The organism is Bradyrhizobium sp. cir1, assembly GCF_014198245.1.
Classification (GTDB): Bacteria; Pseudomonadota; Alphaproteobacteria; order Rhizobiales; family Xanthobacteraceae; genus Bradyrhizobium.
In genome coordinates this window covers 114,695-170,790 of the sequence record NZ_JACIHE010000015.1, presented here as the reverse complement: position 1 = coordinate 170,790, position 56,096 = coordinate 114,695, and the positions used below count along the sequence as shown (strand labels likewise).

The 56,096-nt window shown below is 64.5% G+C and carries 52 protein-coding genes (2 of these 52 running past the window's edge); 25 read left to right on the top strand and 27 right to left on the bottom strand.

Going from position 1 to position 56,096, the window contains the following annotated elements; translation table 11 throughout:
• Both GGD63_RS26955 and GGD63_RS26950 read right to left on the bottom strand, forming a co-directional pair.
• Window positions 1–197: the 5' portion of an FMN-binding protein gene (locus tag GGD63_RS26955; RefSeq protein ID WP_183246245.1), read on the bottom strand. Its footprint begins 259 nt before the window's first position; only the first 197 of its 456 coding nucleotides appear in the window; its start codon is at window positions 195–197; the stop codon falls past the left edge of the window.
• Window positions 198–215: 18 nt separating this feature from the next.
• Window positions 216–1,118: a DUF6662 family protein gene (locus GGD63_RS26950; RefSeq protein WP_210315980.1), complete on the bottom strand. Its 903-nt coding sequence runs from the start codon at window positions 1,116–1,118 to the stop codon at window positions 216–218.
• 523 nt (window positions 1,119–1,641) lie between these two features.
• Here GGD63_RS26950 and GGD63_RS26945 point away from each other — a divergent pair.
• A complete protein-coding gene (locus tag GGD63_RS26945) occupies window positions 1,642–1,947 on the top strand; it encodes a glycine zipper domain-containing protein (protein WP_183246241.1) in 306 nt (101 codons plus the stop codon).
• A 109-nt stretch (window positions 1,948–2,056) separates the two neighbouring features.
• On the opposite strand, the gene radC is transcribed toward GGD63_RS26945, so the two are convergent.
• From radC to GGD63_RS26930, 3 genes are all read right to left on the bottom strand, one after another.
• Complete coding sequence (gene radC, locus GGD63_RS26940; RefSeq protein ID WP_183246239.1) at window positions 2,057–2,770, bottom strand: RadC family protein; 714 nt, start codon at window positions 2,768–2,770, stop codon at window positions 2,057–2,059.
• An 88-nt stretch (window positions 2,771–2,858) separates the two neighbouring features.
• Entirely contained in the window at window positions 2,859–3,677 is an 819-nt protein-coding gene (gene map, locus GGD63_RS26935) for a type I methionyl aminopeptidase (RefSeq protein WP_130365893.1), read from the bottom strand.
• Between the two features lie 185 nt (window positions 3,678–3,862).
• Window positions 3,863–5,179 carry a mechanosensitive ion channel family protein gene (locus GGD63_RS26930; RefSeq protein WP_183246237.1) on the bottom strand — a complete coding sequence of 439 codons (1,317 nt, stop codon included), beginning with the start codon at window positions 5,177–5,179 and terminating at the stop codon, window positions 3,863–3,865.
• 471 nt (window positions 5,180–5,650) lie between these two features.
• Between GGD63_RS26930 and GGD63_RS26925 the strand changes: the two genes are divergently transcribed.
• Both GGD63_RS26925 and GGD63_RS26920 read left to right on the top strand, forming a co-directional pair.
• Window positions 5,651–7,444 carry a potassium/proton antiporter gene (locus tag GGD63_RS26925; protein WP_183246235.1) on the top strand — a complete coding sequence of 598 codons (1,794 nt, stop codon included), beginning with the start codon at window positions 5,651–5,653 and terminating at the stop codon, window positions 7,442–7,444.
• 245 nt (window positions 7,445–7,689) lie between these two features.
• On the top strand, window positions 7,690–7,950 hold the full coding sequence (locus tag GGD63_RS26920) for a PepSY domain-containing protein (protein ID WP_183246233.1): 261 nt from the start codon (window positions 7,690–7,692) through the stop codon (window positions 7,948–7,950).
• A 165-nt stretch (window positions 7,951–8,115) separates the two neighbouring features.
• Here the strand turns inward: GGD63_RS26920 and modC are convergent, their stop codons facing one another.
• The 5 genes from modC to mepA form a co-directional block, all read right to left on the bottom strand.
• Entirely contained in the window at window positions 8,116–8,778 is a 663-nt protein-coding gene (modC, locus tag GGD63_RS26915) for a molybdenum ABC transporter ATP-binding protein (RefSeq protein ID WP_183246231.1), read from the bottom strand.
• A gap of 2 nt (window positions 8,779–8,780) precedes the next feature.
• Window positions 8,781–9,476: a molybdate ABC transporter permease subunit gene (modB, locus tag GGD63_RS26910; protein WP_183246229.1), complete on the bottom strand. Its 696-nt coding sequence runs from the start codon at window positions 9,474–9,476 to the stop codon at window positions 8,781–8,783.
• A 26-nt stretch (window positions 9,477–9,502) separates the two neighbouring features.
• On the bottom strand, window positions 9,503–10,288 hold the full coding sequence (modA, locus tag GGD63_RS26905; RefSeq protein WP_183246228.1) for a molybdate ABC transporter substrate-binding protein: 786 nt from the start codon (window positions 10,286–10,288) through the stop codon (window positions 9,503–9,505).
• A gap of 195 nt (window positions 10,289–10,483) precedes the next feature.
• On the bottom strand, window positions 10,484–10,987 hold the full coding sequence (locus GGD63_RS26900; protein ID WP_183246226.1) for a hypothetical protein: 504 nt from the start codon (window positions 10,985–10,987) through the stop codon (window positions 10,484–10,486).
• Between the two features lie 232 nt (window positions 10,988–11,219).
• Window positions 11,220–12,164: a penicillin-insensitive murein endopeptidase gene (gene mepA / locus GGD63_RS26895; protein WP_183246224.1), complete on the bottom strand. Its 945-nt coding sequence runs from the start codon at window positions 12,162–12,164 to the stop codon at window positions 11,220–11,222.
• A 450-nt stretch (window positions 12,165–12,614) separates the two neighbouring features.
• Between mepA and GGD63_RS26890 the strand changes: the two genes are divergently transcribed.
• Window positions 12,615–14,783: an EAL domain-containing protein gene (locus tag GGD63_RS26890; protein WP_183246222.1), complete on the top strand. Its 2,169-nt coding sequence runs from the start codon at window positions 12,615–12,617 to the stop codon at window positions 14,781–14,783.
• Between the two features lie 433 nt (window positions 14,784–15,216).
• On the opposite strand, the gene GGD63_RS26885 is transcribed toward GGD63_RS26890, so the two are convergent.
• The gene (locus GGD63_RS26885; RefSeq protein ID WP_183246220.1) at window positions 15,217–16,368 is read right to left on the bottom strand and encodes an acyl-CoA dehydrogenase family protein; all 1,152 of its coding nucleotides are present in this window, start codon (window positions 16,366–16,368) and stop codon (window positions 15,217–15,219) included.
• Window positions 16,369–16,611: 243 nt separating this feature from the next.
• The gene (locus GGD63_RS26880; protein ID WP_183246218.1) at window positions 16,612–16,857 is read right to left on the bottom strand and encodes a hypothetical protein; all 246 of its coding nucleotides are present in this window, start codon (window positions 16,855–16,857) and stop codon (window positions 16,612–16,614) included.
• Between the two features lie 178 nt (window positions 16,858–17,035).
• On the opposite strand from GGD63_RS26880, the gene GGD63_RS26875 reads away from it, so the two are divergent.
• The 8 genes from GGD63_RS26875 (at window position 17,036) to GGD63_RS26840 (ending at window position 24,931) form a co-directional block, all read left to right on the top strand.
• Window positions 17,036–17,689, top strand: a complete 654-nt coding sequence (locus tag GGD63_RS26875; RefSeq protein ID WP_183246216.1) for a Spy/CpxP family protein refolding chaperone — start codon at window positions 17,036–17,038, stop codon at window positions 17,687–17,689.
• 81 nt (window positions 17,690–17,770) lie between these two features.
• On the top strand, window positions 17,771–18,025 hold the full coding sequence (locus GGD63_RS26870; protein ID WP_183246214.1) for a DUF2933 domain-containing protein: 255 nt from the start codon (window positions 17,771–17,773) through the stop codon (window positions 18,023–18,025).
• On the top strand, window positions 18,025–18,702 hold the full coding sequence (locus tag GGD63_RS26865; protein WP_183246212.1) for an isoprenylcysteine carboxylmethyltransferase family protein: 678 nt from the start codon (window positions 18,025–18,027) through the stop codon (window positions 18,700–18,702). Before GGD63_RS26870 ends, GGD63_RS26865 begins: the two co-directional genes overlap by 1 nt.
• Window positions 18,692–19,177, top strand: a complete 486-nt coding sequence (locus GGD63_RS26860; RefSeq protein WP_246785652.1) for a hypothetical protein — start codon at window positions 18,692–18,694, stop codon at window positions 19,175–19,177. The genes GGD63_RS26865 and GGD63_RS26860 overlap by 11 nt, the downstream gene beginning before the upstream one ends.
• 127 nt (window positions 19,178–19,304) lie before the next feature.
• The gene (locus GGD63_RS26855) at window positions 19,305–20,489 is read left to right on the top strand and encodes a methionine adenosyltransferase (protein WP_183246211.1); all 1,185 of its coding nucleotides are present in this window, start codon (window positions 19,305–19,307) and stop codon (window positions 20,487–20,489) included.
• A gap of 125 nt (window positions 20,490–20,614) precedes the next feature.
• Window positions 20,615–21,322: an ABC transporter ATP-binding protein gene (locus GGD63_RS26850; RefSeq protein WP_183246210.1), complete on the top strand. Its 708-nt coding sequence runs from the start codon at window positions 20,615–20,617 to the stop codon at window positions 21,320–21,322.
• A gap of 4 nt (window positions 21,323–21,326) precedes the next feature.
• On the top strand, window positions 21,327–23,690 hold the full coding sequence (locus GGD63_RS26845; RefSeq protein WP_183246208.1) for an ABC transporter permease: 2,364 nt from the start codon (window positions 21,327–21,329) through the stop codon (window positions 23,688–23,690).
• 2 nt (window positions 23,691–23,692) lie between these two features.
• Window positions 23,693–24,931: an efflux RND transporter periplasmic adaptor subunit gene (locus GGD63_RS26840; RefSeq protein ID WP_183246206.1), complete on the top strand. Its 1,239-nt coding sequence runs from the start codon at window positions 23,693–23,695 to the stop codon at window positions 24,929–24,931.
• On the opposite strand, the gene GGD63_RS26835 is transcribed toward GGD63_RS26840, so the two are convergent.
• Window positions 24,900–25,361: a GNAT family N-acetyltransferase gene (locus GGD63_RS26835; protein ID WP_183246204.1), complete on the bottom strand. Its 462-nt coding sequence runs from the start codon at window positions 25,359–25,361 to the stop codon at window positions 24,900–24,902. The two genes, GGD63_RS26840 and GGD63_RS26835, sit on opposite strands and share 32 nt — an antisense overlap.
• Window positions 25,362–25,493: 132 nt before the next feature.
• Here GGD63_RS26835 and GGD63_RS26830 point away from each other — a divergent pair, with 132 nt between their 5' ends.
• Window positions 25,494–27,122 (top strand): amidase family protein, encoded by a 1,629-nt coding sequence (locus GGD63_RS26830; protein WP_183246202.1) that lies wholly within the window; start codon window positions 25,494–25,496, stop codon window positions 27,120–27,122.
• Between the two features lie 42 nt (window positions 27,123–27,164).
• Here GGD63_RS26830 and GGD63_RS26825 read toward each other — a convergent pair whose 3' ends face one another.
• Window positions 27,165–27,623 carry a GNAT family N-acetyltransferase gene (locus GGD63_RS26825; RefSeq protein WP_183246201.1) on the bottom strand — a complete coding sequence of 153 codons (459 nt, stop codon included), beginning with the start codon at window positions 27,621–27,623 and terminating at the stop codon, window positions 27,165–27,167.
• A gap of 272 nt (window positions 27,624–27,895) precedes the next feature.
• Between GGD63_RS26825 and GGD63_RS26820 the strand changes: the two genes are divergently transcribed.
• Window positions 27,896–29,308 carry an enoyl-CoA hydratase/isomerase family protein gene (locus GGD63_RS26820; RefSeq protein WP_183246199.1) on the top strand — a complete coding sequence of 471 codons (1,413 nt, stop codon included), beginning with the start codon at window positions 27,896–27,898 and terminating at the stop codon, window positions 29,306–29,308.
• Between the two features lie 281 nt (window positions 29,309–29,589).
• The gene (locus GGD63_RS26815) at window positions 29,590–30,552 is read left to right on the top strand and encodes a tetratricopeptide repeat protein (protein WP_183246197.1); all 963 of its coding nucleotides are present in this window, start codon (window positions 29,590–29,592) and stop codon (window positions 30,550–30,552) included.
• Between the two features lie 90 nt (window positions 30,553–30,642).
• Here GGD63_RS26815 and GGD63_RS26810 read toward each other — a convergent pair whose 3' ends face one another.
• Together GGD63_RS26810 and GGD63_RS26805 are read right to left on the bottom strand one after the other, a co-directional pair.
• Window positions 30,643–31,437 (bottom strand): alpha/beta fold hydrolase, encoded by a 795-nt coding sequence (locus GGD63_RS26810; RefSeq protein WP_183246195.1) that lies wholly within the window; start codon window positions 31,435–31,437, stop codon window positions 30,643–30,645.
• 263 nt (window positions 31,438–31,700) lie between these two features.
• Entirely contained in the window at window positions 31,701–32,270 is a 570-nt protein-coding gene (locus GGD63_RS26805) for a TetR/AcrR family transcriptional regulator (protein ID WP_183246193.1), read from the bottom strand.
• A 101-nt stretch (window positions 32,271–32,371) separates the two neighbouring features.
• Here GGD63_RS26805 and GGD63_RS26800 point away from each other — a divergent pair, with 101 nt between their 5' ends.
• Window positions 32,372–32,752 (top strand): DUF4267 domain-containing protein, encoded by a 381-nt coding sequence (locus GGD63_RS26800; protein ID WP_183246192.1) that lies wholly within the window; start codon window positions 32,372–32,374, stop codon window positions 32,750–32,752.
• A 390-nt stretch (window positions 32,753–33,142) separates the two neighbouring features.
• On the opposite strand, the gene lepA is transcribed toward GGD63_RS26800, so the two are convergent.
• Window positions 33,143–34,954, bottom strand: a complete 1,812-nt coding sequence (gene lepA, locus GGD63_RS26795; RefSeq protein WP_183246190.1) for a translation elongation factor 4 — start codon at window positions 34,952–34,954, stop codon at window positions 33,143–33,145.
• 216 nt (window positions 34,955–35,170) lie between these two features.
• Here lepA and GGD63_RS26790 point away from each other — a divergent pair, with 216 nt between their 5' ends.
• The 3 genes from GGD63_RS26790 (at window position 35,171) to GGD63_RS26780 (ending at window position 39,007) form a co-directional block, all read left to right on the top strand.
• Window positions 35,171–36,529, top strand: a complete 1,359-nt coding sequence (locus GGD63_RS26790; RefSeq protein ID WP_183246188.1) for a YARHG domain-containing protein — start codon at window positions 35,171–35,173, stop codon at window positions 36,527–36,529.
• A 95-nt stretch (window positions 36,530–36,624) separates the two neighbouring features.
• Complete coding sequence (locus GGD63_RS26785; protein WP_312013408.1) at window positions 36,625–37,296, top strand: M15 family metallopeptidase; 672 nt, start codon at window positions 36,625–36,627, stop codon at window positions 37,294–37,296.
• Between the two features lie 85 nt (window positions 37,297–37,381).
• Window positions 37,382–39,007, top strand: coding sequence for a glycosyltransferase family 39 protein (locus GGD63_RS26780; protein ID WP_183246184.1), 1,626 nt, complete (start codon window positions 37,382–37,384; stop codon window positions 39,005–39,007).
• Between the two features lie 163 nt (window positions 39,008–39,170).
• Here GGD63_RS26780 and GGD63_RS26775 read toward each other — a convergent pair whose 3' ends face one another.
• The 5 genes from GGD63_RS26775 to GGD63_RS26755 form a co-directional block, all read right to left on the bottom strand.
• Window positions 39,171–39,488: an HPr family phosphocarrier protein gene (locus tag GGD63_RS26775; RefSeq protein ID WP_080140673.1), complete on the bottom strand. Its 318-nt coding sequence runs from the start codon at window positions 39,486–39,488 to the stop codon at window positions 39,171–39,173.
• Window positions 39,485–39,886: a PTS sugar transporter subunit IIA gene (locus GGD63_RS26770; RefSeq protein WP_007597752.1), complete on the bottom strand. Its 402-nt coding sequence runs from the start codon at window positions 39,884–39,886 to the stop codon at window positions 39,485–39,487. The genes GGD63_RS26775 and GGD63_RS26770 overlap by 4 nt, the downstream gene beginning before the upstream one ends.
• 208 nt (window positions 39,887–40,094) lie before the next feature.
• Window positions 40,095–40,523, bottom strand: coding sequence for an HPr kinase/phosphatase C-terminal domain-containing protein (locus GGD63_RS26765; protein WP_312013405.1), 429 nt, complete (start codon window positions 40,521–40,523; stop codon window positions 40,095–40,097).
• Between the two features lie 17 nt (window positions 40,524–40,540).
• Window positions 40,541–42,346, bottom strand: coding sequence for a sensor histidine kinase (locus tag GGD63_RS26760; protein WP_183246181.1), 1,806 nt, complete (start codon window positions 42,344–42,346; stop codon window positions 40,541–40,543).
• A gap of 204 nt (window positions 42,347–42,550) precedes the next feature.
• Window positions 42,551–43,252, bottom strand: coding sequence for a response regulator transcription factor (locus GGD63_RS26755; protein WP_008542552.1), 702 nt, complete (start codon window positions 43,250–43,252; stop codon window positions 42,551–42,553).
• A gap of 241 nt (window positions 43,253–43,493) precedes the next feature.
• Between GGD63_RS26755 and GGD63_RS26750 the strand changes: the two genes are divergently transcribed.
• The 3 genes from GGD63_RS26750 (at window position 43,494) to GGD63_RS26740 (ending at window position 48,812) form a co-directional block, all read left to right on the top strand.
• A complete protein-coding gene (locus GGD63_RS26750; protein ID WP_183246179.1) occupies window positions 43,494–44,228 on the top strand; it encodes a HugZ family protein in 735 nt (244 codons plus the stop codon).
• Window positions 44,229–44,306: 78 nt separating this feature from the next.
• Window positions 44,307–46,910 (top strand): CHAT domain-containing tetratricopeptide repeat protein, encoded by a 2,604-nt coding sequence (locus GGD63_RS26745; RefSeq protein WP_183246177.1) that lies wholly within the window; start codon window positions 44,307–44,309, stop codon window positions 46,908–46,910.
• A 285-nt stretch (window positions 46,911–47,195) separates the two neighbouring features.
• Window positions 47,196–48,812: a phosphoenolpyruvate carboxykinase gene (locus tag GGD63_RS26740; RefSeq protein ID WP_183246174.1), complete on the top strand. Its 1,617-nt coding sequence runs from the start codon at window positions 47,196–47,198 to the stop codon at window positions 48,810–48,812.
• Between the two features lie 208 nt (window positions 48,813–49,020).
• Here GGD63_RS26740 and GGD63_RS26735 read toward each other — a convergent pair whose 3' ends face one another.
• Together GGD63_RS26735 and GGD63_RS26730 are read right to left on the bottom strand one after the other, a co-directional pair.
• The gene (locus GGD63_RS26735; protein WP_183246172.1) at window positions 49,021–49,836 is read right to left on the bottom strand and encodes an acyl-CoA thioesterase II; all 816 of its coding nucleotides are present in this window, start codon (window positions 49,834–49,836) and stop codon (window positions 49,021–49,023) included.
• A gap of 229 nt (window positions 49,837–50,065) precedes the next feature.
• Complete coding sequence (locus tag GGD63_RS26730; protein ID WP_183246170.1) at window positions 50,066–52,582, bottom strand: glycogen/starch/alpha-glucan phosphorylase; 2,517 nt, start codon at window positions 52,580–52,582, stop codon at window positions 50,066–50,068.
• 204 nt (window positions 52,583–52,786) lie between these two features.
• On the opposite strand from GGD63_RS26730, the gene GGD63_RS26725 reads away from it, so the two are divergent.
• Entirely contained in the window at window positions 52,787–53,020 is a 234-nt protein-coding gene (locus tag GGD63_RS26725; RefSeq protein ID WP_183246168.1) for a hypothetical protein, read from the top strand.
• A 50-nt stretch (window positions 53,021–53,070) separates the two neighbouring features.
• Here the strand turns inward: GGD63_RS26725 and GGD63_RS26720 are convergent, their stop codons facing one another.
• Window positions 53,071–53,250, bottom strand: coding sequence for an RNA polymerase sigma factor region1.1 domain-containing protein (locus tag GGD63_RS26720; protein ID WP_183246166.1), 180 nt, complete (start codon window positions 53,248–53,250; stop codon window positions 53,071–53,073).
• Window positions 53,251–53,414: 164 nt separating this feature from the next.
• Between GGD63_RS26720 and GGD63_RS26715 the strand changes: the two genes are divergently transcribed.
• Window positions 53,415–53,846 carry a hypothetical protein gene (locus GGD63_RS26715; protein ID WP_183246164.1) on the top strand — a complete coding sequence of 144 codons (432 nt, stop codon included), beginning with the start codon at window positions 53,415–53,417 and terminating at the stop codon, window positions 53,844–53,846.
• A gap of 118 nt (window positions 53,847–53,964) precedes the next feature.
• Here GGD63_RS26715 and GGD63_RS26710 read toward each other — a convergent pair whose 3' ends face one another.
• Together GGD63_RS26710 and pyrE are read right to left on the bottom strand one after the other, a co-directional pair.
• Window positions 53,965–54,741 carry a DUF2865 domain-containing protein gene (locus tag GGD63_RS26710; RefSeq protein WP_183246162.1) on the bottom strand — a complete coding sequence of 259 codons (777 nt, stop codon included), beginning with the start codon at window positions 54,739–54,741 and terminating at the stop codon, window positions 53,965–53,967.
• A gap of 246 nt (window positions 54,742–54,987) precedes the next feature.
• On the bottom strand, window positions 54,988–55,551 hold the full coding sequence (pyrE, locus tag GGD63_RS26705) for an orotate phosphoribosyltransferase (protein WP_183246160.1): 564 nt from the start codon (window positions 55,549–55,551) through the stop codon (window positions 54,988–54,990).
• A 203-nt stretch (window positions 55,552–55,754) separates the two neighbouring features.
• Between pyrE and GGD63_RS26700 the strand changes: the two genes are divergently transcribed.
• Window positions 55,755–56,096: the 5' portion of a glutathione S-transferase family protein gene (locus GGD63_RS26700; protein WP_183246159.1), read on the top strand. 285 nt of this gene lie beyond the right edge of the window; 342 of the gene's 627 nt are visible here — the first part of the coding sequence; its start codon is at window positions 55,755–55,757; its stop codon lies off the right edge, out of view.

The window sequence follows — 56,096 nt, the reverse complement described above, 5'->3', positions numbered from 1 at the left end:
TGCTTGCCGAGCACGCGGTCGATCACGACGATCCCGCCCGAGGAGGCACGGAACACGCCCGCCCTGCTGCCTGCAGAGAACGAGGCGCCGGGAAAGATCGCCTGCATCGCCTGTTGCTCGCTCATGTAGACGTTTGCGCTAGCCGGCGCGATCAAGACGATCGCAGCCGGCGCCGTGAGGATTGGTGTCCACTTCATGCTATCTGCCTTGAAAGGTCATTTTGCGGCAAAGGGTACACCGAGGCGGAACATCACTTCGTCGCGCGCGTGTTCGTCGCCGTAGATGCGCCCGTGCTTTACCACGGAGGCTTGATCCTCGTTGTAGGTGATGACCATCGGCAGCTGATGACGCCAGGCCAGCGTCCACCAGAATTCCTTCTGGCCGTAATGGATGACAGGTCCGGCAAAGAACGCGGAATGTTCGGGGTTGTTGAACCAGTAGCCGGTGAATTCGTTGTGAATGCGCGTCTCGAAGCCGATCATCCAGTTCGGCGCGACGAGGTAGGACGCACCGAACGTCACGTCGATCGGCGAGGCTCTTTCGATCGAGCCATCAGCATAGACCTCGCGCTCATGCTGGCCCATGATGTTGAGGGCGAGGATCAGACGATCATCGAGAAAATTCTTCTGCAGGATCACCCGCCATTCCAGCTCCTTCGACTTCGGACCGATCTCCGGTTCGATGTAAAGCGCAAGGCCGATCGGATCGGTCACGGGGTTCAGGACCTGATAGATCGCCTCGAAGGCAACCGAGTCGAAACGTGTCTTCTCGTAACGCGAGTATGGATCGAAGGAGGCGTCGAGAAATTGCGTCACGCCGGGTCCGCCCGTTGTCCCATCGAATCCGTTGCGGTAGGCGTTGGCGTAACTCCAGTTGAAATAGCCGGAAATCTGCAGCTGGTTAGTGAGGCCGTATTCGATCTCCTCCTTGTTCCGCATCAGGAAATACTGCCCCTGCGACTGGCCCGCCTGCATGAACGATTTGTGCTCGTATTCATACGTGCCCTGCGGATGCAGATCGGCTGTGTAGATCCAGCCGAACGGTGATTCCCCTGCATTGGCTTCGCACGCGGCCAGCATCGCAACCGCGGCGCACATCGGTCCCACTAATCGTTTCACTGTTGTCCCCATCTGAGAAAGGCTGCAGGGCCCGCCTACAGTGAGACACGGAGATGTGACAATAGGTCCCAGTTCGGAATCGATCTAAACGGGCGCGGCGCTCTGAATCCTGAGACCGTTGGCGTCGCTTCACGAGGCGCCGGGAAAAATAGGAAGCGAGCAATATGAACTGCTTGCGCGCTGCATCGCTTTTCGCGCTCCTTGTTTGAAAGGATTCTAATTTTGATGGATTCTAAGTCGCGGTCGCATCTCGTTCAGCCGTTCGGCCGCACGGCCGACGGTGCCTGCGTCGAATTTCTCGTCTCCAGGAGGGAATGCCGTTGGCCGATCCCGCTGGGCACGTGCGTACCGCGGTGACCCGGGGGAAACGAAGGAACGCGGGAGGAGATCGTGCTGTTCTTTGCACTGGCGAGGTAAGCTTTTAGCGTCGTCGCGTGGCTCGTCAGTCCTTGAATGCCGACGATTGTTCTGGCCCGCATCCGCACCGGGCGCTATGACTGGCGCCAGCACAGGAGGGCCGGAAATGCTTCGAGGTCTTGGAATTGCAGCGTGTCTGACGGTTGCGACTGCCGTGCCGGTTCATGAAGCTGTGGCCCAGGATGCCATCGGCGGTGCGATCATCGGCGGTGTCGGCGGTGCGATCGTCGGCGGTGCGCTCGGCGGAGGCCGCGGCGCGGCCATTGGCGCCGTCGTCGGTGCCGGCACGGGTGCCGCGATCGCCTCCGAGGGCGAGCGCCGCCGCTCCGGCTATTACGCCTATCAGCGCGGCTGCTACATGCAGCGGCCCGACGGCTACTATGTCCGGGTCGATCCGCGATATTGCTACTAGGCGCGAGCGCTCTAGCTGTTCATTGCCTCCGGCACACCAGCGCCATCCAGGGCACCGGCAGATTGTGCAGCCAGTCGCTCATGCTGCTTTTGTCGCCCGATTTGCAACCCTAGATCAACCGCATCCCGCGCAGGCTCGTATGCCCGTTCCTGCCGACGATGATGTGATCATGCACGGCGATCCCGAGCGGCTTGGCGATGTCGATGATCGCTTTCGTCATCTGGATGTCGGCCTGCGACGGCGAGGGATCGCCGGAGGGGTGGTTGTGCACCAGGATCAGCGCGGTCGCCGATAATTCCAGCGCGCGCTTGATCACTTCGCGCGGATAGACCGGGGTGTGGTCGACGGTGCCGGTCTGCTGCACCTCGTCGGCGATCAGCTGGTTGCGCTTGTCGAGGAAGAGCAGGCGAAACTGCTCCCTGTCGGCGAAGGCCATGCTGGTGCGGCAATAGTCGATCACCTCGTTCCAGGACGACAGCGCGTTGCGGCTGTTGACCTCGCCCTTGGCGACGCGGTGCGCCGCGGCGGCGATCAGCTTGAGCTGGTTGATGGCGGCTTCGCCTATGCCGTCGACCTCGCGCAAGCGCGCCACCGGGGCATGCACGACCTCGGCGAACGAGCCGAAGGTCTTGATCAGCGTCTTCGCCAGCGGCTTGGTGTCGCGCCGCGGCAGCGCCGGAAACAGCGCCATCTCCAGGAGTTCGTAGTCGCTGAGCGCGTCCGCGCCGGCGCTGTAGAAGCGCTCGCGCAGCCGCTCGCGATGGCCGTGATAGTGCGGCGCGTCCTCCGGCTTGCTCTTGTCGTGGTCTGGCTTGGCGGGCATCGACCGCCAGCATTGCCGCGGAACTCTGTTTTTGCAACCGTCAATTGCGGCGGCAAATCCGGTTCGCGGGTCGCGCCCCCTTAGAGGCTCACCCGATCTGCTTCTCGCCGTGCCGCTCCGACAGGGTGAAGATCTCGACGCCCGTCGCCGTCACGCCGACGGAGTGCTCGAACTGCGCCGACAGCGAGCGGTCGCGGGTCACCGCGGTCCAGCCGTCGGAGAGGATTTTTACGTGCGGCTTGCCGAGATTGATCATCGGCTCGATGGTGAAGAACATGCCGGGCTTGAGCTGCACGCCCTCGCCGGGCCGGCCGATATGGATGATGTTCGGCTCGTCGTGGAACATGCGCCCCAAACCGTGGCCGCAGAAATCGCGCACCACGCTCATGCCCTGCGGCTCGACAAAACTCTGGATGGCGTGGCCGATGTCGCCGGTGGTGGCGCCGGGTTTTACGGCGGCGATGCCGCGCATCATCGCTTCATACGTCACCTCGATCAGTCGCTCGGCCTTGCGCGCGATCGGGCCGACCGCATACATCCGGCTGGAATCGCCGTACCAGCCGTCGACGATGAAGGTGACATCGATGTTGACGATGTCGCCTTCCTTCAGCGGACGGTCGCCGGGCATGCCGTGGCAGACCACGTGGTTGAGCGAGGTGCAGGTCGAGTAGCGGTAGCCGCGATACATCAGCGTCGCCGGATAGGCGCCGTGGCTGAAGGCGAAGTCGCGGACGAATTCGTCGATCTTCGAGGTCGGCACGCCAGGCGCGACGATGTCGGTGAGCTCGTCGAGGCACTTGGCCACCAGCGCGCCCGCCTTGCGCATGCCGGCAAAGGCGGCGGGCCCATGCAGCTTGATCTGTCCGGTCTTGCGCAGGGAGGTATCGGTGGCTTCGACGTAGCTCATGCTTGTGCGGTCTTCCGGGCTGATCTCGATGTCGGTGGAAAGGCTTGATTTCAGGCCCTAATTTAATGATTGCCCGCCTTCATGCAAGCTAAGGCACAGCGTTTTCGAGCGAAGTGGCTACCGGTTCGCGTGAAGAAAACGCGTCAAAACAACAATCTTACCGGTCCTTGCGCCCGAAAGCGGGCCTAATTCGGGACTTCTACGGTGGTTTCCACCGGCAGGGCGCCACCCCGGATACGGATTTCGCGGACGGGGTAGGGAACCCGGATGCCTTCGCGCTTGAAGGCGTCCCACAGCGACAGCATCACGTCGCTCTTGACCTTATCCATGCCGTCGGGATCGGCGATCCAGAAGGTCAGCGAGAACTTCATCCCGGCTTCGGCGAACTCGGTCAGGAGGCAGCTCGGCGGCTTGCCCTTCTGCGCGCGCGGATGGGCTTCCGCGGTCTCGGCCGCAAGCTTGCAGACCAATTTCGGGTCGGCGTCGTAATTGGTGCCGAAGGCGATCTTCACCAGCGTGTTCTTGTCGGTATAGGTCCAGTTGATGACCTTCTGGGTCACCAAATCCTCGTTCGGCACCAGGAATTCGCGCCCGTCGCCGGCCGCGACGGAGATGTAGCGCGTCTTCATCGCGCTGATCCGCCCGGTGTTGTCGCCGATGGTGACGAGGTCGCCGGGCTTCACCGATTTGTCGGCGAGCAGGATGATCCCCGAGATGAAATTGGCCACGATCTTCTGCAGGCCGATACCGATGCCGACGCCGACCGCGCCGGAGAACACCGCGAGCGCCGACAGGTCGATGCCGACCGCGCCGAGCGCAATGACGATTGCGACGGCAAGCAGTCCGATGCGGATGATCTTGACCAGCAGCACCTGCACCGACGGCGTCAGGTCGGTGGTCGAATTGATCCGGCTCTCGGCGAAATTGCTGGCGATGTTGGTGGCCCACAGCGCGATCAGCAGCAGCGCGCCGGCCTTGATCACCAGCAGCGGCGTCAGCCTGAGGCCGCCGAGCACGATCGCGAAGGAGTCGAGCAGATCGATGGTCGTGTCGAGCTGGCCGATGATGGAGAGAGCCGCGACGAACCAGGCCGTGATCGACACCAGCTTGACGATGAAGGCGTTGCGCAGCACCGAGGTCACCAGCCGGATCACGAGCCAGGCCAGCCCCATCTTGGCGGCGACCATCAGGAGATAGCTGCGGCTCGGCCAGGTCGCGTGGGACATCACCACGCGGGAGATGATCACGAGCAGGGTGAACACCGCCGTCGAGGCGCTCGACACCATCACTCGCGAGAAGTGCCGGAGCGGCAGCGGCCAGCCCATGGCCAGCGATGTCATGTCGACGCGGTTGCGAATGCCGGCTTCCGCGGCATAGGCGATGCCGGCTGCCGCGAGAATGAGACCAAATTGCAGGTAGAACCAGGGTGAGGAGATCTCCGCTCCGACGCTGCGTGCGGTCGTCTGCACGAACTCCATGAAGTCTTTGAGGTCCATGTCCATCGGTCTCGTCGGGAAGCGGGGAGGAATTGATTCGAAGGCACCGCAGAATCCCACAAAGGATGCGGCCCGGCCATCGATACACCGGTAAGTGAAGCGCGTTAAGGGCCGCAAAATACGGGCAGATTGCCGCGAGCGGGAGAAAGCGGAAGAAAATGGGTTGGCGTGCCGGGGCAGCGACGATATGGATGCTGGAGCAGGATGATTGTTGGTTGAACAGGTCTGTCGGCAGGCGCGTGCTTCGCCTCTCCCCGCTTGCGGGGAGAGGCCGGATCGCATCGTCAGATGCGATCCGGGTGAGGGGGACTCTCCGCGAGTCCATCTGTCACCACCCCCGTGGAGAGCCCCCCTCACCCCACCCCTCTCAGGGTGAGCTATGCTCATCCCGACCCCGCAAGCGGGGCGAGGGAGCGCGCCGCCGGCGCCTCCCTAACCCGTATTTCATTCGTTCCCCGGAGTAACCCGCAGCACCGCATGGCTTCCCTCGACTCCGTCAGCCTCGCCATATTGCTCGGCGCCGTCCTCGTCATGGCCGGCATCCTGTCGAGCCTGCTTGCGCTGCGCTTCGGCGCGCCCCTGCTGCTCGTCTTCCTTGTCATCGGCATGCTCGCCGGCGATTCCGGCCCCGGGCAGCTCCAGTTCGACGATGTCCGCACCACCTATCTGGTCGGCTCGGTGGCGCTGGCCCTGATCCTGTTCGACGGCGGCTTGCGGACGCGCTTTGCCAGCATCCGCACCGTGCTGGCGCCGTCGGTGGTGCTGGCCACCGTCGGCGTGCTCCTGACTGCGGTGGTTACGGCGCCGTTCGCCAGATATGCGCTGGACCTCAACTGGACGGAGTCGCTGCTGGTCGGCGCCGTGGTGGCCTCGACCGATGCGGCGGCCGTGTTCCTGCTGGTCCACACCCAGGGCCTGCGCCTGCGCCCGCGCGTCGGCGCGACGCTGGAGGCGGAGTCCGGCACCAACGATCCCTTCGCGATCTTCCTCACCTTGATGCTGGTCGAGTACATCTCGCTGGGAACGGGCACGGCGGGTCACGTGCTGATGGAGTTCTTGCAGGAGGCGGTGCTGGGCGCCGTCGTCGGCTTCTTCGGCGGACGCCTCGTCGTCATCGCGCTCAACAAAGTCGCGTTGCCGCAGGGCCTGCATGCGCCGTTCGTCACGACGGCGGCGCTCGTGATCTTCGGCGGCTCGCAGATCATGCACGCCTCGGGCTTCCTCGCGGTCTATCTCGCCGGCATCATCATCGGCAACCGGCCGACGCGTGCGCATAATTCGGTGGTGACCTTCCTGGATGCGGCGACCTGGCTGGCGCAGATCGTGATGTTCGTGCTGCTTGGCCTGCTGGTCTCGCCGGGCCGGCTCGGCTCCAGCGTGCTGCCGGCGGTCGCCGTCGCGCTCGTCCTGATGCTGGTGGCGCGGCCGCTCGCGGTGTTCGTGTGCCTGGCGCCGTTCCGCTTCAACTGGCGCGAAAAGATCTTCATCGCCTGGACCGGCCTGCGCGGTGCGGTCGCGATCTTCCTGGCGTCGATCCCGATGCTGGTCGGGCTGTCCAAGGCCTATCTCTATTTCGACGTCGCCTTCGTCGTCGTCATCATCTCGCTGTTGCTGCAAGGCTGGACGCTGGCACCCGCCGCGCGGAAGCTGCACGTCGCGCTGCCCCGCGCCGAGCGCGGCCCGCGTCGCGTCGAGCTCGATTTGCCCGGCCAGCTCGAGCAGCAGCTGGTCGGCTATCCGGTGCGCCCCAAGAGCCTGTATTTCCGCCGCGGCCTGATCCCGTCCTGGTCGAAGCCGACGCTGGTGATCCGCAACGAGAATATCCTGACGCCCACGGAAGCCGATCCGATCGCGCCCGGCGACTACATCTACCTGCTGGCGCCGCCGGAAAAGGCCGAGTCGCTCGACCGCTTCTTTGTCGACATGCAGCCGAGCACCGCGCCCGATCCGCATCTGCTCGGCGATTTCATGGTCTCCGGCGAGCACACGCTGGCGGAGCTTGCCGGGATCTACGGCGTCAAGGTGAGCGACGACGAGGGCAAGCTGACGCTCGCCGACTATTTCGACGTCCATCTCGACCGGGCCCCGAAAGAGGGCGCCGAGCTCGTGCTGGACGAGATCGTCCTCGTCGCGCGCAGCATCTCCGGCGGCCGCGTCAATGTCGTCGGCCTGCGTCTGCCGGAAGAGGACGAGACGCCGCCGCCGCTGACACGCCGGCAGGCGCTGCGGAAGAGGCTCGCGGATTTGTGGACATCGGTTGCGGGAGTCTAGTCTCTTCTCGTCATTCCGGGGCGCGCGTCAGCGCGAACCCGGAATCCATTTATCCTCTGGACGAGCGGCGAGATGGATCCCGGGCTCGCCCTTCGGGCGCCCCGGAATGACAGAATATGAAATCCGCCACCAAATCGCCGCAACCGCCGAAGATTTGCGCGGCTTCGTGACCTCCGCATCCGGAACGCTCCGCGGCGCCGCTCGTTCTTCGCGTGACGGTCAACGTCTTTGACAGGAGCAGTTCCATGCGAAGTTTCATCCTGCCTGCCATCGTCGCGATCGGTCTCGGATCGGCCGCGCCGGCGATGGCCTATGACACCGGCGACCAGATCTCGATGCAGGTCGCGCTCGATGTCGCGGCCGACATCGGGGTCGTGACGGTCTCGCACACGAACTTCCTCGGCGACGAATGGCAGATCGAAGGCCGCGATCGCGCCGGGCGCTGGATGGAAGTCGATGTCGATGCCCGCACCGGCGAGGTCCGCAACGTCGACCGCGGCTGGTAAGGCCGAAGCGACGGAAGCGCTGCTATCCGGCGCCGGCCTCTCCGCCGTCGTTGCGAGTGCAGCGAAGCAATCCAGACTGCCTCCGCGGAAAGATTCTGGATTGCTTCGCTGCGCTCGCAATGACGGTGGGGCGGGATCGTCGCTCTTCATCCAGGCTACAAGTGTCTACGTCAACACCTTCACCCCGCCGAACGACGTCACGCGGCCCTGCTTCAGCATCACGATTTGTGTCGCGAGCTGGCGCAGCTCCGCGACGTCGTGGCTGACATAGACCATGGGCACATTGGCCTCGTCGCGCAGGCGCACCAGATAGGGCAGGATCTCGAGCTTGCGCTCCTCGTCGAGCGCGCCGAGCGGCTCGTCGAGCAGCAGCAGGCGCGGCTTTGACAGCAGCGCGCGGCCGAGCGCGACGCGCTGGCGCTCGCCGCCGGAGAGCTTTCCGGGACGGCGGTCCTGCAGCGCGCCGATGTCGAGCAGGTCGATGATGCGCTTGTGCTGCGCCGGATCTGGCGCAAGTCCGTTCATCCGCCGGCCATAGTCGAGATTCTGTGCGACGCTCAGATGCGGAAACAGCCGCGCATCCTGGAACACATAGCCGATGCGGCGGCGGTAAGTGGGCACGTGAATGCCGGCCGCGGTGTCGTCGACGGTCTCGCCGTCGATCACGATGGTGCCACGGTCGGGCCGCAACAGGCCGGCGATCATGTTGACCAGCGAGCTCTTGCCGGCGCCGGAGGCGCCGAACAGGCCGATGACGCGGCCCTCGCTGGTGAAGTTTGCCTGGAGCGAGAACTCGCCGAGCTTCTTTTCGACATCGACCCGCAGCATGGTCAATTCCCGTGCAGGCGCTGCGTGGCGCGGCGGGCGAACCATTCGGCCGCGATCAGCGCGCCGATCGCGAGTACGATCGAGACGATGACGAGCCGGCCCGCCGCGGCATCGCCGTCGGGCGTCTGGATCAGCGAATAGATCGCGGATGAGATCGTCTGGGTCTCGCCGGGAATGTTGGAGACGAAGGTGATGGTGGCGCCGAACTCGCCGATCGCCTTGGCAAAGCCCAGCACCATGCCGGCGAGCACGCCGGGCAGCGCCAGCGGCAGCGTCACCGTGAAGAACACTTTCCATGGGGCCGCGCCAAGCGTCTCGGCGGCCTGCTCGAGCCGGCGGTCGATCGCCTCGATCGACAGCCGCATCGGGCGCACCAGCAGCGGAAACGACATCACGCCGCAGGCAAGCGCCGCGCCGGTCCAGCGGAACGCGAAGACGATGCCGAGATGGTCGGCGAGAAAGCCGCCGACGACGCCGCGGCGGCCGAAAGTGAGCAGCAGCAGATAGCCGGTGACGACAGGCGGCAGCACCAGCGGCAGATGCACCACCGCGTCGAGAAATGACTTGCCCCAAAAATCATGGCGGGCAAGCAGCCATGCCAGCGCGATGCCGAACGGCGTCGCGACCAACGTGGCGATGACGGCGACCCTGAGCGAGAGCAGGATCGCCGTCCATTCGGCGGGAGAGATGTCGAACATCAAGCGTAAAAATCAGATCGCAGAAATCAGGTGGTCGGACTGATCAGGAACTTGAATCCGTACTTTTCCAGAATGGTCTTGGCAGCCGTCGAGCGCAGGAAGGCGAGATAGTCATTGGTCTCGCCCTTCGCGGTCGCGGTCGCCGCGACCGGATAGATGATCGCGGGGTGCGAGTCGGCCGGGAAGGTGCCGACGATCTTGACGCCGGGCTCGACCTTGGCGTCGGTGGAATAGACGATGCCGAGCGCGGCTTCGCCGCGTGCCACCAGCGTCAGTGCGGCGCGCACGCTCTCGGCCATCGCGAATTTCGGCTCGGCGGCCTGCCAGGCCCCGAGCTTCTCCAGCGCCGCCTTGGCATATTTGCCTGCTGGCACCGACTTGACGTCGCCGGTCGCGATCCTGCCGTCACCGGCGAGCTTGGCGAGGTCAAAGCCCTGCGCGATGGTGACGTTGTCGACCTTGGCATCCTTCGGCGCGATCAGCACGATGCTGTTGCCGAGCAGGTTGACTCTGGAAGGCTCGTTGATGGTCTTCTTGGAGACCGCGTAGTCCATCCAGTCGGTGTCGGCGGAGACGAAGACGTCGGCCGGCGCGCCCTGCTCGATCTGCTTGGCCAGCACCGAGCTTGCGGCATAGCTGACGCTGAACTTGACGCCGGTCTTGGCGGTGTAGGCGGCGTCGATCTCGTCCAGCGCGTTCTTCATCGAGGCCGCGGCGAACACGGTGATGGTCTTGTCTTCGGCGCTGGCGGGCGAGAGGGCCGCACCCGCGAGGATGACGAAGGCGGTGAAAAGTCCGGTGATACGAAACATGGGGTGCGCTCCGTGCGAGCTCGCGCGCGCAAAATGTACGCGCAGATCTGGCGTTGGGTTAAGTCTGGTCGCGACGGGCGGACGCGCTGTTCCACGGGTCCTTGCGACGGCTTACGGCCGGCAGGGATATCGCAGTGCAAACATAGCAGGCCGGGGCCTCAGGTCAAAGGCGCCCGTTTGACTGGCCAAACAGCGCTATTGCACCGGCAGGATCGCGATCGACAGCGCATTGTCCCTGGCGCCGCTGACCTGGAGGACAAGCGGCTGCGCCCACAGCTCGTATTTCATGGTCTTGCGGATGCCGTCGCAATCGGTCGCGCCGCTGAATGCAACGGGCTTGAGGAAATGGCCGCCCTGGACCACGTCGACCCAGGCGCCTGAGGACAGGCTGATCGTGTACAGGCCGGCCGTCGGCGCCTTGATGCCGGTGAAGCCGGCGAAGGTGCCATCCTTCGGCGCCCGCTCCGGCGGCGAAGGCAGTTTCGCTTCGCTCGGGGCGACCAGCCCCAGCGTGATGGCTGACCCGGGCAGGGCCGCCTGCTCGCTCCCCGAGGCGAGTTTTGCGCGATCCGGCGCGGTCAGCGCAGCGCGCTCGCGCTCGATCGGCCATTTGAACTTGTCGCAGCCGCTCGGCTCCTCGGCAGCCAGAGCAGAGGTCGCGCCGAGCAGGAGCGCAGCGAGGAAGGAGAGGACGCGCATGTGAAATCCCATCGTTGGCCACGCGAACGGCGCGAGGCGTGCGGTCAGGCTTGTTGAACGACGGGATGCGCGTCCCGCGAGGCCGCGGGCTTACGGCACGGCGGCAGGGCGATGCTAGCGCATTGTCGCGGCGCAAACCAATCAACTCGTTCGTCATCCCGGGGCGCGCGCAACGCGAGCCCGGGACGACAGCGGTGGATGGGGGGGCGGCGGCGCGTCCACCTAAAACACGCTACGGCTTCGCATCGCCCGCATGCAGCACCACCTTGCAGGCCGCCGGCATCTGCGCCAGCGTCATTGGCGGTTTTGGCTTCGGCGGCTCCGGCGGGGGCTTGGGATGCAGCACGGCGTCCGAGAACCAGTAGGCGAGATCGGCGTCCTTGCAGCCTTCGTCATCGGACTGCGACGGCTGGCCCTCGCAGTCGCCGGCGCCCGCCGGGCAGCGCATGCGGATGTGAAAGTGATAGTCGTGGCCCCACCAGGGGCGGATCTTCGAGAGCCAGGAGCGGTCGCCTTTGGCCTCGCGGCACAGCGCCTTCTTGATCGCGGCGTTGACGAAGATGCGTTGCACCGCCGGCTCCTGCGCCGCATCGCGCAGCACCAGCACATGGCCAGGGGTGAATACCTTCGGATCGATGTCGAGCCGGTCCTGACGCACCATCATCACCGCCGACATCTCCTCGCGCTCCTCGCGCGAGAGGCGGCGGTCCGGCATCGGCGTCAGCCAGATGTCGGCGTCGAGGCCGATCTGGTGGCTGGCGTGGCCCGACAGCGCCGGCCCGCCGCGCGGCTGGGCGATGTCACCGACCAGGATGCCCGGCCAGCCCGCATCCTTGTGCGCCCTGGCCGCAAGGCGCTTGATCAGCGCGATCGTGTCGGGATGACCAAAGTTGCGGTTACGCGACAGCCGCATCACCTGCCAATTGTCGCCGTTGAGCGGCATCTGCGCGGCGCCGCCGATGCAGCCCTTGGTGTAGGAGCCGATGACATGTGCCGGCCCTTTCGAGGGCAGCAGTTTTCGCGCGAACAGTTCCTTGGCGCCGAGCTTGGGATCGTTTGGGTTGGCAAGCGGCGGCAGCGGCTTCGGGTTGACGCTGCCCTTGTCCTGGGCCGGCGCACCGCCGGCGGCCAGGAGCGTCATGACAAGCAGGAGAGAGGCGAGGCGGCGGCGACTCATGCCCGGTCGTTATAACCCAACGCCGCGTCGGGGTTAAGAATTAGGCGTGCCAGCCGCGTGCAACCTCACGGCGTCGCAGCTTTTTTGCGCCGCCCGGCCGCATTTTTAACGGCGCGATAACCGTATCCTGCGTTGACCAAAATTCGTGCGCGGAGTGAGGGAACGCCACGGCCCGCATGCAATCGCGCGCAATTTCGGAAATGATTCAAGCGCGCGCGTAATTTTGCGCCAGCGCGCCCATCTGATCGCGACGGCGGAATGGGTTTGACGCGTCGGCTAGCGCATTTTGCGCCTCGCAAACAGGCACGGTGTCGGCGAGGGGTCGGCGGTTCCGGGGCCAAGATTACTTTTTTTTCAGACACTTGCCCCACAACTTGCGGCCACAGGGCGCGACTGGGACATGTGACGTTGAGTTTGGGGTCTCGAAAACAAAAAAGACGAAAGCGCAACGTGCTTGGTACGGCCGGCAGCCGGCCGCACAAGCCGCGATTCGCGCGCGCGCCGCATTCGGCCGTTGCACAGGATGAACTTCTGCAAAGCCGCGCCGAGGCGGAGGCCGCGATCGCGGAGGCGCGCAAGGCCCATGAGCGGCTGCGCCAAGCCATCGACATCCTGCCGCAGGGCATCGTGTTTCTCGATGCCGAGGGCCGTTACGTCCTCTGGAACAAGAAATACGCCGAGATCTACAGCAAGACCGCCGACCTCTTCGCCGAAGGCGCACGCCTCGAAGACACGCTGCGCGTCGGCGTCGCGCGCGGCGACTATCCGGAAGCTGAAGGCCACGAGGACGAGTGGATCGCCGAGCGGCTGCAAAAGCTCTATCGGCCCGGCGCACGCCACGAGCAGAAGCTGGCGGATGGTCGCGTCATCCTGATCGACGAGCGGCTGACCGATGACGGCGGCGTGGTCGGCCTGCGGGTCGACATCACCGAGCTGAAGCAGCGCGAGGCATCGTTCCGCCTGCTGTTCGACGGCAATCCCGTTCCCATGATCATCTGCGCGCTTGACGACGAGCGCATCCTCGGCGTCAACGATGCCGCGATCGCCCATTACGGCCATAGCCGCGGCGAATTCGAGAAGCTGACGATCCGCTCCTTGCAGGCCTTCGACAGCGAGCCGCCCTGGACCATTGATGTGACCGGCGAGGAACAGGCCGGCCGCACCTGGAAACACGTCAAGGCGGACGGCGCGCTGATCGACCTTGCGATCTATTCCCGCGAATTGAGCTACGCCGAGCGGCCGGCGGTGCTGCTCGCGCTGATGGACATCACCGAGCGCAAGCGCGCCGAGGCGCGGCTCGCCTTCATGGCCCAGCATGACGGGCTCACCGGCCTGCCGAACCGCAACCTCCTGCGCCAGCAGGTCGACGAGATGCTGCTGCATACGCGCCGCAGCGCCGAGAAGGTCGCGGTGCTGATGCTGGGGCTGGACAATTTCAAGGCGGTCAACGACACGCTGGGACACGCCATCGGCGACAAGCTGCTGCGCGGCGTCGCCAAGCGCCTGCGCTCCACCTTGCGCGAGGAAGACGCGCTGGCGCGCCTCAACTCCGACGAGTTTGCGATCGTGCAGAGCGGGTTGGCCCGCCCGGAAGATGCGGTGGGACTCGCAAAACGCCTGCTCGAAGCCATCTCCGATCCTTATCTGCTCGACGGCCATTCCGTGGTGATCGGCGCCTCCGTCGGCATCGCGATGGCGCCGGGCGACGGCGATGATTCCGAGAAACTGCTCAAGAGCGCCGACATGGCGCTGTCGCGCGCCAAGCTGGATGCGCGTGGCAGCTTCGCCTTCTTCGAGGCCGCGCTCGACGCCAAGGCGCAGAGCCGACGCAAGATCGAGGTCGAGCTGCGCGACGCCATCCAGAACGACGTGCTGCGGCCGTACTATCAGCCGCTGATCGATCTCCAGAGCGGCCGCATCACCGGCTTCGAGGCGCTGGTGCGCTGGCCCCATGCCGAGCGCGGCATGGTCTCGCCGGCCGAGTTCATTCCGGTCGCGGAAGACACCGGCCTGATCAATCCGCTCGGCGGCCTGATGCTGCGCCGGGCGTGCCAGGATGCCGCGACCTGGCCGGACGACGTCCGCGTCGCCGTCAATCTGTCGCCGCTGCAGTTCCGCAGCGGCAACCTGCTCTCGATGGTGACGGACGCGCTGAAGCATTCCGGCCTGCCGCCGCGCCGGCTTGAGCTCGAGATCACCGAGACGCTGCTGCTCGAGAAGAGCGCGCAGGTGCTGGCGACGCTGCATGCGCTGCGCGCCCTCGGCGTGCGCATCTCGATGGACGATTTCGGCACCGGCTATTCCAGCCTCAGCTATTTGCGCAGCTTCCCCTTCGACAAGATCAAGATCGACCAGTCCTTCGTGCGCGATCTGGGAGCCAACCGCGAGGCGCAGGCGATCATCCGCTCCATCGTCAGCCTCGGCAAAGGTCTCGGCGTCACCATCACCGCCGAAGGCGTCGAGACCGAAGCCGAGCTGAGCTGCCTCCGCGCCGAGGGCTGCGACGAGGGCCAGGGCTTCCTGTTCAGCAAGGCCCGGCCCAATATCGAGATCATCAGCCTGCTGCAGGCACAACGCGGCATCGACGCCGCAGACGAGGACGCCGCGCTGGTGGCGTGAATGCTGCCGCGCTTTACCTCTCCCCGCTAGCGGCAGGGCTATCGCAGATGGCTTCTTGGTGACGATCAGAGCAAGCGCCTCGTCCTTCGAGACGCGCGCAAGAGCGCGCTCCTCAGGATGAGGCTAAGCAGCATTTGCCCCGTTGAAATTGCCGCCGCGCACTCCGCCCTCATCCTGAGGGCCCGCCATTGGCGGGCGTCTCGAAGGATCGGCTGCGGGCGAGCTATCCGCCACGCTTCTTCATATGCGATAGCCCTGCCGCTAGCGGGGAGAGGTCGGATCGCTCTTGCGATCCGGGTGAGGGGGGTACAGGTCTCTCGGCGACCTCCCGTGTGGAGAGAGGCCCCTCACCCCAACCCTCTCAGCGCGAGCGAAGCTCGTCGCGGCCCCGTAAGAACGGGGCGAGGGAGCGCACCGTCAGCACGGCCGCCCTTCAGTCTCCCGCCAAAATCGCCTTCCCCACATCCTCGTAATGCGTATCCCGCGCCTGGATCTGCTGGGCGATCGCATGCATGTCGCGGAAGCGCCGCTCGAACGGCTGGTTGCGGAACACCGCGGTGGCGCCGGCCATGTGATAGGCGGTGTCGACCACCTTTGCCGCCTGGTGGATGGTCCAGGTCGCCGCCAGCCGGACCGCGCTGCGATGCGCCGCGCTGAATTCGCCGGTCGCGACCAGCTCGCGCCACATCGCATTCGCCGTGGCATAGAGATAGGCGCGCGCGGCGCGCAAATCGCCCTCGGTGCGGCCGATCAGTCCCTGGACCGCCCCGTTGTCGCGCATGGCGCCGGCCGCCAGCGACTGATGCTTTGCGCGCGCCAGCGCGATGGCCGCATCCAGCGTGGCACGCGCGACGCCGAGCGAGACCGCGGCAAAGCCGAGACTGAACGTCGAGCCGGTGCCGATCCTGTAGAGCGGCCCCGTCCCGCGCAGCGCGGACGATACGTCGCGGAACGCCGTGAAGCGCTCGGGGATGAAGAGGTCAGTCACTTCGTATGAGTCCGTGCCGGTGCCGGCGAGCCCGATCGCCTGCCAGACGTCATGCAACGTCGCGTGAGCGACCGGAAACAGGAGGGTCCGCACCTCCGGCGAGCCGTCGGCATTTTTGCGCGGCACTCCGTCAGTGCCGACGATGCGCACATGCGCCCCCAGCCAGCTCGCCTGCCGCGAGCCGGACGCAAAGTCCCAGCGCGCCGTGACGCGATAGCCACCCTCGACCGCGCGCGCCTCATGCGCAATCGCGCCCCAGGCGAGGATGCCGGGCGCGGTGTTGAAGATCTCATGCGCGGTGTCGTGATCGAGCCAGGCCGCGATCATCGCGCAGACGCTGCATTGGCCGAGGCACCAGGCGGTGGACGCATCCGCCTTCGCAATCTCTTCCAGCATCTGCATGAAGATGTCAGGCGGCGCTTCCGCACCGCCGAGGCTCTGCGGCAGCAGCGCGCGGTAGAGCCCGTTCTCGATAAGGGCGGAGACCACGGCAGGCGTCAGCCGCCGCGTCCGTTCGATCTCGTCGGCTTCGCCCGCGATCAGTGACGCGAGCGCGCGGGCTCGTTCGATCAGGCCAACGCCGGGAGTTGCGTTCATGCGCGTTTCCTCGCCCCTTCTGCCGTGAGCGGTAGAGGCGCGGATGGTGGTCTATTTGGCCGGGAGGATCAAGACAGGGTCTTTCCGGCTCGCACCAGATGGTACGCCCCGGAATGACCGTTCCATTCTCGCCGTCCACTCAGTGCGGCCATGAAGGCGTCCTGCGGGTGTCGGCCTTGCCGAACTGCCGCACCTCCTCCTTGCCTTCGGCCGGCCGAGGTCGGGACTACTTCTTGTCGCCCATTACTTCTTTTCGCCCATGTGGTGAGGCGACGACGTGCCGGGGCCGCCGGTGTAGTGATGACCGCCCGATTCGGCGTTGGCCGAGGTGCCGGTCTTCTCTTTCTTGCCCATGTGGTGAGGGACCTCGGTCTTCGGCCCGCCACTGTAGTGATGGCCGTTCTTTTCCTTGTCAGTGGATTGAGCCATCGCGGGAACGGCCAGCAGGGAAACGACGCCGAGGGCGACGAAAAGCTTCTTGGTGATCATGTTCGGTTCTCCAGGATTGTGAGAACGGCATCATAAGAGGCAGTGGAGGTTCCGTTTTGAGGAATCTCAAACTTTCGCGACGCTCCCGTATCCCGCGGTTTTCTTTGACCTCGGTCAACTCGCTTGTGGAGGGCGGTCGCCATTATGCGCCTGGATGCGGAATCTCAGGAGAACCAAGATGCGACGCCCGGCGCTTGCGGCAGCCCTGCTGCTCACGGTCCTCGGTAACCCCTCGCTCGCGCAATCGCCTGCCGAGCATCAGGGCCATCATCCGGATCAGAAGGACGCTCCTGCAACCAGTCCGGCCACGCCGCCAGACGCGCCGCGCAGCAAAGCCCCATCTCAGGGCAAGATGGGCGGCGGCATGATGAACATGATGGGCGGCAACATGCCGATGCCCGACATGATGCGGATGATGGGCATGATGCGTCAGTCCGGCGGTGACTGCATGAGCGGAATGGAAACGATCGACCATGTCGAAGGCCGGGTCGCGTTTCTGCGGGCTGAACTCAAGATCACGGACGCTCAGGTGCCGGCCTGGAATGCTTTCGCCGACGCGTTGCGCGCGAATGCCAAGGCCCTCGGAGAGCTCCGCGGGTCGATGGCCGGCTCCGGATCCGAGACCTTGGTGGATCGGCTGACCTGGCAGGAGAAATGGCTGTCGGCCCGGCTGGAGACCACCCGCGCGATGAGGTCCGCACTCACAAGCCTCGTCGGCGTCCTCTCCGACGAGCAGAAAAAGACCGCCGACGAATTGCTCGCGCCGCAGATGGGCATGATGCCGATGATGCAAGCTGGCCGAATGGGCGCCATGCCGATGCAAGGCAAGTGAGGACTCTTGCCGGGACCTTGACGTGAATCAACTATGACGACGACCGCGCCGCTAGGCTCTCGATAGCCGCAGGAGCGTGTCATGACGGTGCAAGACCATTCCGGGTTTCGAGAGCGCCCGCAAGGGGGCATCTCCACCAAAACCAAGGCCGGCCTGGTCCTGATCGGATTCATGGTCATCGCCGGTGCGCTGCTGTTCACCGAGCACCGGGCGCACGTGCTCGGGGTCCTGGTCTGGCTCCCGCTCCTCGCCTGTCCGCTGATGCATCTCTTCATGCATGGCGGACATGGTCATCATCACGGCGGCGGCCAGCCGAACGATCAAGGGAGCGCGTGATGCACGACGCCGCGCCTGCCTATGGCCTGTGGAGTCTCGTCATCGTCAACTCGGCGGTGTTCATCCTGTTTGCCTACAGCTTCTTCAAGCCGCAGACCTCCCGCGACTGGCGCTCCTTCGGCGCCTTCAGCGCCTTCCTGGTGGCGCTGTTCGTGGAGATGTACGGCTTTCCGCTCACCATCTATTTCCTTTCGGGCTGGCTGCAGTCGCACTATCCGAATGTCGACTGGTTCTCGCACGACGCCGGCCACCTGCTCGAGATGATGTTTGGCTGGAAGGCCAATCCGCACGCCGGACCGTTCCACATCCTGAGCTTCATCTTCATCGCGGCCGGTTTCATTCTGATCGCGGCCGCCTGGAGGGTGCTGTTCGACGCGCAGCAGACCCGTAGCCTGGCCGTCACCGGCCCCTACAGCTACGTCCGGCATCCACAATATGTCGGCTTCATCCTGGTGATGTTCGGCTTCCTGTTGCAGTGGCCGACGATCCTGACGCTGGCGATGTTTCCGGTGCTGACCGTCATGTATGTCCGACTGGCGAAAGGCGAGGAGAAGGACGCGCGAGCCGAATTTGGCGTCGCCTATGACAAATATGTGGCCGACGTTCCCGGGTTCATTCCGAAGCTGAGCCGGCTGCTCAGCCAGGAATCCAGCGGAGGTTATCGCCATGGCCAATAGACACGCTGTGGTCGCCCTTTTTGCAGCGTTTGTGCTCGCCGTTTCAGCGATGGGCCGTGGCAACACCGCTGCTGTTGCCGCGGAATCCGAGCTTTCGAAAACGGTCGGCGGCGTGACCGTCTATCTCGGTGTCGTTCCGGCCGAAATGGTCAAGGGCCTTCCTGCGGGCAGTTCCACTGAGCGGCCAATGCACAGCGGAATTCCCAAGGGGCGACATGAGTATCACCTTCTAGCTGCCGTCTTCGATGCGACGGGTGGCAAGCGGCTATCGGACGCCATCGTGACGGCGCAGGTGTCCGGTCTCGGATTGTCTGGCAGCAAGGTGAAGCTTGAGCCGATGCAGATTTCCGGTACGACCACCTATGGCGGTTTCGTCGATCTGCCCGGCTTTGACCTTTACACCGTGAAATTGACCGTTGAGCGGAGCGGTGCAAGTCCGGCCGTCATGGAATTCAAGTACGACCATCGCCGGTAGCGGCTGGACACGCAAAGGTTTCGACGCCGCATGCTGTGAACTTCCAACGGGAAGGTTGGAATGGTTCAGCGCCGTAGCGAGCGGTAATCGCCGTGAAGCGGCTTGATGAACGCTGTGGTCCACTCTCATGTTTGAGCTTGTTGTTTCGCGGCTGGAGTCTGCTGACGATGTTGAAGTCGTCGAGCGCAAGGGCCTCGGCCATCCGGACACCATCTGCGATGCTCTTGCCGAGACGTTGTCCCGTAACCTCTGTCGGGAATACCGCAGCCGGTTCGGCCGCGTGCTGCATCACAACGTCGATAAGGCGTTGTTGTGTGCGGGCAAAGCCGCTCCGGCCTTCGGCGGCGGCCGCGTGATCGAGCCGATAAGGATCCTGCTGGCCGGGCGCGCGATCGCCACTGAGACGATCCCGATCGCGGAGATCGCGGTCGAAGGCTCCAGGTCGTGGTTGAAGACAAATCTTCACGCGCTGGATCCGGATCGTGATGTCCGGTTCGAGGCGCTGGTTCGGCAGGGGTCAGAGGATCTGCAGGCACTGTTTTCGCGCCGGGATCCGGAAGGCCTCCTGCTGGCCAATGATACGTCGTTCGGGGTCGGGCACGCTCCATTGAGCGCGGTCGAACGGCTCGTATTGGCCGTCGACCAGCAACTGCACGGCCGCGCCCGTACGCACGACCATCCAGCCTGGGGCGAGGACATCAAGGTCATGGCAGTGCGAAAAGGCACGCGGCTCAGGCTCACGGTCGCCTGCGCGATGATCGGTCGATATCTCGCCGGTGTCGACGACTATCTCGAACAGAAGGCCGCCCTCGCGGCCTGGGTCTGTGGATGTGCTGGCGACCACGGCTTTGCAGAGTGCGAGGTCGTCGTCAACGCGGCCGACGACATTGAATCCGGAAGCGTCTACCTGACGGTCACCGGCACGTCGGCAGAAGGTGGAGACGATGGCCAGGTCGGACGCGGCAATCGCGTCAACGGATTGATCACGCCGTGCCGGCCGATGAGCCTGGAGGCTGCTGCAGGCAAGAACCCCGTCAGCCATGTCGGCAAGATCTACAACGTCCTGGCGGCACGGACGGCCGAAAAGCTGGTCTCCCTGATTCCGGAGGTCAAGGAAGCGCGGTGTCTGATCGTCAGCAAGATCGGCGCGCCGGTCGACAACCCGGCTCTCGTCCATCTCCATTTGGCGATGCGGCAGGGCGTCCCGCTGGAGCAGGTCAAGACACGGACCGAAGAAGTGGCCGCCGCTCAGTTTGACCAAATTTCCGAGCTCATCAACGAGCTCGTTACCGGAACGATCGGAGTCTTCTGAACCCGACGCGCTCGGCCGATTTCCGGCCGGGGCTGTATGACCGAGGCCATAGGTGCCTGGACTCTGAGGTAAATCAATACGGCACCGCCGCAAGCGTTGCAGACTGTCCTCAAGAGGAGAGTCCAATGAGCCGGCCTGTCTTCACCGCCAAGGGCCTGACCAAAATCTACGTCTCCGGCGAGGTGATGGTGCATGCCCTCAACGAGGTCGACCTCGACATCGCCGAGAAGGAAGTGGTCGTGCTGCTCGGCCCCTCCGGCAGCGGCAAGACGACGTTGCTCAACATCATGGGCGGCCTCGACCGACCGACCAGCGGCCGGCTGTTCTTCCGCGATCTGGATCTGACCGATCTCGAGGACCGCGATCTGACGAAGTATCGCCGCGACCATGTCGGCTTCGTCTTCCAGTTCTACAATCTGGTGCCGAGCCTCACGGCTTTCGAAAACGTCGCGCTGGTCACCGAGGTCGCGAGGAACCCGATGCGGCCCGCCGAAGCGCTCGCCCTGGTGGGGCTCGAGGAGCGCATGCATCACTTTCCCGCCCAGCTCTCCGGCGGCGAGCAGCAGCGCGTCGCCATCGCCCGCGCGATCGCGAAGCGTCCCGCGGTGCTGCTCTGCGACGAGCCGACCGGGGCGCTGGATTCGAAGACCGGCATCCGCGTCATCGAGGCGCTGCTCGGCGTCAACCGGCAGCTCGGGACCACCACGGTCATCATCACCCACAATGCCAGCATCCAGGAGGTCGCCGACCGGGTGCTGTTCTTCGCCGACGGTCGCATCTCCCGCATCCGGACCAACGAGGCCCGGCGGGAAGCCGCCGAGCTCACCTGGTGACAACATGAAGGTGCTCGACATCAAGCTGTTTCGCGACGTCAGGCGGCTCTGGGCGCAGGTGCTCGCCGTCGCGCTGGTCGTCGGCGGCGGGGTTGCGACGCTGGTGCTCGCGGTGGGCTCGCATCGATCGCTGGAGGAGACCCGGATTGCTTACTACGAGCGCTACGGCTTTGCCGACGTGTTCGCGCAGGCGAAGCGGGCACCGAAGGCGCTCGCCGACAGGATCGGCGAGATCCCCGGCGTCGCTGCCGTCGACACCCGCATCGCCAAGCTGGCGCTGCTGGACATTCCCGGCTTCTCCGCGCCTGCCAGCGCGCAGTTCGTGTCGCTGCCCGACAACGGCGAGCAGCATCTCAATCGGCTCTACATGCGCTCCGGGCGGCAGCCGGAGCCGGGACGGACGGAAGAGGTCGTCGTCAACGAGCCGTTCGCCCGGGCGCACGGCTTCGCCGAGGGAGCGCGGTTCTCCGCCATCCTCAACGGCAGGAAGCGCGAGCTCGTCATCGTCGGCACCGCGCTGTCGCCGGAGTTCGTCTACACGGTCGGGCCGGGCGACCTGATGCCGGACGATCGCCGCTACGCCATCGTCTGGATGTCGGAGAAGGCGCTCGCCGGCGTCTACGATCTCGACGGCGCCTTCTCGGCGGTCGCGGTCAAGCTGCAGCCCGGCGCCTCCGAACGCGAGGTGATCTCGCGGCTCGACGCTTTGCTCGATCCCTATGGCGGGCAGGCGGCCTATGGTCGGAAAGATCAGATCTCGCACGCCTGGCTCGACCATGAGCTCGACATGCTCAACCACATGAGCCGCACGCTGCCGCCGATCTTCTTTCTGGTCGCCGCCTTCCTGGTCAATCTCACCCTGACCCGGCTGGTCGCGCTCGAGCGCGAGCAGATCGGGCTTATGAAGGCCCTAGGCTATCGCGACGGCAGTATCGTGTTGCACTATCTGAAATTCGTCGCCGTCATCGTGCTGATCGGGATCTCGATCGGGAGCGCCGTCGGGACCTGGCTGGGATTCCGCGTCACCGCGCTGTTTGGGGATTTCTTCCATTTTCCATTCCATGTTTTTACCGGAGCGCCAGATGTGTACCTGATTGCGGGTACTCTCAGCGCGGCGGCCGCCGTCATCGGCGCAATCCGTGCCCTGCATGACGTGGTGCGCTTGCCTCCGGCCGTCGCGATGCAGCCGCCCGCACCGCCGAGCTTTCACCGTCTCGTACCCGCGTCAGTCTCCCTTGAGGGATTTGTCTCTCAGCCGACACTGATGATGCTGCGCAACATCTCGCGGCACCCAATTCGCGCAACACTCACGGCGCTTGGAATGGCGCTGGCGACCGCGATCCTGGTGGTCTCGCTATTTCTCCGCGACACGATGGAGCAATTGATCGATGTGACCTATTTCCTCGCCGATCGGCAGGACGCGACGGTAAGCTTCATCGAAAAGCGGACCGAGAACGTGGCTACACAGATGGCGCGACTTCCGGGCGTTCTGGCCACCGAGCCGTTTCGCGAGGTGCCGGTCCGGATCCGGCACGGCAACGTTGAACGCCGCATCATGATCAGCGGCCGCCCGCCCGATGCGGACCTTCGGCGCGTCATTGACGTCGATCTGCGGTCAGTCGAGCTTCCTTCGACAGGGCTTGCGATCTCCGGATGGCTGGGAAAAATCCTGGGGGTTCAGGCGGGGGATTGGGTTGAGGTCGACCTGCTGGAGGGCGCGCGGCGAACGGTAACTCTCCCGGTTCTTGCGCTGGTGGAGGATTATTTCGGCATCAGGGGCATGATGAACCTTGAAGCGCTGACGCGCCTGATGCGCGACGCTCCTGTCGTCAGCAGCGTCAACCTCAGCCTCGACGACAACAAGAGGGAAGAGTTCTACGCAGCCGTCAAGGCAATGCCGACCGTCAGCGGTGTGGCGCTGCAGAGCTCCTCGCTTGCGAACTTCCGCAACGCAGTGGCGCTGATTGTTACGACGATGGCCAGCATTTACACGGGTCTCGCGGCCGTCATTGCCTTCGGGGTTGTCTACAACAACGCCCGGATTTCACTTTCAGAACGGGCGCGTGAGCTCGCAAGCCTCAGGGTGCTCGGTTTTACACGCGGCGAAGTATTGCGCATTCTCCTGCTGGAACTCGCGATACTCACGTTGATCGCCCAGCCGCCGGGATGGGTCATGGGCTACGGCCTCGGCTGGATCATGAAAACCAATCTGGCCGGTGAAATCATGCGTGTGCGCGGCGTCATCGAGAACTCCACCTACGTTGCCGCCAGCGCGATTGTCGTTCTGGCCGCGGTCGCCTCCGCCTTCATCATCCGTGAACGCATCGACAAGCTGGACCTCGTCGCGGTCCTCAAGACGCGAGATTAGCCATGCCCGCCAACTGGACCAAACGCATCATCGGCGCCGTGCTCCTGGCCGCGCTCGTGGCAGGGCTGGCCTGGTTCGCCTGGCCGCGGCCGGTTCTGGTCGATCTCGCGACGGTTGCGAAAGGCCCCATCGAGGTCACGGCGGACGACGACGGCAAGACCCGCGTGCGCCACGTCTATACCGTGTCGGCGCCGATTGCGGGGAAGGTGCTGAGGATTTCGCATCCGCTCGGCGAGCAGGGGCCTTCGCTCCACGTCGGCGACGAGGTTGCCGCGAACCAGACCGTCGCCCTGATGCAGCCCGCGCTGCCCGGCTTCATCGACGCGCGCTCGCACGACCAGCTGCAGGCCGAGGTTTTGGCCGCAGATGCCGCCATCCAGCAGCAGGAGGCGGAAGTGCAGCGGATCGAGGCTGCGCTGGACTTTTCGCGGACCGAGTTCCAGCGGGCGCAGACGCTGTTGCGGACGCAATCCACCTCGGCCCAGGCCCACGACAAGGCGAAATTCGAGGTGGCCACCAGTGAGGCCGCCCTGAAGAGTGCCAAGGCCCAGCTCGAGATGCGCCGCGCGGTGCGGACCAGCCTGGCGGCGCGGCTGATGGATCCGGCGAGCGCCGTCCCGTCGGCGGAGCCGACCTGCTGCATCCGGGTGCTGGCGCCGGCAGGCGGTCGGGTGCTGAAGATCGTCCAGGACAGCGAGACGACGGTTCTGCCCGGGACGCCGCTGGTCGATATCGGCAACCCGCTCGATCTCGAGGTCGTGGCCGACCTGCTCTCGACCGACGCGGTCCAGATCAAGGTCGGCGCGCCGGTGCGGATCGACGGCTGGGGTGGACAGCCGATCGCGGGAAAGGTGGTCCGGGTCGACCCGGCCGGCTTCCTGAAAGTCTCCGCGCTCGGCATCGAGGAGCAGCGCGTCCGCGTGACCATCGATTTCACCGACCCGCCTGAGAGCTGGGTCACGCTCGGACACGACTATCGCGTCATCGTCCACGTCACCATCTGGAGCGCTCCCGGCGCGCTGACCGTGCCGGTCAGCGCCTTGTTCCGGCGCGGCGGCCAGTGGGCCGTCTTTGTCGACGAGAACGGCCGCGCCAAAACAGTTCCGGTCCAGATCGGGCACCGCAACAGCCGCACCGCCGAAGTTCTCGCGGGCCTGGCCGCAGGCGACCGCGTCGTGCTGCACCCGAGCGACCGCATCAGCCACGGGATCAGGATCGCGCAGCGAGCAATCGCTCCATGATGATGGTGCGTTCGGCACCATAATAGCTGTCGCGCACGGCGCTGAACCCGAGCCGCGCATAGAAAATCTCGGCGGTGACCGACGAAGGGACCGTCAACGAGGGAATATTTCGCTCGCGCGCGGTGCGCTCGATCTCGGTCATCAGCAGCTTGCCGATACCGCGGCCCTGCACTTCGGGAGCCACGAAGACGGTGCGGACGACGCTTCCGTCGAGGCTTGCCGTTGCAACGACGCGGATGCCAATGGTGGCAACGAAAACGGTGCGCTGCCCGATCAGTTGGCGCACGGCGTCCGGGCCGAAGCTGCGCTCGACCCTTTCGATGATCTCCTCCGTATAGTCCTTCGCGTTCGTTTCGCGCAGTGCACGCAAGATGACCGCGCTGATAGCGTCGGCGTCATCGTCGAGCGCTGGCCGGATCGCGCATTCCATGGATTGCTCCACCGAAGTGTTCGCAAATGACTGGACGTTGAGCCTGCGCCATAGCTGCGGCCTCAGCTTGTCACCCGACCAGGCTTGATGCTACCGTAAGTAGCATATCCGGGGCCAGCCAAGAAGCACAGCATGAAGAAGCCAGCCCGCCGCAACGCGAGCCTCGCTGCGGCCGAGGTGCGGGTCGAGCCACAGCTCGCGAATGCGCCCATGAGCGACATCATCGACGCCTTGACGGCCGGGCGGGTCAACGCGACGGCGCTGACCAAAGCCTGTCTCGCGCGCATCGAAGCCTTTGACCGCGCCGGGCCCATGCTCAACGCCGTCCGCGCGCTCAATCCCGACGCACTCGCGATCGCAGGCAAGCTCGACGGCACCAGGCCGTCCGCCAAACGGCCGCTGGCCGGCGTCCCCATCCTGCTGAAGGACAACATCGCGACCGGCGACGGGCAGCCGACCACCGCCGGCTCGCTGGCGCTGGAGGGGGCGCGCGCGAAAGGCGATGCCACACTCGTCAAGCTGTTGCGGAAGGCCGGCGCCGTGATCCTCGGCAAGGCCAACCTGACGGAGTTTGCCAACATTCTCGCGACCGACATGCCGTCGGGCTATTCGTCGCTGGGCGGTCAGGTGAAGAATCCCTACGTGCCGACGCTGCTGGACGATCGGGGCATCCCGGTCGTCGACCCCGGTGGCTCGAGTTCGGGTTCGGCGGTCGCTGTGGCCGCAGGCCTGTGCGCCGCTTCGATCGGCACCGAGACCTCGGGCTCGCTGCTGCACCCTGCCAGCCGGAATGGCATCGTCACCGTAAAGCCGACCGTCGGTTTGATCAGCCGTGCCGGAATCGTGCCGATCGCGCACAGCCAGGACACCGCGGGGCCGATGACGCGCACCGTGCGCGACGCGGCGCTGCTGCTGAACGTGCTGGCCGCCAAGGATCCGCGCGATCCTGCGACGGAAGGGCAGAAGCGGCCGGCCGATTACAGCGCCGACCTCACGCACGATGCCATGAAGGGCGCGCGCATTGGCGTGCCGAGCGATCCCGCCGACCCGATGAACGATCCCTATTACGGCAAGTTGCCGCCCGACCGGACCAGGCTGATGGCCGACGTGATCAAGGTGCTCGAGGATCTGGGCGCCATCATCGTGCGCGCCAGCATGCCGGCGGCTGGCTGGATGAGCGGGCCGGGTACGACCATGGCGGTGCTCAATCGCAATCCGCTGAGCGGCAACAAGGGCAATCCGGTCGCGCAGCGGATCGTTTTCCTCTACGAGCTGAAGCACGATCTCAACCTCTACCTGAAGGATTGGGCGACCCACACCGACATCAAGACCATCGCGGACATCGTGGCCTTCAACGAAGCTCATGCCGACAAAGCGCTGCGCTTCGGCCAGGACCTGTTTCTCGCCGCCAACAACACTAGGGGCGATTTGAGCGAGCGCGAGTACAAATCGGCGCGCGCCATGGACCTCCTCGCCGCCAGGACCCGCGGCATGGACGCCTACATGAACCAGCACAGGCTGGACGCCGTCCTGTTCCCCGGCGCGACCGGCGCGGCGATCGCCGCCAGGGCCGGCTATCCCAGCGTCATGGTGCCCGGCGGCTTCGTCTCGGGCGCCGACGGCAAGGACACGCCCGACTATCCGCTCGGCGTCAGCTTCGCCGGCCGTGCCTGGAGCGAGCACAAGCTGCTGCGTCTCGCCTACGCCTTTGAGCAGGCATCCTGCATGCGCAAGCCGCCGCCGGGGCTGCGGGCGCCTTGACCCCGCGAGCGGGCTGGTTGATTTCGCCCGCGCCGAGGCGGTTTACTGGCCAACAGCAGGCTCAAGGCTCGGCAGATGTGCTTCGTGAGACCAGGGTTGACCGTCTATCCGGCTAAATCCAATCGTTTCCCAAAACCGCGCAGCGCCATCATTTCCTGCATGGACAGTTACAGTGGAGACCTTCCCGGCTGCTTCTTGCAGTAAGGCGTTCGCGATGGCCTTGGCAATTTTGCGTCTTCTATAGTTGTGGTGCACGTAAAGCCGCCGCATCCGCCACACGGGTACCGGCGTCGGTGCAGGCTCAGTGGTAATCGCTCCGATGCCCACCAATCTGCCATCCAGGTGGCACGTGAATATCGCGTGAAACATGGCTCGATCGTGTGCGAATTCCGCGACCAGACGGGTCATGTGCGCGTGTCCATATGCCTTGGCATCGGCCTCCAGCTCAGGAAAATCTGCGGGAAGAGTATCGGCGGTTCGCTCAAGGGAAATGATGGTCATGACGTCGTACTCCCGGCCATCGCGCCACGTCCGATTACTACGAGCTTTTCCGTCGAAAAAAGTCAAAGCAGAAGTGGGATGCTCCATTTCGGCCGACCTCTGCTTTGGATCGGAGAGCGGTCGCCCGCTCATGGACGCGGTATGTTGGCTATGGGCCAGCGGAAATTGGCCAGTATGTTACTCTTGCAAAGACGCACCGACTGCGCGTCAATAGCATTTTCATTTCCGTAACGTGTCCTTCGCTCTACCTCCGCCTGCTTTCGGGGTGCCCAATGCTTTCAATCCCTCGTGAACAGCATTCACCGGTGCTCACCGCCGCGCTGCCGGGCGCCGAGGTTGACTCGTTTCTGGCAATTCGCGACCGCGCAGTCGCAACCGCCGCAGAGGCAGATTTGCGTGCTGCGATCCTGGCCGGCCGTTCGTTGCTCGCGCGATTGCCGCTGCGATCGCAGCGAACGCCCGCGCAAAAGAAGGCCGGCGAGGCCATCGTTCATCTGACTGCCGACGCTACGTGGCGATTTTTCCGGTGTCACGCCGTGTCGATGTACCGTGACCTCACGCGCGAAGGCGCGCGATCCCTTCGTGTGGATGCGCTCCTTTGGGAAGCTGCAGCACGCTGGCCGGATATTTTGCCCACTCAGGCCGAGTTGGCTGCCGAGAGCGATCGCATGCAGGCTGACAAGGATGGCCTCGAGATTCATCAGGGTCTGTTCGTCAGCCAGATCATGGCCAATATCCAGACAGGGCATCACTTGATGCGTTCGATGTTGCGCCCTCGAGCTGAATCGCTGGCGCTTCTGCCCGAATTTGTCGCCACCGGCTACGTCGATTTGGGCACCGCACGTGTAAGGGTGCAAGGCGAAGCGGGCCATGTGACCATTCACAACGGACGATACCTCAATTCCGAGGATGACACGGTGGTTGGTCCGCTCGAGATCGCGACGGACCTGGCGTTGCTGCATCCGGAAGTCAAGATCGGAGTGTTGCGGGGCAGCCCAGTCGATCATCCGAAGTACCAGGGCCAGCGCGTGTTTTCATCGGGAATCAACCTGACGCGCATCTATCAGGGCAAGCAGAGCTATCTGTCTTTCCTGTTCCGAAGCATGGGGCTGCACAACAAGCTCTACCGCGGCGTGTTGATCGAGAATGAACCCGATCGCCTCGATGCGCCGATCGAGGAGCCTGAGCGCACCTGGGAGAAATTGTGGATTGCCGCGGTCGACAAATTCGCGATCGGCGGCGGCTGCCAGCTCCTGCTCGTCGTCGACTACGTGATTGCCGAGGCAGGCTCCTATTTCAATCTGCCCGCGCGCAAGGAAGGTTTCCTGCCCGGCGCCGCGAACATGCGGCTGCCGCGCTTTGTCGGTGAACGGTTGGCGCGGGAGGCGATCTTGTTCGATCGTATGTTCTACGCCGATACGCCGGAGGGCCGGCTGATCGCCAACGAAGTCGTGCCGTCCGAGGAGATGGATTTGGCTGTCTCGCGCTGCATCGAGCGTGCCATTGGATCGGGAATGGTGAGCCCTGGCGCAAATCGGAAGGCCATCCGGCAGCAGACCGAGCCGCTGGAAGCGTTACGTAAGTATCTGACCACCTACACCTTCGAGCAGGCTTTCCTGCATCTTAGCGATCAGCTGATCGTCAATCTCGAAAGGCACTGGAACGCGCGGCAACGAAAGCTGTGAGTACGGGCCGTTCGTCAAAAGCCGTCCGAGCCGGGAGCCCTCAGGGAGCCGCTGGCGTTGTGGTTCGCCATGCTTCAACAGCTCGGGCAATGATGATGTGACGACGCCCGCCGGCTGCATCAGCCACGCTGTCATGCGGTCGATCGCGCTCGTCCTCCTGGCCGGTATTTGGCGACCGGCCGGTGATTGGTCCGTAAGCCGCGGCTGCATTGAACCTATCCGGCTTCCGGGAGCACCAACGGCGCGTAGGTCCCAGCTCACCGCGGACGAAGGAACGCGCGATGAAGACCCTGAAAGCATCGATCTGTGTTGCGGTCACGGCGCTTGCTTTGAGCCTGTCGTTCGCCGCGCCGTCCCATGCCGAAGAGGGCGAGGCGGGCACGCTCACGCGGCAAATGAAGGAGCTTTATCGGGCCGGGAAGTACATGGAAGCGCTGCCACTGGCCCAGAAGTCCCTGGCCCTTCGCGAGAAGGAGTTCGGCCCTGATGACGCGGGCGTCGCCATGCCGCTCAACGACCTCGGCACGATCCATTACAATCTCGGCCAATACGCCGTTGCCGAGCCGCTGTACAAGCGCGCGCTGGCCATCCGGGAGAAGACGCTCGGTCCGGATCATGCGGAAGTCGCAATGGTGCTGAACAATCTGGGCGATCTCTATCGCGCGGAAGGGCGCTACGCGGAAGCAGAGCCGCTGCTGAAGCGATCGATCGCCATCGACGAGAAAGTGCTCGGCGCCGACGATCCGTCGATCGTCCTGCCGCTGAGCAACCTCGGCGCCGTCTACAGCAGCCAGGGCCGATACGATCAGGCCGAGCCGCTGTTCAAGCGGGGACTGGCCGTGCTCCAGAAAGCGCTCGGCCCCGACGATCCCGAAGCCACGGTGCTGATGAACAACCTGGCCGATGCCTACATCAATCGGCATCGCTATGCCGATGCCGAGCGGCTGCTGAAGCGGTCGATGGTGGTGACCAAAAAGGCGTTCGGGCCTGATCATCCCGACATCGCGCAGGCGCTGAACAATCTGGCTGCGCTCTATGCGCGTCAGGGGCGTAACGCCGAGGCCGAGCGGCTGTTCAAGCGGTCGGCGGCCATTTTCGAGCAAACTCTCGGTCCCAACCATCCGGATCTCGCCGGTGTCCTGGATAATCTCGCCGGTCTCTACAAGGATCAGGGCCGCTATGCCGATGCCCAACAGGTCCTGAAACGGTCGATGGCCATCCGGGGGAAGACAAGGCCGATCTGAAGAGAGCGCAGGATGGGTAGAGCGACCGGTCCGCCGTAGCTCGAAGAGTGAAGGCGGATGCTCCACCCATCGAGTTTGATCAGACCGATCTCACGCTGCTTTGGTCAACACGTCGGTCAACCAATCCGGCTCGGCAATCATGACCGAGTGGCCGGACGTCGTGTTTTCGAGGACCGTCCAGGAACTGTCCGCCCTGCACTCCGCCGCCGCCTTGTCCATCGCAGCCAACTGGAATTTCGGCAGGCGGATGTAGGTCTTCTTGGCCACCTTTTCGCGCGCTCCCGAGAGCTTGACCGGCTGCAGGAATGTGCCGATGGGGTGTGGGGTCACCTTCGACAACACCCAGGCAACATCCTTCGGGTCGCTGAATGCAGTCGGAGGAAGCGCTTTGGGAGCCGGACGGCTGATTGCGCCCTCTTCGATCGGGAAGGGGACCAGGTCTCGAAACGACTGGCCGTCCGCGGGCTTGATGGCATCAACCCAGACGATGGACGACACCCGGCTTCCGATGCGTTCCAGCGCGCCCGACGCCGGACAGCCGCCATAGGAATGGGCAACAAGGCAGATATCCGTCAGGTCTTCCCATTCGACGAGATTGGCGATGTCGGCAATGTGCGTGTCGAGCGTGATGTCCTTGTTCAGAAGGTGGGAACGCTCTGCTAGTCCGGTCAGCGTCAGCGGATAGACGCGATGCCCCTGTCTCTGCAGGCGTTCGGTGACGCGATGCCAGGACCAGGCGCCGTAATACGCGCCGGGAACGAGCACATAGGTTCTCTGGGGCGATTGCGCGCGGGCCGGACTGATGAAGGTGCCTGACGCCAATGCAGAGGCTGAGCCTGCCGCAGCACCAAGGAGTCTGCGACGCGTGATGCTTGAACGGATCATGAAATAACCCCGTTGGATTGAATGATTGATGCTTGAAATAATGCACCTGAATGATCGTGCAGGCGCATCCTAGCGCGCACGATGGCTGGAGCGAAGCGAAACCGATCGGCTTCTGCTCGCAAATTGCGCTCGGCCGACCCAGCTGTCCCGGAAGGCCGGGCAGATGATCGCGTCCCTGCTGTCGGACGCTGGCCAACGCCCAGCGGATCGAAGTCTCGGCCAGCATGCGGCTGCAGCTTGGTTGAGCGTTCGGTTTGCCCCGCTCAGGAATCGAGAAATCCGCGGACGAGCAGCGCGATCCGCTCGTCACGCGCGCTCCGCCTGATCCGGCCGGAACGCTCGAGCTCCGCCAGTCCATGAAGAGCGGCCCAGAATGTCTCGGTCGCGGCCTCGACGTCGCTCCTGGACGGCGAGACAACCGCGGCCAATGCCGCAAATCCTTCTTTCAGCTCCGGTTTGGTGTCTGCTTCCGCGAAGTGGAGCCCAGTCGGCAGCGTGAACATCGCTTGGTAGAGTGCCGGGTGCTGCCGGGCAAAGGCGAGATAGGACGTTGCGACGCTCTCGATCGCCTTGCGACGATCGGCCGATCGATGCGCGGCTTTGTGAAGCGCTTTTGCGAGTTCACCGAACCCTTCGATGGCGACCGCCGTCACGATTGCGTCCCTGTTCTCGAAGTGAGAATAGAGAACAGGCTGGCTGTACTCGATCTCGTCGGCGAGGCGGCGGATAGTGACGGCACTCCATCCCTCCCGTTCGGCAATCGCCCGCGCCGCCGCGGTGATGCGCCGCTCCCGCTCGGCCCGTTCCCTGCCCTTCCTCTCCGCGCTCCCCAAGACCTGATCTCCAAACCGTGATGGCCCCAAGCCTATCAGCACTTGATAATCTAGCAATGCTAGATTACGTAGCGAAGTAAAGAAAAAGGACGGAGGCATCCATGTACTGGTTTTCAGTTTCCGTGGCGCTGCTGGCGGCGCTGGGGATCATCGCCATCGGGGTCATGTATCTGAGCAGCCCGCGGGCTGCGACGCTGAGTTTCGGCCTGCCGCTCCCGGAAGAGGGACCGAACATCGCCTGGTGGCTTCGCCTCAAGGGCGTGCGCGACGTGGTTTCAGGACTGGTCTTGATCGCTCTGATGGCGTGGGGTGGCCCGCGAATGCTGGGTTTGGTTCTGCTGATCGAAGCGATCATTCCTGTGGGCGACATGTCGCTGATTCTCGCAGCGAAGGGCTCGACCGTCAGGGCGCTGGGCATCCATGGGCTCACTGCGGCGCTGATGATCCTCGCGGCGATCCCACTGATGACGGGAGCGGCCTGAGATGCCGTCCGCCCTCGCCATCGCGCCGGGCGCTTCGTCAGAACTCGTAGGATGGGTTGAGCTCTTGCGAAACCCATCAAACTTTATCCTCGCGATCGGATCGAGCTAGCAAGAGTCACTAGAGACCGCGTCCGCCCGTCAGGGCGATGGGTTTCGCAAGAGCTCAACCCATCCTACGAGCTCGGGCTGCCAATCACACCGGCTGCGATGATGCCACCATACCCCTGTTTTGCCCGACGGGTCAAACGAATTTCGGTAAATCGAAAAAGAGCAATGCCGCCAAGGGGGCGGCTACTGTGCATGGGGTTGTTTTCGCACTTTTGGTTTGCCAGCCGGAGACCGGCTGTTTGCCGGCCACGGAAACCGCGCCGACCCGTCCCAAGCGTCGCCTCAGCTATCCACCTTCAGCGCGGCAATAAAAGCTTCCTGCGGAATGTCGACCTTGCCGAACTGCCGCATCTTCTTCTTGCCTTCCTTCTGCTTCTCCAGAAGTTTCCGCTTACGCGTGATGTCGCCGCCATAGCACTTTGCGGTGACGTCCTTGCGCAGCGCGCGCACCGTCTCGCGGGCGATCACCTTGCCGCCGATCGCCGCCTGGATCGGGATCTGGAACATGTGCGGCGGGATCAGCTCCTTCATCTTCTCGACCATGGCGCGGCCGCGGCCTTCGGCGCGGGTGCGGTGGACCAGCATCGAGAGCGCGTCGACCGGCTCGGCATTGACCAGGATCTGCATCTTGACGAGGTCGGCCGGCTTGTAGTCGGTGAGATGATAGTCGAACGAGGCGTAGCCCTTGGAGACCGACTTCAGGCGGTCGTAGAAGTCGAACACGACCTCGTTGAGCGGCAGGTCGTATTTCACCATCGCACGGGCGCCGACGTAGGTGAGCTCCTTCTGCGAGCCGCGGCGGTCCTGGCAGAGCTTCAGCACGCTGCCGAGATATTCGTCGGGGGTCAGGATCGTCGCTTCGATCCAGGGCTCCTGGATCTCCTCGATCTTGACCACGTCAGGCATGTCGACGGGATTGTGGATCTCGAGCTCGGTGCCGTCGGTCAGCTTCATCTTGTAGATGACGCTCGGCGCAGTCGCGATCAGGTTGAGGTCGAACTCGCGCGACAGCCGCTCCTGGATGATCTCCAGATGCAACAGGCCGAGGAAGCCGCAGCGGAAGCCGAAGCCGAGTGCGGCGGAGGTTTCCATCTCGAAGGAGAAGCTGGCGTCGTTGAGGCGCAGCTTGCCCATCGCGGCGCGCAGCGTTTCGAAGTCGTCGGCGTCGACCGGGAACAGGCCGCAGAACACCACCGGAATTGCGGGCTTGAAGCCCGGCAGCATTTCGGTGACCGGCTTCCTGTCGTCGGTGATGGTGTCGCCGACGCGGGTGTCGGCGACTTCCTTGATCGCGGCGGTGATGAAGCCGATCTCGCCGGGGCCGAGCTCGTCGACCTGCTGCATCTTCGGCGTGAAGAAGCCGACGCGCTCGACGTCGTAGGCCGCGCCCGTGCCCATCATGCGCACGCGCTGGCCCTTCTTCATCGTGCCGTCGACGATGCGCACCAGCACGACGACGCCGAGATAGACGTCGTACCAGCTGTCGACCAAGAGCGCCTTCAGCGTCGCATCGCGATCGCCCTTCGGCGGCGGCAGGCGGGTGACGATGGCTTCCAGCACATCGGGAATGCCGAGGCCGGTCTTGGCCGAGATCATCACCGCGTCTGAGGCGTCGATGCCGATGACGTCCTCGATCTGCTGCTTGACCTTCTCGGGCTCGGCCGCGGGCAGGTCGACCTTGTTCAGGACCGGAACGATCTCGTGATTGTTGTCGAGCGCCTGGTAGACGTTGGCGAGCGTCTGCGCTTCGACGCCCTGGCTGGCGTCGACCACCAGGAGGGAACCCTCGCACGCCGCCAGCGACCGCGAGACCTCGTAGGCGAAGTCGACATGGCCGGGCGTGTCCATCAGGTTGAAGATGTAATCCTTGCCGTCCTTGGCGCGGTACTGCAGGCGCACCGTCTGCGCCTTGATGGTGATGCCGCGCTCGCGCTCGATGTCCATGGAATCGAGCACCTGCTCCTTGCCCGCCATCTCGCGGTCGGAGAGGCCGCCGGTCATCTGGATCAGGCGGTCGGCCAGCGTCGATTTGCCATGGTCGATATGGGCGACGATGGAGAAATTGCGGATGTTGGAAATGGGGACGGTCGTCATGGGCGCGGGATACCACTCACATCCCCGTGCGGCAACCATTCACTTGGTCTTCCCGCGACCGCACGGGGGGCGTCCGGGACGGGGCAGCCAGCCCGCTCAGGCGGTCCGGGAGGGGGCGACATCGATCCGTCATGCCGCCGCCATCTCGGCCTCCCCGCCATCGATTTCAGGGGCCGGCTCTGCTAGCTTTCCGGTTTTCTGTCACGGAAATAGGCAATGTGTTGGAAGCGGCTTTTTGCCTTGTTGTTTGCAGCGTGTTTCGCCTTCCCGGCCGCCGCTGAAAAGCGTGTCGCCCTCGTCATCGGCAATTCCGCCTACCAGAGCGTGTCGCGGCTGGAAAATCCCCGGAACGACGCGCTGCTGGTGGCCGACACGTTGCAGAAGCTTGGCTTCACGCTTGTCGGCGGCGGCGCCCAGGTCGAGCTGGACAAGGCGAGCTTCGACGCGGCGGTCCAGCGCTTCGGCAACCAGTTGATCGGTGCCGACGTGGCCCTGTTCTATTACGCCGGCCACGGCATCCAGGTCCGCGGCACCAATTACCTCGTGCCGATCAGCGCGAACCCGACGCGCGAGACCGACGTCGATTTCCAGATGGTCGATGCCGCTTTGGTGCTTCGGCAGATGGACGGTGCAGGAACCAAGCTGAATATCGTCATTCTCGATGCGTGCCGGAATAACCCATTCGGCGGACGCGGCCTGCGCGCCTCCGACGGCGGCCTAGCGCAGATCCGGGCACCGGAAGGAACGCTGCTCTCCTATGCCACGCAACCCGGCAACGTCGCGCTCGACGGGTCCGACGGACATAGTCCCTACACGCGAGCGCTGGTCGAGACGATGCAGCGCCCCGGCCTGGACGTGCTCCAGACGTTCAATCAGGTGGGACTCCTCGTCAAGCGCGCGACCGGCAGCAACCAGCAGCCCTGGGTCTCCAGCTCGCCGATCGATGGATCGTTCTACTTTTCAGGCGCGCCAGCAGGGCAGGTCGCGGCAGTCAACGTGCCGGCACCGGTCACGACGCCTCCTGCGAACCTGTCGCCGTCCACAGCTCCGGTTGCGAGAACCCAATCGGATTTCCTGTTTCCGGATTCGGATAGCCGGCTGCTTGCCGATGGTGATCTGAGGATGCTGAGCAAGGACGATCTGCGCCTCGCGCGCAACGAGATCTTTGCGCGGCGAGGGCGCTACTTCAACTCGCCCGATCTGACCGCGAGGTTCAGCAAGTTCGCCTGGTACGCGCCCCACACCTGGGACCCCCAGTTGAACGCCGTCGAGAAGGCGAATGTCGCCTTGATCGATCGCTATGAAGCCGGAGGGCCGGCGCAAAGCGGCTTCATCTTTCCCGATTCGGATCGGCGGCTGCTGACGGTCGCAGACCTGCGCGGGCTTTCCAACGACGATCTTCGTATAGCGCGGAACGAGATCTTCGCGCGGCGGGGACGGTATTTCGAGGCGGCGGATCTCAAGGCCCGTTTCGAGCGTTTCCCGTGGTATTCGCCGAGCACATGGAATCCAAAGCTCAATTCTATCGAGGAGGCGAACGTCGCGCTGCTCGATCAGGCCGGCAAGCGTCGATGACGATTGCCTCGCGTGCGGCACAAGTTATCGTCGTTCTAGTGGCTGCGTCCGTCCCGGCGGGCGCCCAATCCAGGACGGAGCTTCTTGATCGGCTGGTGCGTGCCTATCCGGACTTTCTCTCCAGTCACGACGGCACGCAGATATTTTGGCGCGATGGCACCGCGATGCCGGTGGACGATGGCATCGACGACAAATCGTTCGATCAGCGCCTGCGTAATGCTTCGGTCATCGACCAGCTCCGCTTGCCCTATCCCGTCGGCGCCTCCGCGCCGCCCGCGGTGAACGCCGATCCCGGACGATTCCGGAACGAAGCGTTCTTCAAGAAGATGTATGGCGACTGCCGCAATGGAGCGGTACAGCGCAATCTCGTGACCATCACCTGGCTGCCGCGATCATGGGGGAAGGCAGTCCAGGTGACGCGGATCAATGGTGTGGCCGACCGGCTCAAGGAGGTGTCCGCAGAGATCGACAAGCTCGATCCGGCGCTGAGGGCCGCGGCCTTTCCGATCGCCGGCGTGCTGTCGTGCCGGCCCGTCGCCGATACCGGCAAGATGAGCATGCACGGCTATGCCATCGCGATCGATCTGAACCTGAAATATTCCGACTATTGGCTGTGGGCGGGCCGCGGAAAATCCATCCCCTACAAGAACAGGATGCCGCAGGAGATCGTCGACATCTTCGAGCGCCACGGCTTCATCTGGGGTGGGAAATGGTATCACTACGACACGATGCATTTTGAATATCGCCCGGAACTGCTGGCCCGGTGATCCTGCATCGTTTCGTGCGCCAGGCGGTCATTCATTCACGCCAAGCTGATTTCACTCAGGCGCAAAACGCGCTACGCAAGCGCCCATGTCCACCACCTCGATCCCCTCCGCCCGAACACGCGTAAAAGCCCGGGTGAGCTACAACCGTTTCCGGGCCTGGCTGGTCGCCTGCGCGATCCGGCCCGAGGCGCGGCTCTGGCTGGTGATCCAGCTCGCCATCCTGCATGGCGTGCTCTGGACCTTCATCCTGATCAATCTGAAGGCGGCGCAGGACGTTCACATGGACGTCGCAGAAGCCTGGGGCTGGGGCCAGAAATTCCTCTGGGGCTATGGCAAGCACCCGCCGCTGTCGGGCTGGATCGCCGGCCTCTGGTTCAAGGTGTTCCCGGCGACGGACTGGGCGACCTATGCGCTGGCGATGACGACCGTCGGCGTCGGCATGGTGATCTGCTGGCTGCTGAGCTTGCGCGTTGTGGACGCGCGGCGCGCGTTCCTGGTCGTGGTGATGGTCGCGCTCTACCCGATCTTCAATTTCAAGGGTTTCAAATACAACCCCGACCTGCTCCAGCTCGTCACGCTGCCGCTGCTGGTGCTCGCCTATCTCAACGCCTTCGAGAAGCGGACATGGCGATCCGGCATCTGGCTCGGCCTTGCCGGCGCGCTGGCGCTGATGACCAAATATTGGGTGCTGACCATGATCGGCGCCATCGGCCTTGCCGCGCTGATCCATCCGGATCGCGCAAGGTTCCTGATGTCGCCGGCGCCGTGGGTGGCGATCGCGACGATGGTGGCGGCGATGATCCCGCACATCGTCTGGCTGGCGGAGGCGCATTTCGTGCCGCTGACCTATGCCGGCGACACCTACAGCCTCGATGATGCGCGTCTCGTGCATCAGCTCGTGGCCGGCTATGCCTTGCATAATGTCGCGCTGCTGGCTTTGCCGGTGGCGCTGGCCGCGCTCGCGATGGCGCTGGTGCCGCCGTGGCTCAAGCTGCTGTTGCGTGCGCCCTCGCGCATCGTCACGCGCGCCTGGGCGCGCGGCGCCAATCCGGGCGTCAATGTTGCGCAGGCGTTGAATGTCTGGATCGTCCAGATCATCGTCGCGGTCGGCCCGCCGCTCGGCGCGCTTGCCTTCAGCATCTACATGAAGACCGATTGGGGCATCTCGCTGTTCTTCCTGGTGCCCTTGGCGCTGGTCGCGATCCCCGTGCTGCGGGTGCAGAGCGCTGTGCTGTTCAACATCGCCGCGATCTGGCTCGTGCTCAGCGTCGCCACGCTCGCCGCCTCGCCCTGGATCGCCGCGCGCGAGATGGCGGCCAATGCCGGCAACGCACAGATCTATGGTGCACGCTCGGAGCTCGCGCGCGAATTGACGCGGGCCTGGCACACCCGCTTCGGCTCGCGCTGGGCCGTCGTTGCCGGCACGATGGAGCAGATCCAGCCGCTGGTGTTCTACAGCCCAGATCATCCGTCCGCATTGCTGCCGTTAGAGGCCTGGGATTCCGGGCTGACCTCGCGCGACGACGCCAAGAAGTACGGCTTCATCGGCGTGTTCGATCCGACCGACGGCCGCCTGCCGGCGTTCGAGAAATGGGTGTCGGAAGTTGCGCCCAACGCCGAGCGCATCGTGATGACGACGCGCCGCTTCACTCACGGCAAGGCCGGTCCGTCGATGAGCTGGAACATCTACATCGCGCCGCCGGGGAAGTGAGGCTTCTCTTCACCTCTCCCCGCTTGCGGGGAGAGGTCGGATCGCTCTTGCGATCCGGGTGAGGGGGTACAGGTCTATCGACGACCACCGGTGTGGAGAGAGCCCCTCACCCCAACCCTCTCCCCGTAAGAACGGGGCGAGGGAGCGCAGCCGAGCGCGTGGCTCAGACCCCTTCCTCGTTGAACTTGCTTTCAACGAGCTCCGTGATCGCCGCAAGCGCAGCTTCCGCATCATCGCCTGCCGCTGCTACCGTGATCGTCGTGCCCGGCCCCGCGGCCAGCATCATCAGGCCCATGATCGACGTGCCGCCGACGGTCTCGCCGCCGCGCGTCACCCACACTTGCGCGTTGAAGCGCTCGACCGCCTGGACGAATTTCGCCGAGGCGCGCGCATGCAGGCCACGCTTGTTGATGATCAGGAGTTCCTTGGAGATCGCGCCCGCGGGCACGCCTGCCGCCGCTTGTGGCGCGTCGTCGCTCATTTGCCGGCGAGCACGCGGCTGGCGATGGTGACGTATTTGCGGCCCGCTTCCTGCGCCATCGCGATCGCATCCGGCAGCGGACGCTCCTCGCGCACCTTGGCGAGCTTCACCAGCATGGGAAGGTTGATGCCCGCGAGCACTTCGACCTTCGGCCGGCTCATGCAGGAAATTGCGAGGTTCGACGGCGTGCCGCCGAACATGTCGGTGAGGATCGCAACGCCGTCACCGGAATCGACGCGGTTAACCGCCTCGATGATGTCGCTTCGGCAGAGATCGGAATCATCTTCGGCGCCGATCGTGATCGCTTCGATTTGCTTTTGTGGGCCCATGACGTGTTCAAGCGCCGCCTTGAATTCGTCGGCAAGGCGCCCGTGGGTCACAAGTACTAGACCAATCATCGGAAAACTCCTCGCGGGCGCTTTTGGTGCACCGCACGAACGCGCCACTTTGACCATCCAGAGCCCCTGCGCAAGAGGGGATGTTGCGTATCTCCCTGAATCTATACGGATGGATGAGGGGAGCTGCGCCGGTCTACTCGGTCGCGATAGTGGGGTTCATATGGTTACCATTTCCCTTCAAACAATTGCCCGAGGGCTTAGCAGAAGGTTAACTCTTGGTAGTGGTCAAGGCCGCGACAACCAAGGGGAGGGGCGAATAGTCGCGGCTAACCGGGATTCTCGGTATTTCGACACCGAAAATGCTTGTTTTCAGGGATTCGGCCGGAGGGAGCCGTTTCGCGTCCTGAGCGTCCAGATCGACCACGAGGCCGACGGTCGCATGCTCCACGAAGTCGCAGCGGCGGATTCCGAGGCCCCGGATCTCGATCAGGCCGGCCAGAACTGGCGCGGGGCGGACCTCAATTTCGTGGCCGACTGTCGCCAGATGGACACGGTCATCACCGACCAGAACGGCCCTTTCGAGCACGCCTGATTGCCCCGCCATGATCAAATCGAAGGCAAGGCGCGATTTGCCGGAGCCCGAGGGACCGCGGATCAGCACCGCGATCTGTCCGACCTTCACGGCGGTGGCGTGCACGCTGGGCGCGCCCTCGCTCATAGCGCCGGCAGCCTCACCACGAAGCGCGCACCGGCAATTGTCGGGACGCCCTCGTCGTCCGGCGGGCCTGCGCGGTTCTCCGCCCAGATGCGCCCGCCATGAGCGTCGATGATCTGCTTGGAGATCGAGAGTCCGAGGCCGGAGTTCTGGCCGAAGCCCTGATGCGGACGATCGGTGTAGAAGCGCTCGAAGATGCGCTCGAGCGCGTCATCGCGAATGCCGGGGCCGTCATCATCGACCACGATCTCGATCTCACCGCGAACGCGGCGGCAGGTGAGGCGCACCTTGCTGCCGGCTTCCGAGAACGACTGCGCGTTGGAGAGCAGGTTGGAGACCACCTGTCCCAGCCGTGAGTCGTGGCCGGTCACCGCGAACGTGTCGGTCGGCCCGCGGCCCTCGAAGCGTGCCTCGACCGCGACGTCGTGGCCGAGCTTGGTTTCGTTTGCGACGGAGACCAGCGTGCCGAGCAGGCGCCTGAGGTTGACAGGGATCGCATCCTGCCGCTGCAACTCGGCATCGAGGCGGCTGGCGTCGGAGATGTCGGAGATCAGGCGGTCGAGCCGCTTGACGTCGTGCTCGATCACCTCGAGCAGGCGCGCGCGGCTGTTCTCGTTGCGCGCCAGCGGCAGCGTCTCGACCGCGGAGCGCAGCGAGGTCAGCGGGTTCTTCAATTCATGGGCGACGTCGGCGGCGAACATCTCGATCGCCTCGATGCGGCTGTAGAGCGCGTTGGTCATATCGCGCAGCGCGCCGGACAGATGCCCGATCTCGTCGCGGCGGCGGGTGAAGTCGGGGATCTCGACGCGGGTCTTGATGCGGCGGCGGACGCGCTCGGCGCTGTCGGCGAGCCGGCGCACGGGACCGGCGATCGTGCTGGCGAGCAGCAGCGACAGCATGATCATGACCGCGGCGGCGACGCCGCCGACCTTCAGGATGGCGAGGCGCTCGGCGGTCACCATCTGGTCGATGTCGTCGCCTTGCGTCGACAGCATCAGCGCGCCGTGGATGGCGCGCGAGCGCAGCACGGGCACGGCCACCGAGACGATCACCTCGCCGCGCGCGTTGACCCGCACCATCGAGCGCTTCTGGCCCTGCAGCGCATCGCCCACTTCCGCATAGCCATTGCCGTTCTCGGGGCCGAGCTCGCGATAGAGCGGCAGGTCGCCGCGGTTCAGCCAGGTGCGCACCGCGACCATGCCGCGCTCGACCATTCCGGGCTTCTCGGCGGACAGCGGCGGCAGGGGGAAGCGCAGCACGTTTTCGAGGTTGCGGCTGTCGAGCAGCAGGCTGCCGTTCGGATCGTAGATGCGGGCGCGCGTCTTGGTCGGCGAGATCAGCGTGCGCAGCACCGGCGCGACGCGCTCCGGATTGATCGGGAAATCCAGCGGCGAATAGTCGTCCGAGCCGCCATAGGTCTCGCCCGGCTTGAGGTCGAGCAGGCGGTCGGGGTCGATGGTGATGGCGTTGGTCTGCACGGTCGCGGAGGCCGCAATGGCCCCGGCGATGATCTCGGCCTGCACCAGGAGGCTCTGCGCGCGCGCGTCGATCAGGCCGGCGCGGAATTGCGACAGATAGAGGATACTGGCGACCAGCGCGACGAGGCCGGCGAGATTGAGCGAGACGATGCGGCGGGTCAGGCTCGAGAAGGACAGCGCGAAGAAGAACTGCCCGGCGCGCTTGAGCCAGTTTAGCGGCCGCCAGCCCTGCGGGGCAGGCTTGTCCTCGGCAACGTGTTCCGGAACGCCGTCGGACGTGATGTCCGCGGCGTTCTGGTTCTCGTCAGGCTGCGTTCGGTCAAGCAATGCTCACGCCCGCGTTAGGACATCTCGTGCGAAGGGTCCCCGCATCCTAGAGCATGATCCGGAAAAGTGTGCAGCGGTTTTCCGAAAGGATCATGCTCAAACAATAATCCAGAGCGCAATGCCGATCGCGCTTTGGAGCGATCCCGGTTCCGATGAAACGAGAACCGGCGATGCCCTCAGTATTCGTAAAGGCGCCTGCCGCCCTCAGGCTTCCTTGAAACGGTAGCCGACGCCGTAGAGCGTCTCGATCATCTCGAACTCGTTGTCGACCACCTTGAACTTCTTGCGCAGCCGCTTGATGTGGCTGTCGATGGTGCGGTCGTCGACATAGACCTGATCGTCATAGGCGGCGTCCATCAGCGCGTTGCGGCTCTTCACCACGCCGGGCCGGGTCGCGAGCGCCTGCAGGATCAGGAATTCGGTCACGGTCAGCGTCACCGGCTCGTTCTTCCAGGTGCAGGTATGGCGTTCTGGATCCATGCGCAGCAGGCCGCGGTCGAGCGCCTTGGCGTCGTTCTCCTTCGGCGCGACGGTCGGGTCCTTCGGCGCCGAGCGGCGCAGCACGGCCTTGACGCGCTCGACCAGCAGGCGCTGCGAGAACGGTTTGCGGATGAAGTCGTCGGCGCCCATCTTGAGGCCGAACAGCTCGTCGATCTCTTCATCCTTGGAGGTCAGGAAGATCACCGGCAGGTCGGATTTTTGCCTGAGGCGACGCAGCGTCTCCATGCCGTCCATGCGCGGCATCTTGATGTCGAGGATGGCGAGATCGGGCTGGGTGGTGCGGAAACCGTCAAGCGCGGAAGCGCCGTCGGTGTAGGTCATGATGCGGTAGCCTTCGGCTTCCAGCGCGATCGAGACGGATGTGAGAATGTTGCGGTCGTCGTCGACCAAAGCGATTGTGGGCATGAGCCTCTGCTTTCTGCTTTCCGTTTGGGTCGTGGCTTGAAACGGCGAGCAATCCAGTGATGCGCCGCATACATGGGTGCCGAGTTTGGCATTCGAACCTTGTCACCGAGCAATGCAAGCTGGGCTGAAGTGTGACCAAGTTCCACGAAACACGGCAGATTCGCCGCATCTCGTCCCATAACCGGGCCCCCGTTTACCCGAAAAAAGGCCCCCCATGCAACCACCTGACCCGAGAAAGCCGATGCAACCGACCCCCGATTTCGACCCCGCAAAGCTCGCCAGATCGCTGCTGAGGCGGTCGCGGCAGGGCGCTCTCGCAACGTTGATGGTGGGCTCCGGCGATCCCTATTGTTCCCTGGTCAATCTGGCGAGCCACCCGGATGGCTCGCCCATCCTGCTGATCTCGGGGCTGGCCGTGCACACCAGGAACATCCTCGCCGACCCCAGGGTCTCCCTGATGCTGGACGAACGCTCTTCCGGCGATCCCCTGGAAGGGGCCCGGATCATGCTGTCCGGGCGGGCGGAACAGGCCGGGGAGGAGAGGGATCTGCTCCAGCGGCGGTATTTGGGTGCCCATCCGTCGGCGGAAGCCTTTGTTTCGTTTAAGGACTTTTCGTTCTTCCGGATCCGCCCCACGGGCACTCATCTGGTCGCCGGCTTCGGCCGCATCGTCGATCTCAAGCCCGAGCAGTTCCTCACCGACCTCAGCGGCGCCGAGGATCTACTGGCCGCCGAGGAAGGCGCCGTGGAACACATGAATGCCGATCATCGCGATACCATGAACCTCTATGCGACCAGGCTGCTCGACGCTCCCGCCGGCGACTGGCGCTGCACCGGCTGCGACCCCGAAGGCCTCGATATGCAGGACGGCCAGACCGCGCTGCGGCTGGAGTTTCCGGAGCGCGTCACGAACGGTACGGAACTGCGCAAGATGCTGGTTCGCCTCGCTGGCCACGCACGCACGAAGGTGGACTAGCGCGCAACCATTTGAACGCTGTCCCCCATCGCGGCGACCCAACACCGTAATGGTTCGAAGTCGGCCGCGAGAGGGTCCATGACACGCCGTCGTTTGACGCTGGTTGCGGGGTTGGCGCTCGCGATCGCCACATCGCTTTCCACGCCCAGCCTTGCCCAGACCAGCCTTGCCCAGAAAGGTCTTGCAGCAGAGGGCGCGCGGATCAACGCGCTCATCAGTGCCGGCAAGTATCCGGAAGCTCTGCCGCTCGCGCAGGCGATGGTCGCGCGCCTGGAGAGTGATAACGGCCGCGAGCTTTCCGCCGCGCTGAACAATCTCGGCCAGGTCTATGCCGGCCAGGGCCGCGACGATCTGGCCGAGCCGGTCTACAAGCGCGCCATCGCGCTGATGGAGAAGGCGCTCGGTCTCGACACCGTCTTGATCGCGCCGGAGCTCAGCAACCTCGCCGCCCTATATCAGCGGCAGGGCCGCTTCACTGAAGCCGAGCCGCTGTTCAAGCGCGCGCTTGCCGTCAGCGAGAAGAGCCTGTCGCGCGAACATCCCGATGTCGGCCGGGCCCTCAACAATCTCGCCACGCTCTACGTGAAGCAGGAGCATTTTGCCGACGCCGAGCCGCTGTTCCAGCGGGCGCTCGCGATCTATCAGAAGGCTGCAGGTCCCGAGCATCCCGCGGTCGCCACCGTCCTCAACAACATCGGCCAGGTCGACCGCGACCTCAATCGCGATGCCGATGCCGAGGCGCCGATCAAGCGCTCGCTCGCCATCCGCGAAAAAGTGCTGGGGCCGGATCATCCCGATGTCGCGCGTTCGCTGAACAATCTCGCCGGGCTCTACGAGCACCAGCAGCGCTATGCCGATGCCGAGCCGCTGTACCGTCGTGCGCTGGCGATCCGCGAGCGCGCGCTTGGGCCTGACCATCCGGACACCCTGACCTCGACTGGCAATCTCGCTTATTTCCTCTACGTCTCCGGGCGCACCGCCGATGCGCTGCCGCCGGCGGAAAGGACGCTTGCCGGCGGTCGCGCGCAGTTGCGTATTGTTCTGCCGATCCTGTTCTCTGCGCGGCAACAGCATCTCCTGCCCGACGACAAGGCGCTGGACGAGGCGCTCGGCGCGATCCAGCGCGGCACGCAATCCTCCGCGGCATCGGCCGTGAACAAGCTCGCGGTGCGGCTTGCCGCCGGCAGCGACAGGCTCGCCGAGCTCGCGCGCAAGGACCAGGATCTCGGCGCCGAAGCCGAGGCGCTCGACAAGGCGATCATCGCGGCGGTGTCCAAGCAGGCCGGCCAACGCGACGCCGCGGCCGAGCAGCGCAGCCGCGCGCGGATCGCGGCAATCAAGAGCGAGCGTGCCGGCCTGCAGAAGACGCTCGCCGTCGAGTTTCCCGACTATGCCTCGCTCTCCAACCCGCTGCCGCTCGCGGTGAAGGACATCCAGCCGTTATTGTCAGCCGATGAAGCGATGACAATCTATTCGGTCGTCGACAAGCAGAGCTACGTCATCGCGATCACGCGCGAGGGCGTCGACTGGAAGCAGGTTCCGCTCGGCGCGGACGCGCTGACGCAGAAGGTGTCCGCATTCCGCAAGGGGCTCGACGTCGGCAAGGCGCGCGATGCCTCCGCCAAGTCGGGCCTGTTCGACCTCGCGCTCGCCCATGAGCTCTATGTCGCGCTGCTCGGCCCGGTCGAGGCGCTGACGAAAGACAAGCGCAGCCTTCTGGTGGTGCCGTCGGCGGCGCTGACCGCATTGCCGTTTCATCTGCTCGTCACGGAGACGCCGCAAGCTGCGGTCCCGGACAAGCTTGAAGGCTATCGCAACGCCGCCTGGCTGTTGCGGCGTCAGGCCGTCTCGGTGCTGCCGTCGGTGATCAGCCTGAAGTCGCTGCGCGCCTTCGCGCGCCGGGATCAAGGCGTCAAGCCGATGACCGGCTTTGGCGATCCCGTGTTCAACCCCGCAGCCGAAGGGCCGGCCGATCGTCGCGCCGCGGGCGGCAAGGTCGCCGCGCGCAGCATCGCGACGATTGCCTATACCGATTTTTGGCGCGGTGCCGGCGTCGATCGCGCGCGGCTTGCGCAGGCGCTGCCGCAACTGCCTGACACCGCCGACGAGTTGAACGCGGTGGCGAAGGATGTCGGCGCCGGCGAGGTCGACATCCATCTCGGCCGCGACGCCAGCGAAACGACGCTCAAGCGTGCAGCGCTTGCTCAATACAGCATCATCTACTTCGCCACCCACGGTCTCGTTGCGGGCGACGTCAAGGGATTGGGCGAGCCCTCGCTTGCACTCTCCATTCCCGATCAGCCCTCCGAGATCGACGACGGCCTGCTCACCGCGAGCGAAGTCGCCCAGCTCAAGCTCAATGCGGATTGGGTTGTGCTGTCGGCCTGCAACACCATCGCCGGCGACAAGCCGGGTGCGGAGGCGTTGTCCGGGCTGGCACGCTCGTTCTTCTATGCGGGAGCTCGTGCGCTGCTGGTCTCGCATTGGGCAGTGGATTCAGAAGCTGCCACCCGCTTGACCACGTCGACTTTCGCCCTGCTCAAAAACGAACCAAAAATCGGTCGTGCCGAAGCTTTGCGCCGCGCCATGTTAACGTACGTTGATGACGCATCTTCACCGCGCAATGCATATCCCGCGCTGTGGGGGCCGTTCGCGCTCATCGGCGAAGGCGAGATACGATAGGCCGCATCGGCGATTGTGCGTCGCAATAACCCGATGTAACGGCGAAACGCCTATTTGGTTGCGCGATCATCTGCGATTTTTTTGATGCGCCTGCTCAGAGCTGACATGCGCGACGTTTGGCGCGGTCCTTGAATAAACCAAATCCTGCGGGATCAGCTTGGCAACGCCAGCGTTCATCAGTATTAGGTCGTCCAGCCGAGGCCGGATGGCCTGCTATTCACGGTGACCGCGATGGTGCCAAAGCTTGGCCGCGCTGAGTGTCGCGGGTTCTAGGAGGATTTTTTCGTGCAAGAGACAGGCGTGCGCAACGGTGCCTTCGGCGCCGACAAATTCGGCTTAAAGAAACTCAAGCAGGTTCACTGGAATCTGGGTGCGCCGCAACTCTATCAATACTCGCTCTCCGCGGGCGAGGCGGTGCTGTCTGCTGACGGCGCGCTCTGCGCCGACACCGGCGAGTTCACCGGCCGCAGCCCCAAGGACAAGTTCACGGTGCGCGACGCCAGCACCGACACGAAGATGTGGTGGGCCGGCAACCAGTCGATCACCGCTGAGCAGTTCGAGGCGCTCTATCAGGACTTCCTCAAGCACGCCGAAGGCAAGACCCTGTTCGCGCAGGATCTCTACGGCGGCGCCGATCCGGCCTACCGGATCAAGACGCGCGTCTTCACCGAGCTCGCCTGGCACTCGCTGTTCATCCGCACGCTCTTGATCCGCCCCGAGGCGATCGAGCTGTCGACCTTCGCGCCGGAGCTCACCATCATCGACATGCCGAGCTTCCGCGCCGATCCGAAACGTCACGGCGTGCGCTCGGAGAACGTCGTCGCGATCGACTTCGCCCGCAAGATCGTCCTGATCGGCGGGTCTTATTATGCCGGCGAGATGAAGAAGTCGGTCTTCACCACGCTGAACTATTACCTGCCCGAGCGCGGCGTGATGCCGATGCACTGCTCGGCCAATGTCGGCGCAGGCGGCGACACCGCGATCTTCTTCGGCCTCTCCGGCACCGGCAAGACCACGCTGTCGGCCGATCCGAACCGCACGCTGATCGGTGACGACGAGCACGGCTGGGGCCCGAACGGCGTCTTCAATTTCGAGGGCGGCTGCTACGCCAAGTGCATCAAGCTGTCGAAGGAAGCCGAGCCGCAGATCTATGCCGCCTCGACGCGTTTCGGCGCGGTGCTCGAGAATTGCGTGCTCAACGAGGACACCCGCGTGGTGGACTTCGACGACGGCTCCAAGACCGAGAACACGCGCTCGGCCTACCCGCTCGACTTCATCCCGAACGCTTCGCGCACCGGCCGCGCGCCGCAGCCGAAGAACGTGGTGATGCTCGCCGCCGACGCCTTCGGTGTGTTGCCGCCGATCGCAAAGCTCTCGCCGGCGCAGGCGATGTACCACTTCCTGTCCGGCTACACCGCCAAGGTCGCCGGCACCGAGCGCGGTCTCGGCAACGAGCCGCAGCCGGAGTTCTCGACCTGCTTCGGCTCGCCCTTCCTGCCGCTCGACCCCAGCGTCTACGGCAACATGCTGCGCGACCTCATCGCCCAGCACAATGTCGATTGCTGGCTGGTCAACACGGGGTGGACCGGCGGCAAGTACGGCACAGGTTCCCGCATGCCGATCAAGGTGACCCGTGCGCTGCTCACCGCCGCGCTCGACGGCTCGCTTCGCAACGTCGAATTCCGCACCGACAAATATTTCGGCTTCGCGGTCCCGACCGCGCTGCCGGGCGTGCCGGCCGAGATCCTCAACCCGGTCAACACCTGGAAGGACAAGGACGAGTTCGACAAGACCGCCCGCGCGCTGGTTGGCATGTTCCAGAAGAACTTTGCCAAGTTCGAAGCCCAGGTCGACGCCGAGGTGCGCGCCGCTGCTCCGGACGTGAAGCTGGCGGCGGAATAAGGTCGCAGCTTGGAATGCAAAGGGGCGGCCGCAAGGCCGCCCTTTTTGCTTGCGGACTTCGCCTCTCCCCGCGTGCGGGGAGAGGCCGACGCGCGTAGCGCGGCGGGTGAGGGGGACTCTCCGCGAGTCCGTCTCTCAGCGAGTTCGCGGAAGCAGCCCCTCACCCCAACCCTCTCCCCGTAAGAACGGGGAGAGGGGGAGGAGAGAGTCACGCCTTGAAATACGCGATCTGCGTCGTCGTCGCGAGCAACCGGCCGTTCGGCGACCACAGCTCGGCGTTCTGGTCGGCGTAGCTCTTGTGCATGATCTTGGAATCGGCGGTCGCCAGCACGCGCGTGATGTCTTCAGTCGCGAGCTCTTCGCTGTCGGTGTGGAAATAGGTCGTCAGCGATACCGTCCCGAACGGCACCAGTTCGCGCCGCGCGTGGAAGATGCGGCCGAAGAAGGCGTCCGACATCGACATCAGCGACAGCATGTCGAGCCTGCGCGGGGTGCGGTCGCTGATCCAGATCTTCGAGTAGGTGCTGGCAAGCTCGGCCTGCGGCGGGCCGATGCGCATCTCGCCCTCGACGAAGCGGAATTCATACTGATTGGCCCAGGACGCCGAAATCTTCGGGAACGGCAGTGTCTGTTCGAACGGCTTTGCGTCCGGGGCCTTCGCCACCCTGTGCTCCCAGGACGGCCGGCGCTCGGCGAACACGGCGGTGGCGAGCGTTGCGACCTCGCCGCCGCCTTGCGACAGTTCGACGCTCCAGTGCTGGCTGGAGCGGTTGGCCTTCACCATCCGCACGTCGAGATCGAACGGGCCTTTCGCGATCGGTGCGCAGTAGTTGACGGTCAGCGCCAGCGGATCGCCGGCGCGTTCCGGATGGTCGATCAGCGCACGCAAGATCGTCGCGGCCGTGGCGCCGCCGAACGGGCCGACAAAGGCCCAGTAATCGTCGCTGGTGTGGCCCTGCCAGCTGGAGTCACCGGCACTGATGCGCGTGGCGTCGTCGAACGGATGCGGGAGCTTGGCGTGCATTGTCGGTCCTCGATGTCTCCCCGACCGTCATTGCGAGCGCAGCGAAGCAATCCAGACTGTCTCCGCGGAAAGAATCTGGATTGCTTCGCTGCGCTCGCAATGACGGTGTCTGAGGGCACGGCGACCGCTTTCACAGGCGCCGTTCCTGGGGATGATGACGATCATATCATCATCCGCTTCCCGAGATGCAATAACCTCGCAGGTAACGCCGATTTCACGCCGCGGAAAATCAGCCCGCGACGTCGCGCAGGTTCGGCAGCAGCGGCGTGGTCGGGTTGACCGGCACGTTCCAGATCTCCTCGGCGTACTCGCGGATGGTCCGGTCGGAGGAGAACCACGCCATGCGCGCGACGTTGAGGATGGAGGCGCGCGCCCAGGCCGGCGCCACCTGCCAGCGCGCGTCGACCGCGCGCTGCGCCTCGTAATAGGAATCGAAATCGGCGCTGACCATGTAATGGTCGAGATAGCGTAGCGCGTGCGCGATCGATTCGAAGCGGCCGGGATCGCCGGGCGAGAACTCGCCGGCGCCGATCGCATTGATGGCGCGCTGCAGTTTTGGCGACCTGCGGATTACGTCGGAGGCATCCAGCCCCTGCTTGCGCCGGATCATCACGTCGCCGGCTTCCATGCCGAAGATCGCAATGTTCTCCGCGCCGACATGGTCGCGGATCTCGATATTGGCGCCGTCGAGTGTGCCGATGGTGATGGCGCCGTTCAGCGCCAGCTTCATGTTGCCGGTGCCGGAGGCTTCCATGCCGGCGGTGGAGATCTGCTCGGAGAGGTCGGCGGCGGGAATGATGACTTCGGCGAGGCTGACATTGTAGTCGGGCAGGAAGACGACCTTGAGCTTGCCGCCGATCGCGGGGTCGTTGTTGACGACCTCCGCGACGTCATTGATCAGCTTGATGATCAGTTTGGCGTAGCGATAGCTCGCCGCCGCCTTGCCGGCGAAGATCTTCACCCGCGGCACCCAGTTGCCGTTGGGATCGTCCTTGATCGACTGATACAGCGCGACTGTCTCGATGACGTTGAGGAGCTGGCGCTTGTACTCGTGGATGCGCTTGATCTGCACGTCGAACAGCGCGCTCGGATCGACCTTGATGCCGAGCCGTTCGCCGATCAAGCGCGCCAGCGCCGCCTTGTTGGCGTGCTTGACGGCGCGGAATTTCTTCTGGAACTCGACGTCGCTGGCGCGGGCTTCGATCAGTGAAAGCTGCGTCGGATCGTCGAGCACGGCCTCGCCGCAGGTCTCGCGCAACAGGTCGGTCAGCTTCGGGTTCGCCAGCATCAGCCAGCGGCGGAAGGTGATGCCGTTGGTCTTGTTGGTGATGCGGCCGGGATAGAGATGGTTGAGGTCGTGGAACACGGTCTCTCGCATCAGGTCCGAATGCATCGCCGAGACGCCGTTGATGCGATGCGAGCCGACGAAGGCGAGCTGGCCCATGCGGACGCGGCGGCCGCTCTTCTCGTCGATCAGCGAGACCGAGGCGCGGAAATCGATGTCGCCGGGCGCGCGCGCTTCGGCGAGCGCCAGATGCTGCACGTTGATGCGGTAGATGATCTCGAGATGCCGCGGCAACAGTCGCTCGAACAGCTCGACCGGCCAGGTCTCCAGCGCCTCGGGCAGCAGTGTGTGGTTGGTGTAGGAGAGGGTGGCGACCGTGATCTTCCAGGCCTCGTCCCAGCGGAAATTGTGCAGGTCGACGAGGATGCGCATCAGTTCGGTGACGGCAAGGCTCGGATGGGTGTCGTTGAGCTGGACCGCGACCTTGTTCGACAGGCCGCGCAACTGGCCGTCGGACGACAGATGGCGCTTGACCAGATCCTGCAGCGAGGCGGAGACGAAGAAATATTCCTGGCGCAGGCGCAGCTCGCGGCCCGCCGGGCTCTCGTCGTTCGGATAGAGGAATTTGCAGATCGCTTCCGCGCGGGCCTGCTCGGCGCTGGCGCTGACATAGTCGCCCTTGTTGAAGGCATCGAGCTTGAGCGGATCGGGCGAGCGCGCCGACCACAGCCGCAGCGCGTTGACGTGCTGGCCGCGCCAGCCGACGATCGGCGTGTCATAGGCGATCGCCTGCACGGTCTCGCTCGCGTGCCAGATCGCGCGGTCGCGGCCCTTGTCGTCGACATGCTCGACGCCGCCGCCGAAATTGATGTCGTAGATCACCTCGGGCCGCTGCAATTCCCAGGGGTTGCCGAAGCTCAGCCATTCGTCGGGATATTCCTGCTGCCAGCCCTGATTGATGATCTGGCGGAACAGGCCGTAATCGTAGCGGATGCCGTAGCCGATCGCGGGAATCGACAGCGTCGCCATGCTCTCCATGAAGCAGGCGGCGAGCCGTCCGAGACCGCCATTGCCGAGCGCGGCATCCGGCTCGCATTTGCGCAGCTCCGGCAGCGAGACGCCGAGATCGCCGAGCGCGACCTCGAAGATCTTCAAGAGGCCCATGTTGTTCAGCGCGTCCGTGAACAGGCGGCCGATCAAGAATTCGAGCGAGAGATAATAGACGCGCTTGCGCCCGGCATCGTAGCTGCGCTTCTCGGCGCTGAGCCAGCGATGCACGATGCGGTCGCGCAGCGCGAGCGCGGCGGCCTGGTACCAGTCGTGCTTTGTCGCCATGCCTGCGTCCTTGCCGATGGCAAGGCGCAGCTTCGCCAGGATCGCGCCCTTGATCTCGGCCAGCGCGAGCTCGTCGATGGGCTGGCCCGGAGCGGGAAAATTTGGCTGGAACGATTGATCTTGCAAGGCCGTCACTTCCTGGTCGAGACAACACCACTAAACCCTACGCGTCCTGCCCCTGCACCGGAACCATCGCTGGCGCGGGCGTGCACTGCGCTGGCGCAAATTTATGCAAGGAACGGGCCGTTTGGGAACCCGGACGAGCACGGAAAGACGCGGATTTCCTGCTAGAATGGTGGCCAATTCAGCCAGCAGTGTGGAGGAGACGCCATGCGACTGTTGATCGAAATCGCCGCCGCCACCTTCCTCGTCGTCTGCATCACCGCCTCCAGCGCGGCATCCGCCGCCGGCAAGATCGGCCGCAGCGCCGACGGTCTCAGCTGCGGCTTTGCTGTCCCGCAAAATGCCTCACCCGCCACCCGCTGCGCGGCCATCAAGCGCCAATGCGGCGGCAAGTTCTACGCGAGCGCGTGCGGGGACAAGTTGATGTCGGCGGCGAATTGAACCTGTTAACGCGAAGCGTAGCTGCTTGCGCATCGTCGTTCAGGCGAAACTTATGGTGGGTCACTTTCGACGAGATTTATTCCGGCGTCGCTCAACGCCTGCATGACCGCTTCGATGTCTTCAGGGGTGATGGTCGCTGATGGCAACAAATCGTTGAGCTGATCGAATGTGATGACGCCCGTTGGGCGACCTAGTTCGAGTGCCATTCGGATCGCATCTTGCCGGTTCACGTGGGGCCTCCAAAAAAGTCTCTACTCAAGGCGAAGAGGCGCGATCGTTACGGTCAATGGTCGAGAACAAATTAAGAACACTTTAGCAAGCCTTTGATATATCATTGTGATTCGGCGCGTTGCCGACACAATATCTAGCGTCAGCCAGACTTCGCGAGGACTAGATGACCACCATTGCCTTCGATCAGTTTGCCCTTACCCGGATCGCCGATTTCGCGCGCTCGCTGTCGCGGCTGCATCAGGCGGCGCGGCGGCAGAGGATCGATGACGACCAGTTCGACCGCGAGTTCAACGCGGTGTGCCAGTCGATCTGGGGCTACACCATTGACGACATCAGCGACGATCTGTTCTCGACCGAGGATCATCTGTTTCTCGACACGCTGGACGAAGCGCATGCGCGCATCTTCGCAGCCGAGCAGGGTTATGACCTCGTTGACGAGGCGGGCATGCTCACCGACTGGTGGGGATTCTGCTGGATGATCCTGGCCGAGAAGCGCGGCCTCTTGACGTCGGAGAACCGCGCTGCCGCGCGCGCTGCGATCGAGGAGAAATATCTGGCGGCGCCGAACGTGATCGGAGTGATCATCGGGCGATAGGGCCGCAACCTCGGTCATTGCGAGCGTAGCGAAGCAATCCAGAATCTTTCCGCGGAAGGGATTCTGGATCGCTTCGTCGCAAGGGCTCCTCGCAATGACGGCTTGGAGAGAGTTGGGGCTATTCCAACCCCGCCCGCTTCGCCGGCTTCTGCGTCTTCGGCGCCGCTACATCAGGCAACGCCTCGCGCACGATCTCGGCCGGGGCTGGCGCATCCGTCGCCACCGTCTCCGCGCGCACCGGCGCCACCTTCATCTCGCCGAGGCGGGCGCGAACCTGCGCGGTGAGACCGGGATAAGAGGCGACCGGGGTGAAGTCGGCGGTCTGGTCGTTGCCGACGCGGATGCCGGTGTAGGCGACAAGGCCGTCACTGGTCGCAATCACGTCGCCGGCCTTCAGCGAGGAATCGAGCGCGAGATCGACCGGGGCAAGGCCGACCGGCTCGCGGCCGTTGCAGGTGCAATCCGAACGCAGCGCCTTGCGATAGGCGAACGCATTCTCGCTGTCGGCGTAACGCTCGCCGGTCTGGGAATAGGCGCCGTCGATGGAGGAGCCGAAATAGACCTTGGTTGCGCTGGCGGGACAGAATGCCTGACACATCTGCGCGGGCGAGACGAGGCCGCGCATCAGCGGGAAATATTTGCCGTCACAACTGCGCACGCAGAAGGCAGGTCCCGAGCCGCCGGCCGCGGCCGACCGTGTCGGCGGCACATATTGCGGGGTTGCGGCATTCTGCTGGCCGGTGAAGGGGTCGGCGTAGGAGTTCTGCTGCGGCACCTCGCGCTGCGGTCGCTGCTGCTGTTGCATCCCGCCGAAGAAGAAGTCGAACAGGCCCTCGGCCGAAGCCGGGGCGGGAGCCGCGAGCAGCGGAGCTGCAAGCATGGCGGCCACAAGCATCGCGCGACGCCGCCGGCGCGCATGGGACATGACTGTACGCAATGCCTACTCCACCCGACGCTACTGAACCGGCTGGGACCATCAGGTCTCAGCACATGATTCACCATAAGGCGCGATGGTAAATGAGCAGTTGAGCGGGGGCGGTTTCAAGACGAGGCGGTGGCCTCTTTGAGGCCGGGCGCAGCTTTGGACGGATGGTTGCTTCCGGGGCACACTGAGGCATGACGGCGAAGATGTTTCGCCGCGTCAAGCCTTCAAAAACTCCGACGCCTTGTACAGCGAGCGGAACGGCAGGCCGGCCGCACCGAACGTGTCGGTGGCGCCTTCCTCGCGGTCGACCATGGTCAGCACCAGCACCACTTCGGCGCCGGTCTCGCGCACGGATTCCACCGCCTTCATCGCCGAGCCGCCTGTCGTGGTGACGTCCTCGACGATCACGACGCGCTTGCCCGCCAGCGTCTCGCCCTTGGGCAGGCCTTCGATCGCGAGCTTGGCGCCATGCTCCTTCGGCTTCTTGCGCACGAAGAAGGCCGCGATCGGATGGCCCTTGATCCATGAGATCTGCGCCAGCGCGCCGGCGAGCGGCACGGCGCCCATCTCGAGCCCGCCGATGAAATCGAGCCGGTCGTCCTTCAGCGCCTCATAGGTCAGCTCGGCCAGCAGCGTCGCGCCCTCGGGGTCGAGCATGGTTGGCTTCAGGTTGAAGTAGAAATCGCTCTTGCGGCCCGACGCGAGCGTCACCTCGCCACGGCCGAATGAGCGCCGGCGGATGATCTCGAACAGGCGGGCGCGGGAAGCGGATTTCGACACGGCGGTCCCTCGAACAGCGTTTTTGGAGGAGGCGGAATTTATCCGCGACGGCGGCGACATTCCAGTGGGGGCAGGGCCCGCAAGACCACCGTCAACAGGGCATCGCCCCCGGCGACCGGACAGCCACCATGCCCGACCGCTGGTTGAAAGACGTCAATGTCCTGGGCTAGTGGGATGCCAGCAATGCGGGAAGGAACTGCCACATGACCATCGAGCTCCACACCTGGAATACGCCGAACGGCCGGAAAATCTCGGTCGCGCTGGAGGAAATGGGGCTGCCCTACAAGGTCATCCCGGTGAACATCAGCAAGGGCGAGCAGATGGCGCCGGAGTTCCTCAAGCTCTCGCCCAACAACAAGATTCCCGCCATCGTCGACCCCGAGGGTCCCGACGGCAAGCCCGTCAGCATCTTCGAGTCCGGCGCGATCCTGCTCTATCTCGGTGAAAAGACCGGCAAATTCCTGCCGAAATCGCTTTCCGCGCGCATCCCGGTCTATGAATGGCTGATGTGGCAGATGGGCGGCTTCGGCCCGATGCCCGGCCAG

What these genes read in the sequence shown, in the direction of transcription:
- GGD63_RS26735 (WP_183246172.1), bottom strand. Translation starts at nt 49,836, where the DNA reads ATGCACGCCAAGCTCCCGCATCCGTTCGACGACGCCACGCGCATCAGT.
- GGD63_RS26945 (WP_183246241.1), top strand. Translation starts at nt 1,642, where the DNA reads ATGCTTCGAGGTCTTGGAATTGCAGCGTGTCTGACGGTTGCGACTGCC.
- GGD63_RS26835 (WP_183246204.1), bottom strand. Translation starts at nt 25,361, where the DNA reads ATGGAATGCGCGATCCGGCCAGCGCTCGACGATGACGCCGACGCTATC.
- GGD63_RS26855 (WP_183246211.1), top strand. Translation starts at nt 19,305, where the DNA reads ATGTTTGAGCTTGTTGTTTCGCGGCTGGAGTCTGCTGACGATGTTGAA.
- GGD63_RS26810 (WP_183246195.1), bottom strand. Translation starts at nt 31,437, where the DNA reads ATGATCCGTTCAAGCATCACGCGTCGCAGACTCCTTGGTGCTGCGGCA.
- GGD63_RS26755 (WP_008542552.1), bottom strand. Translation starts at nt 43,252, where the DNA reads ATGCCCACAATCGCTTTGGTCGACGACGACCGCAACATTCTCACATCC.
- GGD63_RS26750 (WP_183246179.1), top strand. Translation starts at nt 43,494, where the DNA reads ATGCAACCGACCCCCGATTTCGACCCCGCAAAGCTCGCCAGATCGCTG.
- GGD63_RS26880 (WP_183246218.1), bottom strand. Translation starts at nt 16,857, where the DNA reads ATGATCACCAAGAAGCTTTTCGTCGCCCTCGGCGTCGTTTCCCTGCTG.
- GGD63_RS26900 (WP_183246226.1), bottom strand. Translation starts at nt 10,987, where the DNA reads ATGCGCGTCCTCTCCTTCCTCGCTGCGCTCCTGCTCGGCGCGACCTCT.
- GGD63_RS26850 (WP_183246210.1), top strand. Translation starts at nt 20,615, where the DNA reads ATGAGCCGGCCTGTCTTCACCGCCAAGGGCCTGACCAAAATCTACGTC.
- GGD63_RS26790 (WP_183246188.1), top strand. Translation starts at nt 35,171, where the DNA reads ATGTGTTGGAAGCGGCTTTTTGCCTTGTTGTTTGCAGCGTGTTTCGCC.
- GGD63_RS26745 (WP_183246177.1), top strand. Translation starts at nt 44,307, where the DNA reads ATGACACGCCGTCGTTTGACGCTGGTTGCGGGGTTGGCGCTCGCGATC.
- GGD63_RS26865 (WP_183246212.1), top strand. Translation starts at nt 18,025, where the DNA reads ATGCACGACGCCGCGCCTGCCTATGGCCTGTGGAGTCTCGTCATCGTC.
- GGD63_RS26725 (WP_183246168.1), top strand. Translation starts at nt 52,787, where the DNA reads ATGCGACTGTTGATCGAAATCGCCGCCGCCACCTTCCTCGTCGTCTGC.
- GGD63_RS26930 (WP_183246237.1), bottom strand. Translation starts at nt 5,179, where the DNA reads ATGGACATGGACCTCAAAGACTTCATGGAGTTCGTGCAGACGACCGCA.
- GGD63_RS26715 (WP_183246164.1), top strand. Translation starts at nt 53,415, where the DNA reads ATGACCACCATTGCCTTCGATCAGTTTGCCCTTACCCGGATCGCCGAT.
- modC (WP_183246231.1), bottom strand. Translation starts at nt 8,778, where the DNA reads ATGCTGCGGGTCGATGTCGAAAAGAAGCTCGGCGAGTTCTCGCTCCAG.
- GGD63_RS26845 (WP_183246208.1), top strand. Translation starts at nt 21,327, where the DNA reads ATGAAGGTGCTCGACATCAAGCTGTTTCGCGACGTCAGGCGGCTCTGG.
- GGD63_RS26920 (WP_183246233.1), top strand. Translation starts at nt 7,690, where the DNA reads ATGCGAAGTTTCATCCTGCCTGCCATCGTCGCGATCGGTCTCGGATCG.
- GGD63_RS26870 (WP_183246214.1), top strand. Translation starts at nt 17,771, where the DNA reads ATGACGGTGCAAGACCATTCCGGGTTTCGAGAGCGCCCGCAAGGGGGC.
- modA (WP_183246228.1), bottom strand. Translation starts at nt 10,288, where the DNA reads ATGTTTCGTATCACCGGACTTTTCACCGCCTTCGTCATCCTCGCGGGT.
- GGD63_RS26825 (WP_183246201.1), bottom strand. Translation starts at nt 27,623, where the DNA reads ATGACCATCATTTCCCTTGAGCGAACCGCCGATACTCTTCCCGCAGAT.
- GGD63_RS26820 (WP_183246199.1), top strand. Translation starts at nt 27,896, where the DNA reads ATGCTTTCAATCCCTCGTGAACAGCATTCACCGGTGCTCACCGCCGCG.
- map (WP_130365893.1), bottom strand. Translation starts at nt 3,677, where the DNA reads ATGAGCTACGTCGAAGCCACCGATACCTCCCTGCGCAAGACCGGACAG.
- GGD63_RS26770 (WP_007597752.1), bottom strand. Translation starts at nt 39,886, where the DNA reads ATGATTGGTCTAGTACTTGTGACCCACGGGCGCCTTGCCGACGAATTC.
- modB (WP_183246229.1), bottom strand. Translation starts at nt 9,476, where the DNA reads ATGTTCGACATCTCTCCCGCCGAATGGACGGCGATCCTGCTCTCGCTC.
- GGD63_RS26815 (WP_183246197.1), top strand. Translation starts at nt 29,590, where the DNA reads ATGAAGACCCTGAAAGCATCGATCTGTGTTGCGGTCACGGCGCTTGCT.
- GGD63_RS26775 (WP_080140673.1), bottom strand. Translation starts at nt 39,488, where the DNA reads ATGAGCGACGACGCGCCACAAGCGGCGGCAGGCGTGCCCGCGGGCGCG.
- radC (WP_183246239.1), bottom strand. Translation starts at nt 2,770, where the DNA reads ATGCCCGCCAAGCCAGACCACGACAAGAGCAAGCCGGAGGACGCGCCG.
- GGD63_RS26860 (WP_246785652.1), top strand. Translation starts at nt 18,692, where the DNA reads ATGGCCAATAGACACGCTGTGGTCGCCCTTTTTGCAGCGTTTGTGCTC.
- lepA (WP_183246190.1), bottom strand. Translation starts at nt 34,954, where the DNA reads ATGACGACCGTCCCCATTTCCAACATCCGCAATTTCTCCATCGTCGCC.
- GGD63_RS26925 (WP_183246235.1), top strand. Translation starts at nt 5,651, where the DNA reads ATGGCTTCCCTCGACTCCGTCAGCCTCGCCATATTGCTCGGCGCCGTC.
- GGD63_RS26780 (WP_183246184.1), top strand. Translation starts at nt 37,382, where the DNA reads ATGTCCACCACCTCGATCCCCTCCGCCCGAACACGCGTAAAAGCCCGG.
- mepA (WP_183246224.1), bottom strand. Translation starts at nt 12,164, where the DNA reads ATGAGTCGCCGCCGCCTCGCCTCTCTCCTGCTTGTCATGACGCTCCTG.
- GGD63_RS26840 (WP_183246206.1), top strand. Translation starts at nt 23,693, where the DNA reads ATGCCCGCCAACTGGACCAAACGCATCATCGGCGCCGTGCTCCTGGCC.
- GGD63_RS26710 (WP_183246162.1), bottom strand. Translation starts at nt 54,741, where the DNA reads ATGCTTGTGGCCGCCATGCTTGCAGCTCCGCTGCTCGCGGCTCCCGCC.
- GGD63_RS26875 (WP_183246216.1), top strand. Translation starts at nt 17,036, where the DNA reads ATGCGACGCCCGGCGCTTGCGGCAGCCCTGCTGCTCACGGTCCTCGGT.
- GGD63_RS26830 (WP_183246202.1), top strand. Translation starts at nt 25,494, where the DNA reads ATGAAGAAGCCAGCCCGCCGCAACGCGAGCCTCGCTGCGGCCGAGGTG.
- GGD63_RS26885 (WP_183246220.1), bottom strand. Translation starts at nt 16,368, where the DNA reads ATGAACGCAACTCCCGGCGTTGGCCTGATCGAACGAGCCCGCGCGCTC.
- GGD63_RS26800 (WP_183246192.1), top strand. Translation starts at nt 32,372, where the DNA reads ATGTACTGGTTTTCAGTTTCCGTGGCGCTGCTGGCGGCGCTGGGGATC.